Here is a 57,425-nt window from a genome sequence, read left to right as displayed (position 1 = left end):
CGACGCTTGTCTCCGCCAGGTCAACAACGCCGATCCGGTGGGAAATCGCCGTTAACGTGCCCGGCCAGCGTTCATTAAGCTCCGCGCCAACCTGTTCCATCGTACGTACGGCCATAGGCGCATACGCTTCGTATTCCAGACGGACCGTGCGCTGCCCATTGGTCCATTCTCGCGTCGTTCCCACAAACGCAATCGCGGCGCCATGTTCGGGCACAATGACTTTAGCTAGCACTTCATCCGAAGTCAGCGGCTGCTTCGTAATCACGTAACGGCCGTCCGCTGAAGAGCATTCCGATCCGTCTGCTTCATTCTGCTCCGGCTCTCCGCCCGAGACGGGAGGGAGGACCGCAAGCTCGTCCGATGCTTGAATAACGGCATCGTCGGAAGCATAAGTCTGATTGCAAGCCACAAACGAAATACGCACAAGATCTGCCTGCTCCGGAAAACGGCCGGCGAGCTCCTGCTTGAGGGCTTCTACCGTCATCGAGGGAGTGTCTGTCTCTATTTGAATGACCGGGCTGCCGAATCGGTCGGAAAGCCCGGCGAACAACTGGATTTTCCAAGTATACGCCATGTTATATAACCTCTCATCGCTAAAGGGTGAACTCCGTATTAGCATACCATAATCATGTGAAAAATGTTATTCTAGTAGAAGAGAAAAGGAGTGAGAGGCATGCCCCCATTGTTGGACCGTTTCGGGAGAGAACACGATTATTTGCGTATTTCGGTTACGGATAGATGCAATTTGCGTTGTTTATACTGCATGCCCGAGGAAGGCATGGAATTCGCTGATGCCAGTCACCTGCTCAGCTATGATCATATTGTGGAGGTCGTTCAGACGGCTGCGGAGCTTGGTATTACCAAGCTGCGAATTACTGGCGGCGAACCGCTTGTCCGCCCGGATCTGGATACTCTGATCCGCAGGCTGAAGGCGATTCCGGGCATTGAGGACATCGCCTTGACGACAAACGGCATGCTGCTCGGCAAATACGCCGAGGCTTTAAAGGCTGCGGGTTTGAACCGCGTCAATATAAGCCTGGATACGCTTGATCCCGCGAGGTTCAAGTTTATTGCCCGCCGCGGCGAGCTGAAACGGGTCATTGAGGGGATTGAGGCAGCCGGCAGGGCTGGCCTTGCTCCGATTAAGCTGAATTGCGTATTGCTCAAAGGAATTAACGAGGACGAAATCGCTTCGTTCCTGAAGCTGGCATACGAGCAGCCGATGCATGTCCGATTTATTGAATATATGCCGATTGGCCATGCGGACGATAATTGGCGCAACCATTATTTGCCGTTGTCGCATGTGCTGGATACGGCACAGCGCGAGGGCTACTCGATTGCAAGACGTACGAACGTAAAAGGAAACGGCCCGTCCGATGATTGGCAGATGGAAGGCGGCAAGGGCTCCTTTGGCCTTATTCATCCGGTCAGCGATCATTTCTGCAAGAGCTGCAACCGGCTTCGCCTGACGGCAGACGGTTCGATGAAGCCATGCCTGTATTGGGTGGATGAGCTGAATGTGAAAGCGGCGCTTGGCGATCCCGAAGCGATGCGCGACATTTTCTACAAGGCGATGGATCTGAAGCCTGAAAATCATGAAATGGCGGCTAAGCTGGCGAATGAGGCGTTGTCCCATACGCCAACCGACCGCCGAATGTCTCAAATTGGCGGGTAACGAACCGGAGGAGGCAGGCATGACATTCTCAAATCGATCAATTCTAATTCTGCATAGCAACGATATTCATAGCCGTCTCGAGAATGCAGCAAAAATAATGACTTATATAGAGGAACAGCGTGCCGCCTACGGCAGCGAACATATTCTCTGCCTGGATATCGGCGATCATATGGACCGCATCCGGCTGGAAACCGAGGGCAGCGACGGCATGGTGAATGTCGAGCTGCTGAATGCGGCCGGCTATGATGCGGTGACGCTTGGCAATAACGAAGGCTTAACGTATTCGAAGGATACTCTGGAGCGGGTATACCGCGAGGCGAAGTTTGCGATTCTTGGCGCCAATATGCGCGAGCTCGATACCGGCAAGCTGCCGGAATGGCTGCTGCCCAGCACGGTTATGGAGAAGAACGGCATCCGTATTGGTCTCATCGCCGCTACGGCCCGTTATACGGACTTCTACGAGCTGCTTGGCTGGGATCTGACTGATCCTCTTGAAGCCATTGGAGGAGAAGTGAGGAGGCTTAGAGAGCAGGTTGACGTGATAGCCGTCATGTCTCACCTCGGGATTAACGTCGATAAGCAGATGGCGGAAAAAATACCGGGCATCGATCTGATCATGGGCGGGCATACGCATCATTTGCTTGAGGAGCCGCTTGTTATCGGCGGCACCTCAATTTGCGCCGCCGGGAAATACGGCGAGCAGATCGGACGCGTCGAGCTCGAGCTTGACGAGAGCGCGAAGCGTCCCATTATCCGCGCAGCATGCGTGCCGATGGCCGCCTATGCGGAGCATCCCGCAGCCGCCGCGATAATCGGCGGCTACCGCGAGGCGGGCGAGCGGCGCCTCAGCCGGGTTATCGCCCGGCTGGATGCGCCGCTGCCCGCCCTCCCCGAGCGGGAATCGCCGCTCGGGAACCTGCTGGCCGCCGGCCTGCGCCGCCATGCCGATGCCGAGATCGGCATCGTGAACACGGGGCAGCTGCTAGGCGGCCTGCAGCAGGGCGACGTGACGGAGGGGCAGCTGCATGCCCTCTGTCCGTCGCCGATTAATCCGTGCCGCCTGCTGCTCAGCGGCGCGAATATCCGGGCAGCGCTGGAAGAAGCGCTGCTGCCTTCCTTCACGGGCATGCCGATCAAAGGCTACGGCTTCCGCGGCGAGGTGCTCGGGACGCTTGCGATTGACGGCATGGAGGTCGAATACGATCCGTCCCTACCGGAGCTGCATCGAATCGTGTCGATTCATGTTAACGGCGAGCCGCTCTCCGACGAGCGGGAATACGTGGTTGGCTGCATCGATATGTTTACGTTCCATATCGGCTATTTGTCGCTGGGACAGGCGACGGAGGTATCCTACTATCTGCCCGAATTCATCCGGGATCTTCTTGCCGAAGAACTGAAGGAAGGACATGGAATCAGCGCTTGTCACCGAGAAAGATGGAGAATATTGTCGAATTTTTAGTATAAAATGGTTGCCAAGCGTGAATTTATACCTTACATTAACAATACGGATAGTTTTGACCGAATATAAGAATGTATAAGTTTTTTCTGTTAGTATAGACACCGTTTTGTTAAGGGGAAGGATCAGGAACATGCGCTTGGTACCCATATCGCAATGCCAGCCTGGCATGAGACTTGCCAAAAAGATTTTCTCGGGCGACGGATTAGTCCTCTTGGGAGAAAACATGGAATTAACGAGTCGCCATATTTTCCGCCTGGAACAATATGGTATTCATTATGTGTTTATTAAGGATCCGAGGACGGATGATATCGTTGTTCCTGAAATTATAAGCGAAAATACGATCAGTCTCGCCTTGAAGGAGATCAAAACGAATTTCCGCGCGATGATGGAGTTGCCGAAGCAGAAAAAAGGCGCTCCATACCCGTACATCGCGCAGCCTTTCAAACAGATCATGAATATGATTATCGATGATTTATCCAATCATAAAGATGCCATGATTATGTTGATGAACATGGGGATTGTCGACGAATACCTCTATCAGCATTCGCTGAATGTCTGCGTATATACGACATTGCTTGGCTCTGCCCACGGATATGCAAGAGAGGAATTGATGAAGCTCGGAATGGGCGCATTGCTTCATGATATAGGGAAGACGCAGATTCCGATGGACGTGCTGAAAAAGCCGGGCTCTTTGACCGATCATGAATTCCAGATGATGCGCAATCATGCCAAAATCGGATTCGAGCTTCTGAAGGATGAGCCCAATATGCCGTTAATTGTCGCGCATTGTGCGTTCCAGCACCATGAACGGGTTGACGGAAGCGGTTATCCGCGCGGGATTAAAGGGGACGAAATCCATGATTTCGCCAAGTGGATCGGCCTGGTTGATTCCTATGACGCCATGACGACAAACCGCGTATACCGTGCGCCTATGCTGCCTCATCAAGCAATCGAATTGCTGTATGCCGGCACCGGCACCTTATACGAACAGCAGATGGTGCAGCTCTTCAGAGACAAGGTCGCTATTTATCCAATCGGGATAACGGTCAAGATCCATACGGGCGAGACCGGAGTTGTCGTCGATTTCAACCATTCGTATCCGCACCGGCCAATTATCCGGATGCTCTATAACGAAGCGGGGGAAGAGCTGGTCGTGCCTTACGAAATCGATTTATCGAAGCAGCTCAGCACGATGATTGTCAGCGTAAACGGCGAGCAGTCGAATGTTGGTCTAGCCTCGGGAATATAATAGGAGAAAAGGAGGCTGTCCGGCCTCTTTTTTCGTTTTTTATACCTATTTCCATTTGCTTCATTCCCCTTCGAACATTACAATGGTATAAGCTATACCCAATTTAACCATGTAAGTCAGGTGCTGATATTAATGAATACGATAGATTACGCTTTGAAAAACAATACCCTCACGCCATTATCTCCCCTTAATGATCCTTGGGACCCGATCCGATCCTTGCAGCAATATGGACGCCATACCTTGACCAGTGTCGAGATGACCGTATCCAACCTTTGTAATATGCGCTGCGAGCATTGCGCCGTAGGCGATACGCTTGTGATGTCGGAGCCGGCTAAGCTTCCTCTAGAGCTGATGATCAAACGTCTGGATGAAGTGAAGCATTTGGAGACCATAAGCATTACGGGCGGTGAGCCGTCTTTCTCGGATCGCACCGTGAAGGAGTACATGGTTCCGCTTCTTCAATATGCGAGAAGCCGCGGCATTCGTTCGCAGATTAACTCGAATGTCACGCTGCCTTATAGCCGCTATGAGCAGCTCGCTCCTTATCTGGACGTGATGCATATTTCTTTTAACTATACGAATGCGGACGACTTCCACCAGATTGGCTTCGCGAAGGCCGGCCATGCGGTATCCCGCGAAGCCGCTGCCAAGCTGTATGACCGGATGATTGATAATGCCAAGCGGTTAAGCGATGCTGGCGTTCTTGTATCCGCCGAATCGATGATTAACTACCGCACTCATCATCAAATTGAAGAAATTCACCGGTTAATTATCGAGATGGGCTGTCAGCGCCATGAGGTGCATCCGATGTATCCTAGCTCGTTCGCGAAGGATCTCCCGGTCTTATCCAAGGAAGATATGCAACGGGCGATCAGCAGACTGCTCGATACTAGGGACAAGAATGTGTGGATGCTGTTCGGGACCCTGCCGTTCTATCAGTGCAGTGACAATCCGGAGGAACGAAAGCTCTTGTCGAGACTGGCTTCGGAGCCGAATGTGACGGTGCGTAATGATCCGGACGGCCGTAACCGTCTGAACGTGAATCTTTTTACCGGTGAAGTATTTGTAACCGACTTCTCGGATGTGCCTGCGTTTGGCAACATTAATGATGAGCAGCTGGACCAATTGTTTGATCGCTGGCTTGACCATAAGCTCGCAAAAAGCGTGAACTGCCATTGTCCGGCGGCCGCTTGCTGCGGTCCAAACCTGCTGGTGAAAGACATGTATTATAAGGATGAGGATTTCCACCAGAAGAAAGCCATTCTTTAAGCTTCCGCGCGGAAAAGGGGACATGACTTTCGGAAATGGGCGTATGCTGATAGTGGACGAAGCTCATGCGAAAGTCATAGCCCCGCTTACATAACGGTTCGTAAACTTTTCCAGAGGAAAGGAGGTATCGTTAGAGTGTCGATTAAAACGTTAGTCATGGTTGCGTTTGGGCTGTTCCTGTTGTATCTGTTGTTTACGGTTGGGGCGCCGTTCCTGCTTGCGCTGGTTGTCGCTATTTTCCTCGAGCCGCTGACCCAGTTTCTGATCCGCCGGCTTAAGACCAATCGTCTCGTAGCTTCGACGATTTCAAGCAGCCTGTTTACGGTTATCCTGATCGGACTCATGGCGCTGCTGGGTGTCAAGGTGGTCGCGGAGCTTATCGCCTTCGCGCAGAAAGTACCCAACTATGTTGGGGATGCCAGTACATACGTAACCGATCTGGTCGAGAATGCAAGATCGCTTTATGCGAACTTCTCGCCGGATACCGTAGGCCAGATCGAGAATTGGCTGACCGATATGAGCAAGTCGCTCACAGGTATGGTAGGCACATTGTCGTCCTCCGTTATTTCTTTTGCTTCGGGGATTCCGAGCATGTTCATTTTCTTTATCGTCTTTCTCGTTGCGGTGTACATGTTCGGCTTCAGCCTCAATACGATGAAAGATACGTTCCTGACGCTGTTCGAGGAGAAATCAAGGCCTCAAGTCAATGAAGTACTCGAAAATTTGAAAAAGTCGATCTTTGGCTTCCTTCGGTCGCAAATTATTCTGAGTGCTCTAACCTACATCCTCTCGTTGATCGGTCTGATTATCCTGGATATCAAGTATCCGCTTGCGATTGCCCTTCTTATCGTAATCGTGGATATTATGCCAATCTTGGGTACGGGGACGGTGCTTGTCCCTTGGGGAACTTATCTGGTGATCACCGGTGACCTGTATGCCGGAATTGGACTCTACATCCTGTTCCTGTTCATGACGGTATTCCGCCGCATTGTAGAGCCGAAGATTCTGGGCGATTCGGTAGGCATCGGTTCCTTGTCCGCTTTGATCAGCTTGTACGTTGGTTTTAAGCTGGTTGGCGTAATCGGGGTTTTCCTTGGACCGCTGGTTGTCATTATCTACATGGCAATCCGCAAAGCAGGTTTATTCAAAATAAATATTAAGCTATAACGCGATCCGGCAGATACTGCCGGATTTTTTATTTTGCAATTCGATTACGTACGGAATATTTGATGTTTTTTTCGGTATTCTCCGGGGGTATACGAAGTGTGGCGCTTAAGCAGGCGCGAAAAGTAATTTATATCCTGAAAGCCGCATTGCTCCCCGACTTTAACCAGAGGAAGCTTGGTATGCGCGAGGAGTTTTTTTGCACGATCGATCTGCAAGTGATGCCTGTACTGCATGGGGCTCATGCCGGAATATTCCTTTAGACAGCGCGCCAAATAGTCGAAATGATAATTTAAATCCAGTTCAATCCGTTTGGAATCGAAAGGAAGTTCGAGCTGGTCTGCCAGGTAGGAAGCCATCATCTCGCCAATTTCGTATGTGCGGGCATTCGGGCTGTTCTCCCGTAGTCCATTCTGTAAGAGAATGAGAAGCTGACCGAAGAGGATCTCTAATTCGAAAGAGCGCGAAAGAGTCAGCTTGCTGTGCAATTTGATCATTTCTTGCAACAAGGGAACGATTGCCCGCACATTGATGGCTGCAAACTTGGGAATATCGATGATGGCGGGGGGAGGGACGATATCCTGGTCCGTTACCTGCAGCAGGGGCTGCGGGGAGATGGTCTTCTCTTTCAGTAGCAAAAGATCCGACGGGTATTGAAAATGGATCCAGTACACTTCCGTTTCCGATTCCGTGGGACGGTAGCCACCGTGTATTTTCCCGGGTTCCAGAAGAAGCATCATCCCTTGTTCAAGCATGTACGGGATATCGTTCTCTTCCATGTATAACGTACCTTTGGTGCAGATAATCAGGTCGTATACATCGAATTGGCGGCGGGCATGCACAACTCCGCTTTGCCACAGCGTATGCCCGACAGTCGTCAGCAAAGGAAATGGCGGGACGGGCAGTTCCACGACCAGCATCGTATCATCTCCTTCTAATCCATGTAGATATTGTATGATTATTAGTCGTCATTGTCTGATTAATTAAATAAATAAATGAGATACATTAGTAGATATCATACGATATCGAGTGGTTGCTCGCAATAATAAGGAGGATCAAAAAAATGATAAACCCCGAGCTGGTGCAGAGGCAGAAATGGTTTGTTAATCAACGATTCGGCATGTTTATTCACTTCAATAGCGCTACCTTTCAGTTTGCCGATACGGAAATAGAGGATTGGGAATATGCGCACGAGAATCACGACGAGCCTCGCAGATTCCCTTTTGACCCGAAGAGCTGGAATCCGTCAGAATTGGATTGCGCGCAGTGGGCTAAGGCAGCTCAATCAGCAGGTATGAAGTTTGCCGCATTAACAGCGAAGCATCACGAAGGGTTCAGCTTATGGCCGACCCGTTATACGGAGCACAGCGTGAAAAACGCAGCCATTCAGCGTGATGTCGTCAAGGAGTACCTGGATGCTTTCAGGCAGGAAGGCATTGAGGCGGGGCTTTATTTCTCTATGCTGGACTTGCACCATCAAATCGGCCGTAAGAAGTGTACGCCAGAGGATAAGCATTTTATCAAAAATCAACTGGAGGAGCTGCTGACAAGCTATGGAGAGATTCCGTTCATCATCATCGATGGGTGGAACGCGCATTGGGGCGGTCCGAATTACGAGGAGCTTCCGTTCGAAGAGATAGATGAATGGGTAAAAGGATTCCAACCGCAATGCTTGCTGATGAATATCAGCTGCGAATCGACATTGGAGCATACGGATATCGTCTTTTACGAGAATGCCGCCGGTCAGGAAATAGAAGATTCCTTCAGCGGGCCGGGTGCAAGCTGCAACATTCTGACCAAAACCTGGTTCTGGAGAAAAACCGATTCCACTATGGAATTAAAGAGTACGGATTGGGTATTGCAAAAGGTTGAGGATGCGAATCGTCACAACGTCACGTTCTTATTGAACGGGGCGCCGAACCAAAGGGGACTCCTCGACAAAAATATAGAAGAGCGCTTTGCAGAAATCGGGACGCGTTTCGTGCAGCTCAAAGAGCTTGATGACGTGCCAGCGAACTGGCTGTATCGTGCTGAGACGTCCCCTCGACACTATGGTTGAAATTAGGTGATATTGAGCTGTTTCTATTATGTAATAAGAGGAACGATAAGGATCCGGCAGCTGCTGTCGGATTTTTTTTTATTGTGATAATGGGGAAAAGCCCTGCCGGCATACAGTTATTAGGAGATGTCTAATTGTCGGGAGGGATATCCGGATGACCACCGAGAGCAATGACCGCGTGGAAAGCAACGCTAGTATGGCGGCTCAAGCTATTAACAGTGTTCCGAACGCGGCAAACGTAGCTCATGCAGAGGCAAATGCAGCTAACGCAGAAAATGTTGCGGCTGCAGCAAATAATGCCCCTATGCCCAATATGGCGCCAGTAGAGAACATGGCAATAGGCAAGGAAAATACGGGGTACAAGACCGCAAATAACACAAACCCGCTTAATCAGGTCCATGTGTATGAGCCTTTTATCGGTCCATGCGATCCATGTCCGCCGATGAAACTAAAAACTTATGTCTTACCGCCTCACCTGTTTATCCCGTATCAGCCGCAGGGGCTGCCCCAGTATCCTATCCATGAGGCATTAAGGCGGGGAACGCTCTGGCCGGCATTGTTCAGCTCCTATCAGTCCAGGTATTACTTGTAAAGTAAGAAGTAAGAATTATCACAAATGGCCAGAGGATGGCCAAATGGGTGACAATTCTTTTTAGGAGGTTGATTTTCTTGAGCATTGTTCTGGACGAACAATACTACAGCAAGCTGGAAGAGCTTCAGGCGATAAGTTTTGCCTTGGTGGAATTGACCTTATATTTGGACACCCATCCGCATGACGCACAGGCGATCCAGCAGTTTAATCAGCTTGCAATGCAGCAGCATCAATGCAGGCAGGCGTTCGAAAGCCTATACGGCCCAACGCTTCAATTCGGGAACAGCTTCTCAAATTATCCCTGGCAGTGGTCTCAAAGTCCATGGCCGTGGCAGGTGTAGCAACACGGTTTGAGCCTGTATTTCCACTTGAGAAAGGGGACGTGTCAAACGGATGTGGTTATACGAGAAGAAGTTGCAATACCCCGTCAGGGTAAGCAAATGTGATCCTAGGATGGCCAGATACTTAATTGAGCAATACGGTGGGGCGGATGGCGAATTATCCGCTGCGCTGCGATATTTGAATCAACGGTATTCGATTCCGGATAAAGTCATAGGGCTATTAACGGATATAGGCACGGAAGAATTTGCCCATTTGGAAATGATTGCTACGATGGTGTATAAATTAACAAAAGATGCAACGCCAAGACAATTGGATGAAGCGGGGTTAGGAGAGAACTTTGTCAACCATGATAATGGAATGATGTATGTGAATGCTTCGGGTGTTCCGTGGACCGCAGCTTACATCCAGGCGAAAGGAGATCCAATCGCAGATCTGTACGAGGATATTGCCGCTGAGGAGAAGGCACGCGCCACCTACCAATGGTTGATCGATATGACCGATGATGTGGATTTACAGGATGGCTTAAAGTTTCTTCGTGAACGTGAGATTGTCCATTCGTTGAGGTTTAGAGAAGCGGTTGAGATGATTAAGTCTGATTGGGGCACGAAGAAAGTTTTTAAGGTTTAATGTAACATAAAAATGCTTTTCGTAGTATACGGTCAACCAGATTATATTGGTTGGCCTATTTTTATAAGCAGCGTTAGCCGGGAGAACTTAACAAGAGTCTTACGGATCAGATCCCCTCAGGCAAGCTTACGATCCCCTATAAAGGGAGGTCGGTGGAGGAGATAATGTGCAGAAAAGGATAAATTAGGGTGAGACTACGGATACTATGCCTAATCTTGAATTAGGAGGAGTTATATGTGAACGATATTGATAACATAAAACAAAAGCAGTTAGATGCCTATCGTGTTACGGATAAAGGCGAGGCGTTAACAACGAATCAAGGTTTGAAAGTCGAGGATGACGAGCACTCCCTTAAAGTTGGTCCGCGTGGTCCGACTATAATGGAGGATTTTCATTTTCGAGAGAAAATGACTCATTTCGATCATGAGCGTATACCCGAGCGTGTTGTACATGCGAGAGGCTTCGGCGCTCATGGCGAATTTGAATTATACGAATCGCTCTCTGAATACACCAAGGCGAAGTTTTTAACCGATACGTCGATCAGGACGCCATTGTTTGTTCGATTCTCCACCGTGGCAGGATCAAGGGGCTCAAGCGATACTGTGCGAGACGTACGCGGTTTTGCAGTTAAGTTCTATACAGAGGAAGGGAACTATGATCTTGTTGGCAATAACATGCCAGTGTTCTTTATACAGGATGCGGTTAAGTTTCCCGATTTCATACATGCGGTTAAGCCTGAGCCGCCAAACGAGATTCCACAAGCTTCGTCAGCACATGATACATTTTGGGATTTCGTAAGTACGAATACTGAAACCGCTCATATGATCATGTGGGTGATGTCAGGACGAGCGCTGCCTCGCAGCTTCCGTATGATGGAAGGGTTTGGCGTTCATACGTTCCGATTCGTAAATGAGCAAGGCAAGTCACATTTTGTTAAGTTCCACTGGAAACCTAAGCTAGGCGTTCACTCGCTGGTATGGGATGAGACGCAAAAGGTAGCAGGCAAAGACCCAGACTTTAACCGTCGTGATCTGTGGAATGCAATCGAGCAGGGGAATTACCCGGAATTCGAGCTTGGAGTTCAAATCTTAAAAGAGGAAGATGAATTCAGCTTTGACTTCGATATCCTGGATGCAACAAAACTATGGCCGGAAGAGATGGTGCCGGTACGAATTGTGGGGAAGATGACTCTGAATCGGAACACGGATAATTTCTTCGCTGAGACAGAACAGGTCGCATTCCATGTCGGCCATCTTGTGCCAGGCATCGATTTCACGAATGATCCATTGCTTCAAGGAAGGCTATTCTCCTATACGGATACGCAACTGCTTCGCCTAGGAGGTCCGAATTTCCCGGAGATTCCAATTAATCGTCCGATCGCACCAGTACATAACAATCAACGGGACGGCATGCATCGGATGACAATTAATCAGGGGCAGACGAGCTATCATAAAAACAGCTTGGCAAACAATCATCCTGCGCCAGTACCGACGAGTGAAGGTGGTTACCGTCATTACGAGGAGAAGGTGGAAGGTCGGAAGATCAAGGCTAGAAGCAATAGCTTTGAAGATCATTTTAGCCAAGCTTCTATGTTCTGGCATAGCATGTCTCCGATTGAGCAAAGTCAGATCGTAGACGCATTCCGGTTCGAGCTTGGAAAAGTGATGTCCAAAGAACTTAGGCAACGTGTGGTAGATGTGTTCAGCCAGGTTGCAGAGGATCTTGCGGAGCGTATAGCCGACGGCATCGGGGCAACACCAATTAAGGGCATCGCTGCGGCGCCGACAACTATATCTCCTGCGCTCAGCATGATGACTAAGACCAAGACTGCTGTTACACGCAAGGTCGCGGTCATGCTCGGTAATGGATATCACACAACAGAGGTACAAGCACTGTTAAAAGAATTGACAGCTTCGAAAGTAACGGCGGAGATTGTGAGTAAAACGCTTGCTCCAGTAAAAGGTGTTGACGGTACGCTTATCGAGCCTCAGCAATCGCTGCTAACGGCTGCATCCGTTCTGTATGACGCCGTATATGTTTGCGGCGGAGCCCAAGGTGTGGACGAGCTGCTTAGCGACGTTTCATCAGCGGGATTTGTTCGTGAAGCATTTCAGCATTATAAGACTATTGCCGCTGTAGGTGACGGTGTTCGTCTGCTTATTTCCGCAGGCGCCGTACAGGCTGCAGGGGAAAAAGCTGCTCAATTGAATGGCGTTTTAATCGCCGAAGAACAAAGTGCAGACAAACCATTCTATAAGTCATTTATTGATGCAATTGCCGAGCATAGGCATTGGAATCGAATAATTCAGCCGTAAATAATGGAAATGATCTTATTGAGGTCGGGGTATGTGTAATTCACAGCAACTTGGTCGGTTTCTTCAAAAAATGACATTAAAAGTCGCATAAATTGCGGCTTTTTTGTTTTAAGGATTTCCATCGCGACAGTATGGAGGCGTTTTTTAAAAAAATTTTAAGCTTGCTAATATATAATGAGGCCTACATTGATCAATGTGAATTTAAGAAGTGAATTTATGAAAGCTTGTCTGATCGGAGGACTTAAAATGGCGAAAATGAAAAAAAAGTGGGTAGCGCTATGTTCGACAGCTGTTGCTGCTGTCTATGCCGCTGGATATTGGTCCACGGAGGTCGATAAACCGGAAATGCTTGTCAACGGGACATATAGCAGTCCCATCGTGTCAAGCAAAGCCTCGGTATCCGGAAACGATGAGGTACCCTCAAAGTATATCGACGGAACCTACACCGGAATGGGAAGCAATCGCCGTGGCATGATTCAGGTGACGGTCGCTATCAAGAATGACCAAATTACGGACGTCGAGATTAGCGACTTCGCCATGCACTATTCAATCGATGACGTCATCGGAATGCCAGAAGAAGTATTGCAAATTCAAAGCGCGAAGGTAGCTAATGTCTCTGGCGCCACCTATAGTACAATTGCGTTCTCGGACGCTGTGCAGGATGCATTAAATCAGGCGCTTCGAACTTGAGGCCACACTGATGAAAAAAGCCAAATTATTCATGGACACAGTTGTTCAGATTGAAGCACACTGCGGTAAAACAATGTCGGAGGAAGAGCTCGATATACGAGTTAGCAGAGCATTCGATGCCTTTCGGCAAGTCGAAAGAGCGTGCAGCCGCTTCAGTCCCGAGAGTGAATTAATGCAGGCTTGTCGCAGAATTGGAAAAGCCACAACGATCAGCCCGTATTTGTTCGAGCCGTTAAGATTTGCACTTGAGATGGCCGAATGGACAGATGGCTCATTCGATCCCTCCATCGGCCGGTTACTAGAAACAAAAGGATTCAACAGCCATTACTTGACCGGTGTAAGGACGAACAGTGATGCTGACTTATCCGCCAATTTCCGGGATGTCGAACTCAATGAAACGAATCGTACATTATGCTTGCACAAACCGCTCATTCTGGATTTAGGCGCCACCGCCAAAGGTTTTGCCATCGACTTGGCAGTAAGTGAGCTCAAAGGCTGCCCCGGATTTGTCGTGAACGCAGGAGGCGATGTATATGCGGGGGGGACAGACGAGCAAGGCGACAAATGGACAATCGGCATCCGCGAACCGAAGAGCGCAAACACCGTCCTGCAGACGCTATACATTTCCGATGCCTCAGTATGCACTTCAGGAAGCTACGAGAGACGAAGCGAAGTGGAGGAAGGTGAGCATCATATCGTTCACCCTGCAACAGGCAGATCACCTAACGAATGGATTAGCTGCAGCGTTATTGCTCCTTACGCCATGATGGCGGATGCTTTTTCAACCGCGGCGTTTGCGATGGGCGGGGATGAAGGAATAGCATTAATCGCCGAGGCTGGCCTGCAAGGTTTGATCCTGACGAGGGATTTACGTATCAAAAGGATCGGAGGAATTTAGTATGAAATGGAAACAATGGTTCAAATCGCCCAAAGCATATGTTCTTATCACGATCTCTGTCTATCTTTTCATTGCTTCTTGGGCAACACACAGTATACGCGGTATAGAAAATGGAGGAATTGCGGTTGGAACAGCAATTGTTATCGACGTTCTCTTTGCTCTAATCAAAAAGAGGAAACGAATTATGCCTGACGGAGCGGCTATTACGGGACTGATTGTCGCTTTGATTCTTAGCCTCAATACGGCTTGGCCCATTATCGCGAGTACGGCATGCCTTTCGATCATTTCTAAGCATCTACTTGTTTATAAGAAAAAACCAATATTTAATCCAGCAGCTTTCGGACTGTTCTTGTCGATACTGATCTACCACACGGAACAAAGCTGGTGGGGGGCTTTCGGGGACCTTCCCAGCTGGTATATTCCGCTGTTACTAATAGGCGGATACGCCGTAACGAATCGCGTGAATAAATATCAGCAAATATTCACTTTTTTCATGATAACTTTTGCAATGGTGCTGGCCATGGAATTGTTGCATAGTGGCGATGCTTTCGACGCACTCCGGCCGCCGTTCATTAACGCGACTTTGTTCTTCGGCTGCTTCATGCTAACAGATCCTCCGACATCACCGGCCAAGCCTACTGGACAAATCATATTTGGTATATTGGCCGCCGTTGTCGGAACGATTGTATATGGAATATATGGCGGACTGATGTATTTGTTTATCGGGCTGTTCGTCGGCAACCTTTATCATTTGCTTCAGACACGCTTCTCTTCAAAAGTAACAACGAAATCACGCAAGGAGCCTCGACAGCGTGGAATGACGGATTAAATTCATGATGGCTCGATTATGCTGCCACTACGTTTCGTAGATCTTCATCAACTTCCTAGCCGTAACGAGGCAGTCTCCTGAACGGTAGAATCAAGGGGTTCGTCGGATTCGCGCATTTGATCCAGGGAAGCTTATCTCCACGGTTGTGCCACGGCCTAGAATGGATTGGATCCTGATATTTCCTTCATGTAATTTTACGATCCATTCTGCAATTGAGAGCCCAAGACCTGTTCCACCTGTGGAACGCGTGCGGGCTTTGTCACCTCGATAGAAGCGCTCGAATACATGTGCCAGATCCTCGGGCGCAATTCCAATTCCGGTATCTGATATGCGTATAACTATGCCATGAAATGTTTGATGGGCTTCTATTACGATGGAACCCTCTGACGGCGTAAATTTATATGCGTTGTCAAGTAAAATAAGAAGCACTTGCCGAATGCGTTCTTCATCGCCCCATAAAATGATAGAGGGCTGGACTTGGGAATCGACATGGATTTGTTTTGTTTCAGCGATCAAACGGAATTGCTCCCCGACTTCATTCATTACGGTGTCTAGATATATAGGTGCCCAGTGAAGCGCTAAATCATGGGTATCGCCTTTAGTTAATGTCAGCAGATCGTCTACTAATTTCCCCATTCGTTTACTCTCTCTAAGAATGTTAGAAATATTGGAGGATTCTTCTTCGATTGTATGGTAGGGATGCCTAAGCAGCATCTCCGTTTGTGCTTGAATAATCGTGATTGGCGTTCGCAATTCATGCGATGCATCAGCGGTGAAACGCTGCTGCTTTTCCCAAGATTGACGAATAGGAACCAACGCCCGTCCGGCTAAATAGTAACCTCCCGCCATGGATAGAAGGAGTCCGATTGCAATGCCTGCAGCAAGATCTTGTTGCAAATTTTTAAGCATGCCCACGACATCTCTAAGGCTCCTTACGACGGTAATCGATTCGACTGGTATAGTTGCGTTGCATTTTATCTCCCTGCATGAGATCTGAAGTAGTCGATAGCTTTGGTGATCTATAGTAACGGTTTGAAGGAGTTTATTTGTAATGGGCTTCAACATCTGTGTTTCCTTCTGAGATAAAGCTTGTTCGGGCAATTGACCTATTAATTCACCGTCCTTGCTCCAGAACAGATAAGTCGTTCGCTCATCCTGTTGAAGTTCCCTAAAGTCCGATCTAAGCAACTCATCCAAATTCGATGTCGCACGAATTCTGCTTTCTGACTGATGCAAGATCTCATCCATATCGTTGTAGAGTCGAAAGTGAACATGCCAATAAAGAATGGCTCCTAGTGCGGTAAGTATAAGTAAGAATGCTGCGGAATGGAAGAAAGCCAGCTTAATGCGAATGTTACGAAACATCAGAGCCTCCTTTGATCATGTAACCCGTGCCTCGAACGGTTTGAATGAGATTTTCTGCACCATGAGAGGATAGTTTTTTACGCAAATGATGTACATAAACATCGACAGCCGACATCGCCGCCTCGGAATCAAATCCCCATATCCGGTCAAAAATTTGCTCACGAGTCAATATACGGTCCTGATGGCATAAAAGAAATTCCAAAAGTTCATACTCTTTAAGAGTAAGCTTAAGATTCTGATCACCGACAATAACTTCTCTTACAGAAGAGATCAATTTGACGGGACCACAGATGATCTCGCCTTCCTTGCTTATTGCTCCTTTACGTCTAAGTACAGCTCTAGCTCTTGCCAGCAGTTCGGCCAAGGCGAAAGGTTTCGGCAAATAGTCATCTGCTCCGGCATTGAGGCCATTCACACGGTCATCCAAACTGCCTCTAGCGGTTAACATGATAATAGGGATTGGGTTTGATTTCGCTCTTAATTGCCGAACAATTTCAATACCGTCCATTCCGGGAAGCATAATGTCAAGCACGATTAAATCATGGATTCCTTGCTCTGCAAGAAATAAACCTTCGTTTCCGGTCGCAGCGACATCTGTTGAATAGTTCTCACTTTCAAATAGTTCGCTAATGATACCAAGCAAAGCAGGGTCGTCCTCAATAATTAGAATGCGCATGATTTATCCCTTTCTGGTTTTTAAGAATATTTCAATAATCTCTTGCTATGATGGCTATGTTTAGAACAAAAATCAAGGGGGAATTCCATTGTTGAATGAAATTGTCGATCACTCACATCCTATTCTTGTCCATTTCCCAATCGTTTTGATCACTATCGCTGTACTACATGACCTCATCGTATCTATTCGGCGTGGGTCTCTTCCATTGAAACAAGGGCTTTGGATTTGGGTTGGCGCTGCATTATCTGCATGGCTTTCCGTGGCGACTGGTCCTGAAGAGGACGCTAGAGGCAATACTGCTTTCTTGGAAACTCACAGTACGTTAGCGGACATTACGGCGTGGGTCGTTAGCATCATGGTGGTGGTTAGACTGTTATTGCTGCTTCGCGGCAAACAATCCTTCGCTAAGCTGACGCTCGTTATTTATCTTGTAGTTGCTATTGTCTCATGCGGTTTAGTCTTGGGTACTGGCTATTATGGCGGAAAAATGGTGTATGAAGACGGTATAGGTGTAAAAGTAAATGACGTAATGGTAAACCCTCCGAAAGGAAATCATGATTAGTAACTAATAACTGCAAATGTACAAGTCCGGAAAAAACAAGCATATCGAGAAACACTGGGGCACGAAGAAAGTTTTTAAGGTATAAGTTTTGATATTAACCAAGGAAATGTTTGAAAGCAGCCGATATCGGCTGCTTTTTTATTACGCTCCAGCTAATAGCTTAACAATATTTTTCATTCGTGGGCCGCAAAAATACTAAATCTTCTTTGCAGAACAATGTTGATTCCAAGAGCTTCCGATATTTTTTGACTTCCGGGTTTATTGGAGTATTGGAATTAAAAGCTATTCCATCGTAGCATGGACCCGAAAGTTTACGATTAACTTAGGATAATATTTGTCTCTCCAGCTGTGCAGATCATCATATGGAATTCGCGTACGAAAGAGTTGGCCGAAGCCGAAAATATCCGTCTTGTTTATCTGGGTTTGTTTGAACATATCATTAAACCGCTTCTCGATTCGTTTTTCAAGCTCATCTATTACTAGGCTATTCGATACCCCTTCATCTCTTTCTAAAATGCTTATTTTTATAAATAAATCGCTAGCCACCTGGGGAATATGATTCGTTATTGAAGGTTTGTTTTTTAAGTGGCTGTTTACAACAAAGATGGTGGCAAATCCTAGGTTTTCGGTATTCCTTATGAAATGATGATGTTGAAATAAACGAACGAGCTGATTTTCACTCGGGCTGATATTTGCCGTCACTTTTCCATTTTTCAATACGGCGGAACCCTTAAACTTGAGTATGGTGTCTTCTGAGGAATGAACGACAGGAACAGCGATATCGTTCGTATAGGAAAACAAATTTTGATAAACTTCCCATATGCGGGTGTTCGAGACATCCGGAGCCCAGCCAGCCCCTTTATTAAAAAAGTCATACAGTGCCGTCCCGGATAATCCCTGTTTAGACATTTTAGAAAACATTTGCTCGATATTCTCATCTGTAATTGCAACAAGCGCAATAGAGGGAATATCTTTAGACGACATGAGATAATGAAACATTTTTCGCCACTCTAGATGGTTAGCAGCCAACGGAGCATCGATGAGAATTAATCGTATTTGCGAGTAGTCTATGGCATCTTCTACGTTCGAGCGTAATTGTCCAAGTACCTCCGAGACCGATTCGCCCTTCTCCGTTATGATTCTTGTTTTGCCTTTTACCCTTGTTACTGGCAGAGTTAGCGTCACTTGATATTTTTCATCATTTTTTTTGGAAATCCCCATCACCAAAGGAAGGCTTCGTTCATTGATCGCCTTTATATCCCAGCATCCGCAGAGTAAGATCAATGACAGCAGTGCAAAAATTAATTTAGACAGATTAAGTCTCTCCATAACTTCGCATCCTCCCGGAGAAGACGACATAAAGAAAAATGATCGATGGCAGGATAACGGTAAAAAATACGTTTGTACCTTCACTCATGAGGCTGAGCTTTTCAATCCAGGCTTTGTTTGGGACGCATAGCGCGAATAGAAATGAAATAAAAGAAAACGCAAGGATCCAATAGGATGCTTTGCTTCTCCGCCCAGGGAACAATCTCTGCATAATTTGCCCAATCATCCATAGTTTTACGGCATTTAATATCAGATTAAATCCAATAATCGATATCCCGAAGAAGAGCGTTTGCCGGTTGAACACAAACCAACTGAGATCAACTGAATCCGCTGCTTCTTTCATGGGGAAAACAAACGTGGTGACCGTTTCTTGTCCAAATATGAAAAGAGGAACATAAACAGCAGATAAATAGAAGAACAACACATATAACCATGCTGCAGTGAGTTGGCCGAACTTCAAATTCGTTTCCGACGGAACGAATCCTAAAAATAAAATAGCCGAGAAACCCATCAGATATAGAAATTTTACATTCCATAAAAAATCAAGAGATAAAGGCCAAGCCGGCAGAGCATTCTGAAGTTGGAAATTTACCGACGAGGAAGCAATCACAAATATCACAAATAAATTAATACTAAAGAAAAAAACTGCCGATGCCCGTAGAATTGTGCTCAAACCTTTTATCGCGGTATAAGTTGAGATTAAGAAGAGAAGAACCAATACCGCCCAGTAAGGTGTCCGAATCAAGAAAATCGAAATAATGTCTTCCGCATGGGCACGAATATTCATTGCAATTAACGCATTCAGATTAATCGCATAAGGGACAAGAAAAATGAAGGCTGCCCATCTTCCCATTGTTAAAAAAATATCTATCATGTCTTTTTGCGGAAAGTAGTTCAGCCCCTTTTTGTAGATGGCGATTAAAATCAATTGCAGTAGTCCGTAAGAAAGCACAATTCCCCAATGACCGCTTTTCGTAAGCGAGTAAGTGAGTTTGGGATACAACAAATAGCCGAAACTCATATGTATGATGATAAATACGAATCCAAGCTGTAATCGCTGTGTCACCTGATGTCTTCCTTTCCTTTATATCGAAATGTCATATAGGGAATACCTAATGATGTTAAACTTGCCAAATAGATGCAAATTATTGCTAACCCGGAAATTAACCCCACAATGCCGAAAACAGATGCCAAAATAAAAACAGGGTATTTTAGCGACCGAATGTATAAGGCATTTTGCACACCTACTACAACCGAACTTGCAATCAGCATTAATGTAATTACGATGACTAATAAGTTGCTGACAAGCTTCGCTTCAACCATCGCCTGGCCAAGCACGATACCGCCAACCATGGTAATAGTGGGACCAACGCTTTTAGGGAGTCTTACAATCGCTTCAGTTATTAAATCGACTAGTACTGTCATGGTGAGGGTTTCCAATACGGGCGTTAATGGAATCCCTTCTCTGCTTTCTGCGATAAATAAAGCGAGATCGATTTTCAAAACATCAGGGTTAACCGTTGTTAAGGCCACATATAATGCGGGAAGCACAAGCGTGATAAATACACCCATAACCCTAAGGGTCCGAATCATAATCGACAGCCCCAAAGGGTGGTTACGATCGTTTGCCGTACTTAACATATCCGAAATCAAATGAGGAAAAACAAGCGCAAAGGGTTGATTCTCCAACAAAAGAACGATTCTGTTCTTTTTTAACAAATGAACCGCTTGAAAGGGAACTTCCGTTACAAACAGATGACTGACGGGACTTAACTTTCGATGACCAAAATACTTATCAAGGTCGTCGATTGTTTCAATATCCCTTTCAATTTGCTTTAGTTGCCGGTCAATTTTTTCTATGAGAGCCGACTGAACTTTGCCTCGAATATATAGCATTGAAATCCTTTGCTTTACCAGTTCTCCAACTTGGTAAGAGCAATGGCATAAGAGCTCAGTACCGAGTCTTTTTCTAATCAAACCTATATTAAGATCAATATCTTCTCCAAAAGCATCCAACGGTCCCTGAATGGGGCTTTCATTTCGAGGCTCGTCTATGTTTCTTCTGAGACTTTGAGGAAATGGTTGCATAATCGCATTTCGTTCGTTCTCCGATATAACAACGAGGTTGCCGTCCAAAACAGCTTTTTTTAGTTCGCCTGCATCCACGTCAAGCTGTTCACCGAGGTTTTGTAATAGTTCTTCAATGGAAGCAGAACGTTCAGCCATTTGTCGAACATAGAAGTTTGATTTGGGAAAATCAATCAGCGTGTTAAAACCTATAAGATAAATGGCCGCACCATTAAATTGAGTGTCTAGAATAAGAAAATCATCATGATCAGCGAACGTTCTTTTCATTTCCTGCACTAAATTTGCCATTTCATTTCTGCCCCCTTAAAAATCTCACTTATTTTTGGCAGAAAAAGGAGGGGTTATGCACCTGGAATGGCCAATTTTGAAGTTATGGTTTTCTGGAGACAATGGACAGTAACCACGAACAGTTGCCGGCAAACAGCGGCAGCTGTTTTTCTTGTAGAAAGGGCAGGCAAAATTTTAATCACTATGAGAATTGCTTTGCAAAGAAAGATGAAAGGACGTGGATTCATGGAAGTAAATGTGTTAGCGCGTTTACCAAATCCAATAATCTTAAAAAAGCTAATGAAAATCCAAGCATCACTAAACATTATTCTTTGTCAAGAAAAATGGCTCCGTTACCATAGCTTTGTTCAAGATTGGGATGAGGGTGTTTGTATGGCGAAAATAGATAATGGAGCTGGCGATCATCTAATTATTTTGTTTTCCCCTGTAGGCTCCATAATAAAAGGCTTCGATCATGAATCTGAATTAAGCCCATATGCGCAAGATGAACATAAAGTATTGCAAGGGATTTATGATGAAGTGCCAAAGGAATTATTATCTTTACTTGAAGACGATGCAATTGAAAAAGACAATGTGACTTTTTGTATTTGGCGTAAAAACAGTGACACTAACTGGCACAAGGGAAACGTTGAGATTCCAAAAGGTGGAAGTGATGGTTCTGATTTTTTAGTGGGCTGTATATTCCATACTCCAGAGGATTTTATAGAATTTGCAATAGACTATTTCGAATTATCACCATCAATAGATGTTGTTGCAAAAATTTACGATGATTTCCCCATAACGGAAGAGATGATCAGTATCTTAAATCCCGACTGTGATGTAATGGGGGTTCTTCAAGAATTAGAGTTATTACGCTTAAGGAGTTAGTGTAGATAAAATGATTGAACTCCTAACGGAGAACTATAGTTCAAAACAATTAAGCTGCAGAAGATCAGAGGATCCGCTGCAGCTTTTTTCTAAGAAATGGGCAGATAGAAATTCTATACAAAGCCGTATCAGGACAAGAATTTCTATACAGCTCCGAGATCCCCGAAAATGCACGATCTATTAAGCTAACCGGTAGGACAGTTTCAATATGTGTTATACTTTTGAGGTTAAGTTATGTTTCGTCATACTTGAAAATGCTATCGTATTCAGGAGGGTATGAGGGCATTTTGAAGCTGCCGGAACTCGATCGACGTTTGAATCTAGGTTCGAAGATTAACTATTCTTAACCGCATAGTTTAGGAGATACTTTAAAAAGAGGTGTAAAGGCGTGGCAGCAGCAGATATAGTTGAGCAATTTTTCTCGCGGGTACGCTCCGGTCTTGAGCCTGATGCAGCGCATGACTATATGGCGACGCGTGTCGCGGCGCATCAGGTGACAGCGGAAAATGAGGAGACCGTCGAACGGACGCCACAAAATTATGCGGACCATGTCCGGGAGATGATGAAGGCATATGGGGCATTCCATCTGCAGGTCGAAGAGTTCCTCGCCACTGAGGATCGTGTCTATGTTAGGTGGAAGCAAACAGGGATTCATGTTGGGGAAATCGACGGATTTGCGCCAACCGGCAAGCCAGTCATCGAAATCGCAAGCGCCGTATACCGTATTGAGAATGATAAAATCGTCGAATATTGGATTCAGATCGACCGCGAAGGTATTCGCAAGCAGTCGGAACAAAATGCAGCGAGGTAGTCTGAGACTATAAAAAAGAAGGATCATTACTGTATTGGTAAACTCAAAACGAAGCAGCAGCCGGTTATACATTAGTTGAATTAAATCGTTTACCTTGTTCACTCTAATGGGAGTTAACTATAAGTAGTTGTACACACTGGAAGGATTTACAATTAACAAGAAACTGTGCTAGAATACATTTAATTCATTTTGAACGGAGGGTTGCGTGTGGCAAACTAATTTTTCGATCTATCATCGCACAAGAAGAAGGGTACTTTAGTACTTTGGGCTATTTTGTGTGCATTAGTAATCGAAGAATGGTCTGCCTACATGGCTCCTAATTTAAATGATCGTTAATATTCCTATTTGATGATCCATTTCGTCAATTTCATTTATGAGTATTTTGACGTGTATTTGGTTAGTCAAAAAGGTATTCATTTCGCGATCAAACCATTCTTTGTCGATTACTTGAACACATGTCCCCGGCATGTGTTTTTTTATTTTACACAATGAGGAGTGATACTCGTAATGAGCGAACAACTTTTTAAGGTAAACGGAATCGAACTTTGCGCTGAAAGCTTTGGTAACTCAGAACACCCAGTCATATTATTAATCATGGGTGCTCAAGCTTCCATGGTTTGGTGGGAAAAAGACTTCTGCCAGCGTTTAGCCGACAAAGGACACTTTATCATTAGATACGATAATCGTGATGTCGGTCGGTCTGCTATCTATGAACCCGGAAATCCCCAATACACCTTTGAAGATATGGCCGATGATGCAATTCATATCCTCAATCATTTTGGAGTAGAAAAAGCTCATATTGTAGGTATGTCCATGGGTGGCATGCTAACCCAGATTCTCGCGTTGCGACATCCGGAAAGAGTGCTGACCGTTTCTCTTCTCTCTACATCAAATTTCGCCCCAGACCTTCCACCGATGGAAGAGAAGGTATTGGATTACTTCTCTAATGCGGCAGCGACGGATTGGACGAATGAAGCATCAGTCATTGCTTTTACGGTTGGAAAATGGAAGGTTCTCGCAGGCTCGAAGCATCCGTTTAATGAGAAGAGAGTCTATGATCTGGCTGAAGAAGAGATCAGAAGAAGCCGTAATATGGCTAGCATGAACAATCACGGATTGGTGACGGGGGGAGAATCCTATTTGGCACGAACAGGCGATATTGATGTCCCCGCTCTGGTTATTCACGGTACAGAGGATCCCATAATACCTTATGAGCACGGAGTTGCTCTTGCTCGCACTATTCCCGGGTCCGTATTGCTAACCTTAGAGGGGACAGGACATGAACTTCCACATGAAGATTGGGATACCATCATAGACGCGATTTCTAACCATACCACTAGTCGTACCCGTTAATGAAGGAAGAAACATTACCCTACAAACATCTGCTGGTGAAAAGTAAAAAACCATTATAGATTTTTTAGTATTGCTTATTAAGTATTTCTATCGATTGAGGTATTGTGATATAACTTATGGAATGCTAGCATAAACCTAATAACATATAATTCCTATGAAAAAAGTGTGCTTTGCGAATATAAATTAATGAATAGGAGAGGTCGTCATGGCTAAATTATTGCATGTAAAGACGTCGCTTCATGAAACAGGGTCTGTAGAAATAGAGACAAGATGACACAAAATAATATCGGATACTGGGACGAAATTGGAGGGACTGACAAAGCCTAGTCTTATCCATCCCGATCAATAGCCGACTATTCAATAGAAAGCAGGTGGATCTCATGGCGCAAAAACAAGTGCTCGTTCGCGAAGCGACGGCGGAAGACCTCGACGCGGTCCGGGACGTGCTGCTGGACGCCTACGGGCAATACGCGAATACGTTATCCGAAGAACGCTGGGAGCAATATAAAGAAAACATCGTCGCCGCCGCGAGCGCCGGGGCAACAAAAAATCGGCTCGTCGCAGAATTAGACGGCCGTATCGTCGGCAGTGTGTTCCTGTTCGAATCGTCGGAGCAAGCGTACGGTTACGTCGGCATCCACACGCCGATCATCCGTCTGCTCGCCGTCTCACAGGAAGCCCGCGGCCATGGCGTCGCGACGCAGCTTATCCGCGAGAGCGCCGGGATCGCGCTCGCGTCCGGCGCCGAGCTTCTTCATTTGCACACGTCCGACATGATGGATTCTGCGGTTCGTCTATACGAGCGTCTCGGCTTCGAACGGGCGAAGGAGTTCGACGTGAATAACGGGGAGACGCTCGTCAAAAGCTATCGGCTTCGCCTACGGGAATCAGCGATATTGAACGCACGCTAAACAAGCGAGGATACGAGGAGGAGATTTCCGCGTCCCGACAAAAAACAACTCAAGTTCGTGGAGCGTGTGGGCATGCAGAAAAGCAAAAATCATTACGAGGAACATTAATTGAATTATCCAGGGAGCAGACTGCCGGCGCAGCTGCTTCCTTTTTTTATTAAGAGAAAGGGCAGATTTGCACAACAATGGATTGTATTTTTCATCCTAAGATTGCTGAAAAATTTATTTATGAAATAACCGAATAAGCGTCGAGATTTCTTCAATGGATTCTTTTCGGCCATTTTTAATCCACATCACCCAAATTTCAAAAACGCCTGCACTCATAAAGTCGATCCAGTAGTTTCGTTTCGCTCCCGTCCAGTCCGGAAAGGGAATAATCTCATCGTAAAGCTGAGCAACGTGAGATTTGAAAAGTTGATAAAACAGCCCGATATAATCGCCTTCGATCGCCATGTGAAAATCATTGGATAGGTCAAGAAAAAAGCTCGTTAGATCGGTTATTTTCTGTTCATGGTTTTTTTGATTGGCGATTTCAATACTTGTTCAAGGTTTTCATAATTTCTATAGAAGCCCATTCGACTGACGCCGGCTTTTTTGACGACTTCTGAAACGGTTAGTTTTGAAAGCCGATTGGTCTTTAAAAGCTCCAGTAACGCAAGAGCAATCCATTCTTTAGTGTCTTTTTTTATGTTTTGAGCGTGTTCCGTCGCTGCCATTACACTTCCTCCATTTTGTCACAGATGTTTGTCGTCCACTTGTTTTACACAATATTCAGCTTTAAAATAGTGTACAACTGTTACAAGTGTAACGTCAACGAGAGGAGCATTCACGATGGTGGAGAGTAACAAGCCCTTAGTTCTTGTGACCGGTGGTTCAGGATTTATCGCGGTTCATATTATGTTGAAATTACTCGAGCAAGGCTACAGGGTTCGGGCAACGCTTCGTACGATGAGTAGACAAGATGAAGTAAGAGATATGCTAAGATCAGGCGGAGTTACCAGTTTTGAAGGCCTGTCGTTTATTCAAGCGGATTTATCTCATGATCAGAATTGGGGCGATGCGGTTAAAGGAGCGGAATATGTCATTCATGTTGCTTCCCCGACGCCTAATAAAGTGTATAAAGACGAGAATGAAATGATTCAACCCGCACGCGACGGCGTTTTGCGTGTGCTAAGAGCCGCGCGTGACGCGGGAGTCAAACGAGTTGTTTTAACCTCCGCTTTCGGAGCGATCGGCGTGGGCCACAAGAATCATAAAGGACCTTTCACCGAAAAAGATTGGTCGAATACGGACGCGAATATTCATCCCTATCAAAAATCCAAAACCATTGCCGAAAAGGCGGCCTGGGAATTTATTCGCCAAGAAGGAAACGGTTTAGAACTGGCAACGGTAAATCCCGTTGGAGTGATGGGGCCGATCTTAGGCAATGATTATTCTCATTCAAACATTAGCATTCGACAGATGCTGGAAAGCAATCAAAAGTATGTCCCTAAAATTTATTCCGATTATGTAGATGTCCGTGATGTTGCCGATTTGCATCTATTGGCCATGTTGCGTCCCGAGGCAAATGGAGAGCGTTTTATCGCCTCTAGCTCAGAGACGTTGTCAATGTTGGATATTGCGAATATTTTAAGAAAACATTTGGGCGAAGATGCTAAAAACGCGCCAAAAGGTGAACTTCCAAATAGTTTGGTTCGTGCGATCGCAATCTTCAAACCACAATTAAGAATGATAGCAACGCTCCTGGGAAAAGATATGTCAACTAGCAATCAAAAGGCCAAACGTTTGCTTGGATGGACACCGCGTTCGGCGGAAGAAGCCATATCTGCAACGGGTAAGAGCATGATAAAGATCATTAAAGAGAAGAAGAAGTCGTAAAAAATATAATGAATAAAGCTTCTCTAAACTTAGGGGAAGGTGATATTGCTTCTTCCCCTAGTCTTCCTTTTCGGATGGCTTCCTCAATGGCCAGCCGTTTCGAAAGCTTATAGCTTCTGTCTAATGCCTGTAGCAGCCGCGAGTTTGATGGTCTCCAGCAGCCTATGCAAGCGGGCCGCGTCATGGAAGCTGGGCAAACGAAAAGTATCGTCAAGAATATCCGCGGCAAAACGCTCATGCGCCTTCGAAACAAGAAACTTCATTGTTTCTTCCCCGGCAGGAAGTGCCGTGAAATTCTTGTCGTCATGCGCTGCCGGGATGCCAGAAGCATACAATGTTTGATACACCTGCAGGTTGCCAAACTGTACATGGCCGACAGAATGCTGCTGCTTCAATTGAAGCATCCCTTTTTCTCCGTAAATATCCAATTGAAATCCTGGATAAGTTCCGCCCTGAATATGGACTGACGCGGAGGCACCGCTGCTTAACATTCCCTCAACCAAGATTTGGTCGGCTGCGTCTTTGGGAACCTTTTCACCTGTTTCCAACACCTCAGCCTCATTATAATTGCAGATCATGGTAGCCGACAGCTCCTTAAAGTCCCCAAGCAGGAGGCAAAGCACATCCAGCGAGTGTCCGCCGTTGATGGCTAGAAGCGTTGCGCCGTTTTCCTCCTTTAACAGATAGGCACTGTCACGGCTCGTAACACTCCCCCTGGTGGTCGATAAGCGCATATTGCAGGACAATACCCGGCCAAGCTCACCGGATTCGATCCGCTGCTTGATGTCTTGGATGACAGCGGATTGTCTGGCCTGAAGACCGACGGCATGATGAATGCCGGCTTGATCGGCAAGCACCGCCAATTCTTCGGCTTGAGCCGCAGTTACTGTCAGCGGCCATTCGCAGTAAATGTGTTTGCCTGCTCCAATAGCTGCTTTGACGGCTTCATAATGAAATGGCACCTTGATGCTGACGACAACCAGGTCCACCTCCGGGCTTTCGCATAATTCGTTTAGGTTTGTAAAAGCTTGAACCCCATCCAAAGCAGCGGCACTTTCCAGAGCACTTTCCATTTTGGATGTGGCAACCGCCGTTATGCGGTGCTTGTTGCTCATCTGAAGTGCTGGAACGTGCGTTTGGCTTGCCCAGTGATTATTAAGCGACGCTCCGATAATTCCAGTCTTAATAATGGAACCGTTCATCTTGTATGCCTCCTGTTTGGATCTACTTAAAAGCGGCAAAGCAAACCGTCCGCATATCCCTAATATAGGGTAGAAACTCCATCATGAATAATGTATATTTGAGATAGACATATCATTTTTTTTGATAGAGGGATGACTGTGGATATTGAAAATATGATGGCATTCGTTACTGTTGCCGAGCTGAAAAGTGTTTCTGCAGCAGCTTCGAACATGAATCATTTGCAGTCCAACATGACGGTAAAAATAAAAAAGATCGAAAACCATTACCGGCAGCAACTGTTTTTCCGGAGCTCACGCGGAATGGAATTGACACCTGAGGGAGAAAAGCTGTATCGGCAGTATAAAAAACTGCTGCTGCTGTGGGAAGAGACTGAGCAGGAAATGAATCGCAGGGAGTTAAAGCTGCGTTTAGGTATCATGCAATCCGTGATCAGCGAAAATATCACAAAAGCATTCTCCGATTTATACGAAAAGTACCCCAACATGTCGGTTACGCTCATAACCGGTTCCACTGAAAAGATGGAGGAAGAGTTGATCGAAGGCAATATTGATCTGGCCTACACCTTTGGCAAATCGGACTTGCAGCAGCTCCATTACTGGCCAATCGGCAGTGAAGAACTGGTTCTGGTCGGCAAAAGAGTCAAGACTGCAGCAAGTCTGGCCCAATGTTTGCAAAGCGAAACCATGCTTATCCTGTCCAAAAATTGCTTGTATGCCTCTATTCTGCAGCGCATTTATTCGGCTCACGGCAGTCATCCGGCTTCTAAAACAGAGGTCGGTGTATTGGAAACGCTGCTTCGTCTTGCAAGCCTCGGCATGGGCGTCGCTCTTGTTTCCAAGACCACTGTCAGAGAGTTTGGAGTTACCGATTTCATGGAGCTTCCGCAGGAATATCGGTACATTGATAAATTTTTAGTTACTCGAACAAATTACGAGTTGTCGCCTTTGGAACGGCAGTTTTTCAAAATTAGCCAGAGCTTATAGTTCATATCCGCAGATAGCTGAGGAATTAACGCAATAAGAAAACCGCCTTTGCAAAAAGGCGGTTTTCTTATTGTTAAAAAGGAGACATTTCTGCTTTCAATTGTTCAAACCATTCTAAGTTAACCAGGTGATGGGAACGGGAATTTTCGTTCATGCGGCGGTAGTAATCGATTGTGCCGGGAAGCTCTTGTGTGTTGGACAGGTATTCATCAAGGAGGGCGATTCGGGTTTTAGTCTGATCTATTTGCGATTGGATCAGTTCCAGTAATTTGTTTTTGTCGTATTCATCGGCAAAGAGCAGCGCCCCATAAAATTGCAGGTTCACATATTCAGATTTGGTGCCGTATTTGACCATTAATTTTTCAAATTCAACCATTCCCGATCTGGTGATTTTAAAGTTCCGAATTTCGCGCCCACTGGTTGAAGGATTCTGCTGAATCTGTTCAATCCAACCTTTCTCTTCAAGCTGCTGCAGATTGTAATAAAACGAGCCTTTCGTGAAGTTTACAATGTATTTGTAATGGCGTTTTTCCATTAAGGCCAGTAGTTCATAGCCGTGAGCGCCGGGGTTTTGGATGAGCAAGCCAAGGATGAGTAAGGGGATCAAGGCTGCATCACCTTCACCATCTGCGCCTCGAATTCCGCGTACGTCATTTTACCCAAAGCCAAATCCATGCTATGAATGTAAATCTGCTCTGTTTTCGAATAGTCGCGCTTCACTTTCAATGACTGCTCCTCTCCCGGGATGGGTTCCATGACATGACATTTTTTCGAAAAAGCCTCGAAATAGCGGTAGCCGAATTTGCGTTGCGAAACCGCGTCTAAATGAATGCCATCAGGATTTGCGGTCAAATCTGCCGCTGTTACAAAATAACAATTTTGCTGTTCGTTAGCGAAGTTTTGCAATTGTTCATTGATCTGCCGATACTCTGTTGCGTGCTGTCCAAAACCAGTCTTCCCAAGGAAATCACCAAGTCCGCCAATGATCAAAGGCACTTCATCAAGATTCAATTCATTTCTTAGGGTCTCGATGATAAGGGTTAATTTCTCGTAATAAGTTTCATGCAGCGAACGATAGCTGTCGCTCTCACCCTGGTGCCAAAGGATTCCGCAGATTTGACTGGAACGCAGGGCGAAGCGGGCTTCCGACAAAGCATGTTGGAAAAGGATGCCTTCCGGATGCCAGTCATTCAAGGAACTGCCGCCTTCCGCACAAGGAATCAAACCAATTTCTTCATCGGGATTGGCTTTTGACCAGGCATCGGCAAAAGACGCCGCCAGACTTACACCGGAAACCGGACGGTCGTAATTAATCGGCTCCGTCATGATCTGCCACTGTCCATTGCGCAGCATTTTTATCTTTTCATGATAGATAGGATCGACTTCATGTAAAAATCCACGGCCCGCCATATTAGACTGGCCCAACATTAGAAATGACTTTATCATATAATCTTTACTCCTTTGCACCACTGTTATAGTCTAATTAGACTAAAAATATTATATAGTCTGATTAGACTATGGTCAATTGGACGATGTTTGCATTGTCTAAGTATTTATTGTGGCTCAAAATCAAATAATAACGTGGTTACCTACAAAAAAAGATGTTGTTACAATTTAAATACATAAGAGGTGGCCCATGCAAAAACTACAAGACGAAAACAAGAGCCAAACAGAAGGAGATATGTCTAATAAATTAACGTCAGCTGAAATCATAAAACTATGGATAACTTATATGGGAAACAGTATGGCACGGTGCGTGCTGCGCTATTTTCTACAAAATGTGGACGATGCAAATATTCGAGATGTTCTGAATGAAGCACTTCAGTTAGCCGACCGATTCACGAGAACGGTAGATAATATTTTCACCCAAGAGGGTCATCCGGTACCGATCGGCTATACGGAAGAAGACGTAAATGTAGAAGCTCCCCGGTTGTATGCCGATGAATTTTATTTGCATTACTTAAAGTATACAAGCAAAGCGGGGATCAGTATTTACGGAATCGCTGTACCTTTAATGAGCCGGCCGGATGTCCGTGAATTTTTTACCGATTGCCTCGTATCAACAATTAAATTAATCAATGACGTAAACGATTTGCTGGATGCAAAAGGACTTTTGGTCAAACCGCCTTACATTCCCGTTCCGGACAGAATCGATTTCGTCAAAAAACAGCGGTATTTGGACGGTTTCTTTGGTGATGTGCGTCCGCTTCAATCGCTGGAAATCACTCATATTTACGATAACATTCAAAATAACGCTACAAGCTGCGCCGTATTGGTTGGCTTCTGCCAAGCGGCGGAGCGGGAGCAAATTAGGAATTACTTTAAGAGAGGGAAGGAAATCGCACTGAAGCAGTACGATATTTTGTCGAGACTGCTGCACAAAGACGATTTGCCGACTCATCCGCTCTTGAATCATCTCGTAACCGATTCAACCGTATCGCCATTTTCGGATAAAATAATGCTTACCCACAAAATGGACATGTTCGCCATGCGGGTCCGAACCTATGGCAATGCGTTGGCCTTTAGCGCAAGACATGACGTGGCGGCTACATTCGCAAGATTCATCGTCGAAGTAGGAAATTACGTTGAGGATGGAGCCAACACCATGATCGATTTGGGCTGGATGGAACAGCCCCCGCAAGCGGCGGATCGTAATGCGCTAGCAAAGGGGTAGGAAATGGCCAAAGCGTCCCGCACCGAGGCGTTATTGTGGAGTGTCGCTTTGCCAGGATTCGGTCAGCTCCTTAACGGTAAATATATAAAGGGAATCCTGTTGATCACTTTGGAATTTCTTATTAACTTGAAGTCTCATTTGAATTGGGTTATTATCACGAGCTTTCATGGGGATCTCCCGCTAATCGAGCAAACAAATATGGAATGGCTAATGTTCTACCCTTGTGTCTATATGTTCGGAATTTGGGACGCCTACAAGGATGCAGGTGAGGAGCTAAAAGTGAATGCTTCACTCCCTTTTGCTTTCGGTGCCTTCTTTGGGACGATTGGTGTTGTTTATTCAAAGGATTTTTTGGGAGCGGTCTGGCTTGGGTTATTAGGTATCGGTGCTGGTGTTATTGTCGGAATAGGCCTTCAATCTTTTTTTCGGAACCGTGTAAAAGACACATAAACGCACCGAGTAACTCAAATGGAAAACTAAAAACCTGTCGATGCAGAGGGCAAAGCTGCAGCGGATCAAAGGAACCGCTGCAGCTTTTGTTGTAATAAAGGCAGTTTGCGGCTGCAGTCGGCACATTGTGTCCAGTTACTTTTTTTGTTTCAGGGTGTTGACATTTAAAGGGAAGTGGCATATATTGTTTACATACCAACCGAATGTATGTAAGGAGAGAGCAAATGGCAAGAAATAAATATCCGGAGGAAACGACCAACCAAATCCTAACCGTGGCGCTTGATCTCTTTATTGAAAAAGGATACGAGCAAACCTCGATTCAGGATATCATCAACGGACTGGGGGGGCTGACAAAAGGGGCCATCTATCATCACTTCAAGTCGAAGGAAGAGATCATGCAGGCCGTAATCAATCATCTGTACAAAGATGTTGACGAGATGTTGTCCGGGGTCCGGGACGACAAGGAGTTAAATGGTCTGGAGAAGCTTCGCAAGATTTCCAGCGTCTCGCTCAGCAATCCCGCTCAGAGCGAAATGGCAGCTGTGGCACCAAACCTTTTGCGCAATCCGAAGCTGCTGGCAGCCCAGATCGAGCACATGATTGAAAAAGCGATACCCGTCTATATCCAGCCCATCATCGAACAAGGGGTGCGAGACGGCTCGATCCGAACCGAGTATCCGAGGGAGCTTAGCGAAGTGTTGCTTGTTCTCACCAATCTATGGCTTAACCCGTCGGTTATCCCGGCTTCCCCCGAGATGATGTTAAACAAGGTAAAGCTATTCGATGAAATCTTGAAAGGCCTGGGACTTGACCTGTTTGATGAGCAAATGCTTCAAAGATACGAGGAACTGTTCCGTATTTCAGCTAGAGAAGTCAGCACAGAGAAGTAAGAAGTAAACTGCCTAAGGGCAGCTTTATTTTTACAGTTATACATACCATCGGTTGGTATGTATAACTGACCTGAGTTCAAAACTAAAAAACTATTCTAAGGAGATGTGAATGATATGAATCAAAAATCGACAGTGAAAGAACGGAATGTAGTGACCAACTTTAACGGAAGCAACCTGGTAAAAAGCGATTTTGCGGGCGTTACGGCCCCTAAAGGACAGTTTAAAGGCAGTGCGATTTCCGGTTCCGACTTTTCTGGCGCCAATTTGACTGGCAGCACATTCAAGAGCAGCGAGATGCGCGGAAGCGATTTTGACGGCGCGGATCTGACGGATTGCAAACTTACCGCGCTTGACCTGACAAATACGAGCTTCAATAAGACGATCCTTGTACGAACTAATTTCACCAGCTCCGTGCTGGATGGAGCCAAATTCCGAGGAGTGAGAATGACGGATGTCACGTTAGCGAGAACCGATCTTAGAAAAACGATTTTTGAAGATTGCTTATTTGACGGAGTGGACTTCAAGGACGCGGATTTGAGCGGAAAATGTTTGGACGGACAGACGTTTGTTGGCGTCAAGTTCGAGAAAACCGCGTTAACCGACGTTTCGTTCAAGGGCGCTACCTTTAAAAATGTTTCTTTCCATCCGGGCTTTACTTTGACTAAAAAGTACTACCGTATGATCAAAACCATCTGCTTTGACGGTGCAACGATGGATAAATTGACCTTTGCTGCTCTCAAAGGCATGGATGCCAATTTGTCTAAGGTTACAGTCGTTTAAAGAGAAACAAAAGCGGATTCTTTGATAGAGGATAGTTTAAAACAAATAAATAAAGCGAGGGATACGAAATGGAAAAGATCACAAGTTCGTCAGAAAATAGGAAGGCAAGAACATTCACTAATGACCAGGATCGCCCGGAGCTGCAGAAGGCCATCGAGGAGATAGTCGATTTCGGTTTTCTCGGGGTACAGCTGCGCGTGCACGATGAGAAGGGTGAGTGGGTCGGCAGCGCCGGGGTTAGCAGGTTGGGCGAGACCGCGAAGCCGCCTACAAATGGACACTTCCGGATAGGCAGCAACACCAAGACCTTCACCGCGACCGTGGTGCTGCAATTGGTCGCCGAGGGCAGGATCGGGCTGGACGATCCGGTGGTAGACTATCTGCCCGAGTTCGGGCTGGACCGGCGGATCACGGTGCGGATGTTGCTGCAACACACCAGCGGGGTGTTCAACTTCACCGGCGAGTACTATGAAGACGGATCGGTCGTGCCGGGGATCCCCTGGCAGGGCCGGGAGTGGGTAGACAACCGATTCAAGACCTATCGGCCGGAGGAGCTGGTACGGTTGGCATTGTCCAGGCCGTTACGATTCGATCCGGGAACGGACTGGAGCTATTCCAACACCAACTACGTGCTGGCCAGGCTGCTAATTGAGAAGGTCACCGGCTGCTCGCTCGCCGAGGAGATGCAGCGGCTAATTTTGGGGCCGCTTGGGCTGTCGGGCACACGGGTACCAGATACTCAGCCGGAGATCCCCGAACCGCATGCCCACGCCTACTATCGATACGAGGACGCCGGCGAGCAGAAGACGGTTGACATCACCAGCCAGAACCCCTCCTGGATTTCCACCGGCGGTGACATGATCTCGACCACCCAGGATCTCCACACTTTAATCTCCGCGCTGATGGGCGGCAAGCTCCTCCCGGCCCCGCTGCTGGCCGAGATGATCAAGCCGCATCCCAAAGTCGGCTATGGCTTGGGGGTGTTCGTGCAGAACGCTGGATCGAACGGCGACGGTACCATCATCACCCACAACGGCGGCATTTCGGGCTACGCGGCACTGATGTACAGCACGCCTGACGGCAGGAAGACCTTGACCGCCTCCATTAACTATGTGGACGACGCAGCAATGTCCCTGGCAGTGGCGTTCCAGAAGGTAATGCAGAGGCTCGTCGAGGAGGTGTTCGGCGGCGGGCATGCCGAGTCGGCTGACGGAGAAATTTAGTTGAATTAACAAAGAGCAGATTGCCACGGCAGTCCGCTCTTTGTTTTTATTAAGCGATTGGGCAGGATACCATTATTCGCAAGTGCAGACAAGAGAATAGCTAAATGTATATTCCCTCTAATTGGAAGGCAATATAATCTTGTTGGTAAAGTTAGGGGGAGGACTAATTGTGGAAAATTTCAGGGATAAGTATCGCAACAGGCGGTACATTGCACACGCCAGCATATTGGGAACAACACAATTACATAAGCGTAATCCGATCAGTATAGCTTGTTGGTCAATGGCTTTTCCCGGTTTTGGACATATGCTCTTAAATAAATATTTACGCGGATATGCGCTAATTTTATGGGAGTTTTTTATTAATCAGAAAATACATTTGAATTTAGCTATCGTTCATACATTTAACGGTCAATTCCAATCAGCTAGAGAGGTATTGGAACCTAAATTTTTGTTGCTTTATATTCCTGTTTACATATTCGCGATTTATGATAGTTATCGAACGGCTGTTGATTTGAACAAAGTCTATCTTCTGGCGAAGAGAGAAAAGGGCCGCTTTAATGAGTTTAGCATCGGAGCACTGGAGATTAATTATCTCGATAAACGCAAACCATGGGTAGCTCTTGTTTGGTCCATGGGAATCCCCAGCCTTGGTCAACTGTACTTACATCGCATTGTTTTAGCCACATTTATTTTGGTCAGTACGATTTTTATCGCATGGTATTCCAACATAATGCTAGCCATTCACGATCTAATTTTAGGTGATGTGAGAGGCTCCTCGTCGGTTCTCGATAAACAATGGTTATTGTATTTCCCTTCTTTTTATTTCTTTACCCTATATGATGCCTATACGAACACCGTAGAAAATAATAAACTGTTTGATGATGCTCAAAAACAATTTCTTTTGGAAAATTACCAGCCAGCAGGGCATCTCATCACAATTGGAGAGAAGTAACGATGCAGGTCTTGGCCACATTCGAGCATTCAACCTTTGTTGAAATAGCCATTTCTGAACTTGAGGAAAAGGGGATAACAGCTATTTACGCTGTACCGCTTGATTTGCGTAAAAAAGAACCGAGGCTTCTGGACAGCATTCACCGGGCAGATGGGATTTCCTTTATCGATAAAGGTATGATATTTGCCTTTATGTTTGGAACCATTGGTACAAGTAAAGGGTTCGTATGGCAAGGGGGACCAATTATTTGGGGAATTGCTGGTTCAGTTATAGGCTTTCTTATAGGAGTTGCCCTGAATTGGTTTCTTTACCTTTCGAAGCGGAACAAAAATCAGCTTCAAATTAGAAAAGGGAAAAAAGGCGATATCATACTCATTGTGACGTGTGAGGCGAATCAGGTATCCGTTGTGGAGGATATACTATGGGATCATAGAGCTCTAGGCTTGGCTATAACGTAACTATTGGCTAATTAGACTAATGCACAGTCCGATTATTTTTTTAGTCATAAAGTGTAATATTATTTTTCGGGAGGCTTTATGATGAAAAGGAAATTAAAGAAAATAAAATATTTCGGCGAAAGAATAGATAGTTCTTATAATGAGCTGGAATATTTTGATGTTCAAGTTAATAAAAAAGCCGGCTTCTTACCGCCGAAATTAAAAAAGAAAAAGGTTTGATATACGAACTTCAGAAACCAGAAGAATATAAAATTTCAATAACAAGCCGGCAGAAGATCAGAGATCCCCTGCCGGAACGATAGTTCAACAGCATGGCAGCAGCCGGGCGTATACGCTCGGCTGCGTTTTTTGTTAAGCGCTTGGCCAGGATAGTTTATACAATAAGCCTATTTTTTACTGAAATAAAATCGCCTCATTGACATACCCTAGGGGGGTATTGTATAGTTCAGATGAAAGTCATCCCCCTAGTTACCCGCCTCATTAAGGTTTTTCAAGAACGGGGTAAAAAGAAAGAAAAGTTTTCAAAATTCGTCGAAAGGGTATCAAAAGGGGAACTATACAAATTAACTTGGCATGACTAGGAGCAAATAAGATTGAAAACCATTTTGGTAGTGGATGATGAAAGCAAAATTCGGGACGTTGTTGTATCTTATCTGAAAAAGGAGGGTTTTCTGACCGTAGAAGCTGCCTCTGGGAATGAAGCTTTGCAGGTATTGCAACGCTCATCTGTCCATCTGGTTATACTGGATCTCATGCTTCCGGATATGGATGGGGAACAGGTCTGCCTGAAAATCAGAAAAATGAACTCCTTGCCTATTCTTATGCTTACCGCAAAGGTATCTGAAAACAACCGGATCAGGGGGTTGTCCGTTGGCGCTGATGATTATTTGACCAAACCGTTTGATCCGCGCGAGGTTGTAGCTAGGGTCAGGGCAATCTTGCGGCGGACGGATGATAGTCAGCTGCTTGCCGACCGCTTATCCTTTAACAATGGCCATTTAGAAATCGATTCCCTGCAACAAACGGTCTCCTGCCATGGGGAACCCGTTAATCTAACGCCTAATGAATATAAGCTGCTGCTTGCTTTGGCCAAATATCCCCAGCGGCATTTTACTCGTGATGAATTAATTGATAAAGTACTAGGTTATACCTTCGAAGGCGATATCCGCACTATTGACCAGCATGTCAAGAATATCCGTCACAAGATTGAGCCGGATCCTAGAAATCCCCGGTATATCGTTACGGTTTACGGGTCTGGCTATCGTTTTGCAGGTGCGCAACATGAATAAACGGCTGCATAACCGACTAGCATTCATTATTATTGGTACCGCTGCGTGCATTTTACTGATCTCGACGTTAAGCGTTTTACTGGCTACCCACTACCATATTTCGATGTACCATGACCAAGCAGAGAGCATGAACCATGATGTGTCCGGATTGGATTACCACTTGGAGCAAGCTCTTATCCAATCGATCATATGGACATTTGCCGGTTCAATCGTTCTTGCAGCCTTAATCGGGTTTTATTTCGCAAAACGAATATCGAAGCCGCTTGTAAATATGAAAAAGATAGCGGAAAGCATGGCTAATGGGCAGCTTGATAAGCGGATAACTGTCAACGGGGAGGATGAACTCGCTGAACTTGCGTTGTCGCTTAACGAACTAGCCGCGCAGCTTCATAAACAAGAGCAGCTCCGGGTTATTATGACTGAAGATATAGCTCATGAACTAAGAACTCCGCTAGCCACGCTAAAAAGTCATATGAGAGCTTTTGAAGACGGGATATGGGAGCCGACACCCGAGCGTATCCATGCTTGCTATGAAGAGATCGAGCGGCTTACAAAAATGGTGGCCGAACTGGAGGACTTGACACATATGGACTCACCGGTGTTTCAATTGGTGCGAAAACAAGAATTACTGTCTGCCTTAATCCAACAGGTAGTAGCTATTGTTTCCGCTGCTTATCTTGAAAAAGAGGTGAAGCTTACGTTTCGCTGCAGCCCGCATATCCGAATATTTGCCGATCACAGCCGAGTAACTCAAATATTGGTCAATCTGCTTAGCAATGCGCTAAAATTTACTCCACCTAACGGACAAGTGCATGTGGAAGCCGTTGAAGAAGGGCATGATGTGTTAATCCGCGTACACGACACAGGCAGCGGTATTGAAAAAGAGGATATTCCTTATCTATTTGAACGATTTTATCGTTCTGATAAATCGCGAAACCGAAGAACGGGTGGCAGCGGTTTGGGATTATCGATCGTTAAGAAATTAGTCACTGCTCACGGGGGACAAGTATGGGCGGAGAATCAGGATGGAGCCGTCATTACGATCCGGTTTCCACAGAAATCCGACTTTCATTAGTCTCATTTTGTACTCTACATAAGATCTTCACAAGTATTGTTTATACTTGTGATAGGACAACGAAGATTGGATTAAAAAATCACTTGGAGGTTAGGTCAATGAAAAAATCATGGATTTTGATCATTGCTGCTATTGTAATGATTGCAGGATTAAGCGCCTGTGGCAACAACGCGGAGAATTCCAATATGGAACATTCCGCCATGAGCCATTCCGGTTCGGGTGAAATACCCGCAGGCTTAAAAGAGGAGCCAAACCCTACCTATAAGCCTGGAAGTCAAGCTGTTATACAAGAGGGGCATATGCCTGGGATGAAAGGTGCGGTTGCAACGATTGTTGGAGCTTATAAGACAACAGCTTATGTAGTGGATTACACACCTACAAACGGCGGGCAAAAAGTAAGCGGCCATAAATGGGTCATTCAACAAGAAATGAAAGACGCCGGGGAAAAAGAACTGCAACCGGGCGCTCAAGTCGTACTGAATGCTGATCATATGCCTGGCATGATGGGGGCAACAGCTGAGATTGTGTCTGCTGAGCAAACGACTGTATACATGGTTGATTACACCCCAACAAATGGCGGAGCACCGGTGAAAAATCATATGTGGGTAACCGAAAGCGAGTTGTCGCCTGCAGAATCAAAGTCAACTAGCGGTAATAGCGAGAATAATACGGATGGCAAGCAGGGTATGAACCACTAATTATACGCTAAGTTAATTGCAGCAGAATTAACCAAAGAATCGTTTGAAGCAGCCGATATAGGCTGCTTTTTTGTTACGCTATTCCAGGATAGTTCCAATGACTAATGTTAGACAATGCAACCCCAGTATTGTATAAATATACTATGTAGTGAATTTATATGCGATTGGGTGATTGAATGAACCTACTAGACATTAATGGATTGTCGTACGGTGACATCTTTAACATCTTCCGCTTAACAGATGAACTAAAAACGGGCATGCATAAAAATTTTTTGATAGGAAAAACATTTATCTTATTCTTCCCTGAATCAAGCCTAAGGACAAGAATCTCTTTTGAGAGAGGAATAAAAGATCTGGGAGGAGAATGCATAATATTCCCGCCAGAGGCCTTGGACAAAAAGGAGCAATTAAAAGATGTGATTAAATACATCGAAAATTGGGCTCACGGGGTGATTGTAAGGCATGCTGATTTTTTGAAAATAACTGAATTAGCTCGCCACTCCAATATCCCTGTAATTAATGCAATGACGGCTGTTAATCATCCATGTGAGATCTTATCTGACTTATACGCTATACATAAAAGAAGGGAACAATTTCAGAATCTCACATACACTTTTGTCGGACCTGGTGGAAATATTTGCAGGTCATGGTTAACCGCAGCAGAAGTGATGGATTTAAAATTTAATCACGTTTTTTTGAAGGGCCACGAAATGAGATGCGATTCAAAAAATTATAAGTTTTATACTGACCTCAACGAAGTCATTAGGTTTAGCGATGTTGTTTTAACGGATTCATTACCTGATGAACTTCGAAATGAACAGTACATAGCAAAGTACCAGATCACTCTCGAGAGAATGAAACTGGCTCCAAATGGAGCGATGTTGAATCCGTGTCCGCCTTTTTTTCGGGAGGAGGAAGTAAGCGAGGAAGCCATATCCTCAGAATACTTCGTTGGTCATACATTCAAAAAGGATTTACTTTTCGTACAACAAGCGGTTATTATGCAATGCTTATTAACCTAACAGAGAACGATAGCTCAAGACAACACGACGGCAGCTGACATAATGGTCAGCTGCCGTTTTCATTAAAGTAACGGGCAGGATAACGCAACAATCCAAGCATAAATACAGTCTAATTATTAGTTAGCGATGATGGGAGGATGAGGTTTGAATCAGTTCTTAAAAGTAATTCTCGCATGTTGTTTAATAATCGTTTTGACTTCGTGTAAGGAATCATCGACTAATAAACAACCCGGCAAACTTGATCAGCCTGACAATCTTAGTGTGGAACGTTTAGACCCATTGCATCAATCTGATGTACATTTATCTAAGAACATAGATGACAAAAAAGTAGTTAAGAAGTTGTACGAAAAGATATTAAGCCTACCTTCTTTTCCGCAAGGGACAATCAGTTGCCCTGCTGACAATGGAGTTCAATATGAACTAACGTTTACACTTGAATCTAAGCTAGTCTCTAAAGCGGTAGTAAGTGCAACTGGGTGTCAGGGAGTGACTATGAACGAAAAAATATATTGGGCTATGGAGCCGAAAGGAAAGGGTTTTAGAGCTTTATTTGAGCAGGACATCGGACTTAGCGATGAAGCAATGATGAGTTTAAAGTAGGTTTTGCAGCTCAAAATATCTAGCATGATAGTTTAATTCACTTCACGAATACCTAAATAAGGAAAGTTCATAAATTTCCTCAATAGAGGGTGCATCGCACATGCCGTTTCTATTGGAAGCTTAAAGACTCTATATTTAAAGTATAACGACTGGATTGTGGATTACTGGAGAGAGTACATCGACGGTATATTCAAGAATAAATGATTCTTCATCTAATACCACTTATCCATTGAGACTAACGCATGTTAGTCCAACGGCATCTCGAGTGAGAGTGTCAAGCAAAAGCTGCAGAGATCGGAAGATCCACTGCAGCTTTTGTTGACGTAATGGACAGGGTAGTTCCAATATGTGGTAGTAAAGAGGTGAGGTTCGTTTTGTAAAGAAAATACTTGGTGTTATCCTGACTTCCTATTTCACTTTCGTCAGAGGCTCTAAATGTAACCGCACTTTTACATTAATCTTCATAGTAGACCAATGCCGATCCCATGTATCTCTCGTTATTGGTCTGGAGAACGGTTTAGCAGTCAACGCCCCGATTTGAAGGGGGTCAATCTGTAATTTTTGCATTTGGGATAGCAAGCTAATAACATTCTCCTCCAAGTACCGTTCGATTTTTTGTGAGAGCGCGGCAAATTGGTAGTTATCCTCTATTCTTGCGAGCGAATCCAATTCATTAATTCTTCCCTTCACGTCGATTTCGATGGACAGGGATGATAAATCCGGGGTTAGTTTCTTACGGGTATGCGCGCGAATATGCCCTAATGTAACCGAGAGCTCAGGAAGAACTAAATATCGTACGAATCTGTCTCTATACAACAATTGGTTGATTTGATCGTCCTTTCCACGTATCTCCGCAACCATAGTGTCCTGGTCGAAAAATGCTGTGCCTTCATACAGAAACTGGTCGCCTGCCGCGCGAAATACTGGTAGCTGTGGATCGGAAACCTGAGAGTACAACATTTTCATAAACTGGTGCAAATTGACGACAGTAATTTCGCCTTGTTTTTTCTTCTCGTAATGTTTGAACATACGATAGATGTAATAATCGATATTGTCTGTTTCATCCAAGTGTTTGGCGAGAAATTCATTAAAATCGCCTTTCGTGACGACTAAATACAACCGTTGCGAAATGTTCGGATCGGTCAGAACCGTATTGATAAGACGGGTTAGTCCCCGTTTCGCATAAGCTTCGTCCACCAACAGCAAGCGGATTTGGCCGGCTTTCAGTTCGTTATGATAGTTCAAATTAAACCCTTTGTTGCCTTCGTTTATAAGAGACACCTTAAGGTTAAGCACTCGTTTTTTCTCCTTGATAAGAGGAGGGACGAGCGTGCTAATTGTTATCTTTCCGTCTTCTGCTTCCTGCACAGACCAGAAAATAATCGGCGTGATTTCTTCAATCATATTGTTTTCCGGTAAGAGGACGCATCCGGACTCGAGTATTAACAAACAAGACGATAGCAGCACAAGCGTTGCTTGTATAAAGCGTTTCATGACGTTGTCCTGGCTTTCCGCTTGATCGCGATCCAGATGAGGAGAGGTGATAATAAATAAGTGGTGGATCCTGACCACATCTGCAGGTCAAGCCAAAAGGCCTGTTCGATTCCAGGCTCCCAAAACCATTTACTGATCAGCAGAGTGCAGGCCATCGCCATAAAGCAGCTGACGACCAGCCCAACACGACTAGTGCCTGTCTTCGTCTTGCCTAACAAGCTGGAAGCGCCGTATACCATCAGCACGAACAAGGCGAGCGAGTAAAGGATGCTGAACATATATGCTGAGATCAGGATAATATCCACCCTTTCTAATAAAGGTGATTGCAGGTAACGTCCCATCTCCAAGTTCGGGTATTTGATGGTTGGCAAGTATTTGGAACCGTAGAAGAGCAAGGCCGCAATGGAAATAAAGAGATACTCGACGACCGAGATGGTATTAGCAATCGTCAAATATTTCAGCATTTTCTGTTGCGGATTCAGCCAGTATGAAATAGCAATTAAAAATTCCGGTCCAGAAAACGACGAAAAAACGAGCAGTAGGGATTTCCATGCAAACGGCTCTGGGCCAATGGGAATGAGAGGGTATAGATCGTGAATCGAATTTGATTGCACCAAAAAAAACGGAATATACATAAAAAAGATCCCAATCGTTACAATGAACACGACCGTTACGAACCGTATCATGTTTTCCATTCCAAACAGCGCCAAATAGCAGCATAAGATAAAAGGAAACACAATGTGCCATTCTCGGTCCATAGTGGGAAAAACAAATTGCTGCATGATAGCGGCATAACTGATTGAAATGAAAGAGATCTTGAACAGAAGGAACGGCAAGCCTGTCAAAGCTAATATTTTAATTCCTGTTTTTCCAAATAATTCTTCAAAACCCTTGTACCCTTGGGTAGAGTAGGGAGTTGCGAACCACTTGGACAGCATATATAGGCAAAATTGGGAGGCTATGCCCATTGCTACAATCGCCAATAACATATAAGGTTGCACGATGGCTGAGGGCATGATAATCATGTAATAAAGCATTTGAATCCTATTGGTGAGGAAGAGCGCGTAAAAACCGCTTTCTTGCTGTGAGGTTTTCGAAACAGCGATATAGCTTTCATAGGTTCATTTTCTCCTTCGGCTAATACGATACTTAATCAAAGGACGCAATGCTTCGGGACGAATGCGCATAGCGTGTAACGGCCCTCGGACGAAGAGATCTACCCAATCTCTCCAATAAAACGGAGATACCGGCGCCAGGTAGGGCTGTTTCAAGGAAGTGAGCCCGTTCAAATGGGCAATCATGCCGACAAGTCCAAGCAAGATACCGGGAACGCCCAGATAGGACGAGAGAATCAAGAACATGAATTGAAGCAGTAAGCTGGATTTGGTAACCAGATAGTTCGGAACGAGAAAATTGGAAATCGCCGAAATGCCTGCCAATACGATTAGCACTTTACTTGCGAATCCCGCTTCTACCGCAGCTTGTCCAATTACGATTCCTCCAATTACCCCCAAGTTTTGGCTCGTTTTGGTCGGCATTCTTAGGCTGGCTTCCTTCATAATTTCTAGCGTAATAAGAATAAAAAACGCTTCCCAGAAGGGGGATAGTGGCAGTTTGCTACGAGACTCGATGAATACATATAAAATTTGCAGGGGTAGCATTTGATAATGATGAGTCGTTAATGCCACGTAAAGCGGAATTAGAGTAATGGAAAGAAGGAAACTGAGATAGCGTAACGGCCTCAAAAAGCTAGCTACCAACCAGCGGTTTATATAATCCTCCGGCGACTGAAACAAGTGAAACAGCGTAATCGGAGCGATTAAGGCAAAAGGAGTGTTATTGACTAAAATGACCAATTTTCCGATACCTAGTGCATATGCGCAGGAATCCGGCCGATCGGTCTGAAGATATTGAGGAAAGATGCTATGATAATGATCTTCCATAAACGCTGCAATATGTGAAGAGTCTAAAAAGATATCGAAGTCGATGCTGGAAAGCTTTTTTTTCGCGATCGTAACAAATTCTGGATTGATAAGCCCGTCGATGTACATAAGGACTACGGTTGTTTGGGTTAAGGAGCCGACGGAGAATCTCTCTGTTTTGAGCGCTGTTAAAGGAAGCCTTCTTCTAATCAGCAAAATGTTTTGCTCCAGCTGCTCGCTGAAACTGTCTTTTGGGCCGAACATTATTGTTTCTGTCTCGGATGTTTCGATGGACCGGGTGAGCGAGTTGGGAAGCATAATAGCATGCCATCGCGCGCTGGATGAGTCGTGAACCAGAACTGAACCCATCATGAGATACTGGAGGGCTTGCTCCAAATTGGATAAGCGATTCATTTTGACTGTGGTCAGGCTTTTTTCCACCGAACTTTGGAATGATCGAACGACAGGCTCAAGAATCGATTCGTTAAGACGCTCCTGATCGATTAAGGTTTCAAGATAAATAAATGTCAAACGAAGTCCGTTTGTAGTCTCTCGATCAATTATCTCCGCGTCCTCCATTAGGGCGAGGCGCTGCTTTAAAGCTTCTAAAGAGATTGCCGTCATTGTATCGTTCACCTCCTGAATCAGCCCGCGCTGAGATTACCTTTATTATGCTTTTCTGGAACGAGTTTTAAACAAACGATTGAGGTATTACTGTACGCTTCGCCATCCCGCATTCGGGTGTTCGGGGGGCTTTCCAATTTGAAGGAAATATCGATGTAAATTAGTAGATTCTAATCCGTCTTAGTTTATTCTAATTGGCATAACGCGCCCGAATTGTCTACCATAGGTACATAACCTTTTTTTCTGCTCCTCTAAGACTGCCGGGTAACCGCTCTAGAGGAGCTTTTAACGTTTCCGACGACTAAGTATCAAAGTTAGATGGTAAAGATGAGTTCCACACAGTCGGGCTTGGTAGACATAGATCTATTGATGATTGGATAACAAAACAAGTTCACTTGTAGAGATCCCTTATTCAGAATGAGATGAAAAGGACATATGTCGGCTTATATCAGTTATTTGTTACAATACATTCATAAGGTGGGATACAGTCCTCGGCGAGCCAAGCTAGCCTTGAATTCCACCAAGGTGTCAAGATTTTTCACGTAATAGGAGGAAGATGCGCAGATGAGCCATCCTTACCGACCCTTGCATGCCCCGCAATTGCAGCCGCAGCTGCATTTCCACTCCCACAACTTCCGGGGTTTGCGCCGAGCCGTCATCTGGCATCGCATGTAGCTGCCTATTGGACGGTGAATTTCCTGCCAGTACCGGGAAATCCGGGGCATCGAGTCATCCCCGATGGCTGTGTCGATATTATAGTGGACCTGTTCGCTTCATCAAGCAGGCAGGCCGCTTATGTCGTGGGGCTAACGACGCAGGTCGAAGTTTTGCAATTTGCAAAAGCACGCTCGGTATGGGGAATCCGGCTCTATTCGGAGTCGGCTCGCACGATTCTGAAGTCTCCCATATCGACATTAACGGCAAATCGTGTGTTTTTGGAGGATCTCTGGGGACAAGAGGCTCTCGATTGGGTCGAAAAGCTGCTGATTGCCCAATCGGTTCAAGAAAGGATCGAGATCGTCGAGCAGCAATTCGGCCAAATATTGGCTACGAACGAGGCGCCTGCTCCCACTTTGGTCTACCAGAGCATGCAGTATATATACGAGGTCAAAGGTAATCTTTCCGTAACGGATTTGGCGGATAAAGTGAACTTCAGCGAGAGGCATCTGCGAAGGGCTTTTGAACTCGAGCTTGGCCTCAGCCCGAAGGAGATGCTTGGCATCGTCCGCTTTCAAAGCGTGCTTGAGGAATTGTACAGCGGAGACTATTTCAGCTTAACGGATTTGGCGCTTCAACACGGATACTACGATCAGTCGCACTTTGCTGGCGTTTTTAAGCGATATTACGGACTTCCACTCAAACGGCTGACCAAGCAGGAGTGAGGAAGTCCGTTTTTTACTATTTTGCAATGAGGGACAATTACTATAATGGGAGTGAAATTAAGCAAGGCGAGGGGAGCTGCAAAGCATGACGGTAAAGTTGAAACGAGTCGCGATTTATGTAGAAGAGATGAAGAGGGCGTTGGATTTTTATCGCGTACTGGGGCTGGCTATTCCGGACGGCGCAGACGAAGCGCATCACGTAGACGTGGAGCAAGAAGGAATTGTGTTTGCATTCGATATGGTGGAATCGGTAAAGAATGTTTTTGAAGGCTGGGAAGATCCTGTCGGCTACCGGACCGAGCTCGCCTTTCAGTTCTCCAGCAACGAAGCGCTGGATGACGTGTACCGTCAATTGACGACGCTTGGGTATGACGGCTTCCTCGAGCCGCGAGATACACCGTGGGGAGAGCGATATGCGCTTATTAAGGACCCCGATAACAATTTAATCAGTCTCGTCGCTTAGCGATGAGAAGATATGCTTGTTTCTTACTGAGGAATAAAAAACGGTACACATTAGTTTAAAACAAAAAAACCGGCAGCAGAGCAACGATGTGCTGCCGGTTTTTGAAAAAGGAGGGGAAAAGAATGTAAATTAATTCTTGATCGTTCAGTCCGGAAATGTTATTATAAACTCATCAAGCGGAGGGAAGCTCAAACGTTAAAGAAGCAGACTTTCACGCGATGCAGATAGAGGGCTTTTTTTTACAACATTTTAGACTGAATGGTCAAGAAAAAGAAAACGGAGGGATTAATCATGTTAAATCAACAAACCATCGAAATGAAAGAATCGCAAGAAACTATTCGCGAGCGAGCGCAAGAAACGTTCCGCAATCATCTGAAGCACTTGTCCGGCGGCAATATTGAGGCTTGGGTCGACTTGTGGCAGGAGGACGGTGTATTGGAATTCCCGTACGGACCAGCAGGATTCCCGGACAGAAAGCAAGGCAAGGCTGAGCTCTTTGAATATATGCAGAACTTTCCGAAGCACTTTGAGGTCGAATTCACCGATCTCGTCTTTCATCCGGCACAGGATCCGGAGCTGACGATTGCCGAATTCAAGTCTGCAGGCAAGCATCGGGAGACGGGTAACCCGTATAATCAAACGTATATCAGTGTCGTTCGAACCAAAGACGGCCTTATCGAAAGTTACCGCGATTTCTGGAATCCTTTGGTGGCAATTGAGTCCGTTGGCAGCGAAAGCGACGCCGTACGGTTTTCCGGATAATGCGTATGCCGTAATCTTGACTGAACGATCCATTAAAGGTAGTATAGGGACGAGATAAGGGGGTATCCCATATGGCAAGAAACAAAGAGTTCGATATGAACGTGGTTTTGCGAAAGGCAATGGAAGTGTTTGGACATTACGGGTACGAAGGAACGTCACTTCCGATATTGCTCCAAGAGCTGGGCATTGCGCGACAGAGCTTATATGATACGTACGGTACGAAGAAGGATCTCTTCATTAAGGCCGTAAAGCACTATGTAAACGAAAAATCATCCGCCGTTGTCGTTTATTTGGAGAAGTCGGAATCCGTGAAGGAAGCGATCAATGCCATCTTCCGCGAGATCGTCTTCGTCCTTCAAGATGAGGACCGGCGTAATGAATGTTTCATTCTAAACAGCGCTATTGATCAGGTTCCTCACGAACCGGAAATTGCCGCCTTGTTCGAAGAAGATCGGATAAAACTTGAGCGTGCCTTCCATGACGCCTTGGTTCGGGGAAAACGGCAGCAGGAGCTGAGCACCGAACAGGACCTGCAAGCATTGGCCAGATATCTATACCATGCACGATATGCACTGACCCAAGTGGCTAAACTAACAAGCAATCCAGAAGTGCTCGAAGACTTTGCAAAAGTGTCCTTATCGACACTTGAGGCTTGACGGGAAGGTTTTGCTTTCCTCTGCCTTTATTAGACCGTTCAGTCAATAATGCATTTTTTAGACCAATCAGTCCGAAATAGGAGGATGAAAAAGATGAATAGCAGCCCTTTTAAGGGATTGGCCGCGCTTTTGGTGCTTGCCGTCTCCCAATTAATTATGGCACTTGATTATACGATTATTTTTGTGGCGATGCCCTCGCTAGGAATGGAACTGGGCTTCTCTGCAAACCATTTGCAATGGGTCGTTAGCGCGTATTCGCTAGCGTTCGGAGGATTCCTGCTCATCGGGGGAAGACTCTCGGACATGATGGGCAGAAGAAGAATGTTCATAATAGCTATGTCCTTGTTCGGGTTAGGTTCGCTGCTTGGCGGACTGGCCGAATCCCAATTGATGCTGATTATAGCCAGAGGCTTGCAAGGCCTGGGTGGAGCCCTCCTATCGCCGGCAACGCTATCGCTCATCATGTCTAACTTCGAAGAAGGCGCCGAACGGAATCGGGCAATGGGTATCTGGGCTGCAATGGGCGGTGTCGGTATGTCGCTTGGCTTGCTGCTTGGCGGCGTGCTCACCAGCTTTATCGGCTGGGAAGCGACGTTTTTCGTTAACGTTCCAATCGCTTTGCTCACCGTTTTGCTAGCTCCGGTTGTTCTCAAAGAGAGCAAAGCATCGAGCGGCAGCAAGCATTTCGATATTGCTGGGACCGTTTCGGTTACGGCCGGCATGCTTCTCATCGTGTATTATCTGATTCAATCTCCCGTCTCGGGTTGGCTTAGCGCAAGCACATTGCCATTCCTGCTAGTCGGTGCCGCGCTTCTCGCATCCTTTGTCGTGATCGAAAAACGTTCGAAAGGTCCGCTGCTTAACTTCCGCATGTTTCGTAACCGCAATTTGACTGGCGCGGCTCTTATTGCCTTTTTGTTCTCTGCTTCGTTCGGAACGCTTTATTACTTCCTGATGCTGTATACCCAGAATGTCCTGCATTATTCGGCCATCCAGTCCGGCTTTACTTTCCTTCCGCTGACGCTGAGCGCGTTTCTTGGAGCAAGGCTTATAACCCCCATGATAACCAAAGTCGGGATTGCCGGCACGATTGCATCGGGGATGGCGCTTGGAGGCATCGGCTTCCTGCTGCTGACCCAATTATCGGTTTCAGGCAATGCCTGGGGGGTTATTCCCGGAACAATCATCATTGGGCTTGGGCAAGCGCTTGTTTTCACGACGATGTTTATCGCCGGAAGCACCGGAGTCGATTCAAGTGAACAAGGAGTATCTTCCGCTGTCATCAATACGGGTCAGCAAATCGGCGGAGCGATTGGGCTTGCGGTAATCATGGCCATAATCTCGGCTGCCCTCGGCTCCGATACTGCAATGGAATCGATGAGTCCAGCTGCTCTTAATTCGTCCATTCATACAGCGTTTATGGTTGCAGCAGTGGTTACGCTGGTCGGTATACTCGTGGCGTTCGTCGCTTTAAAAAGAGCAAACAAAACTTCAACCGAGGATAGGAAAGTAGTCGCAGGCCATTAATAACGGAGGAAAACGGAACTGAAATAAAGAAAGATTTGTACATTGAATTTAGGTAATGGAAGACTATCAATATATGGTACTATATAGAAAAAGTCGAAATAGATGTGTGCTGGATTACCAATCCGATTCATTCAGGGAGGGTTAAACATGCTATACGAGTTGCGAATCTATACGATTTACGAAGGTCGAATGGATGCCATTCAAGACAGATTTAAGGAGCATACGTTTAGAATTTTTACAAGACTGGGAATGAAGGTCGTGAATTTCTGGATAGATGCAACAGGCCAAAATAAACTATATTATGTGATGGAATTTAAGGATATGGCGCAGCGTCAAAGGCTATGGGAGCAGTTTAAGAAAGACATTGAATGGATTCAAGTAAAACGCAACTCGGAAGAAAACGGAGGGCTCATAGTCGAAAAAATTGATGAATATTTTATGAATCAAGCTGAATTTTTCGGATTGGGAAATTGAACTAGAGGGAAAACGTTAGTCAAGAACAATAAATGGCAACTGATCCGGATCAGTTGCCATTTATGCTGAAGTAAAGGGCAGGATAACGCAATGACACAGTAGCTGGCTGTGAGATTACCATTTCACTTGCAGTTATGTTAGACTGATATTTCAAACTAGAAGTTCTCTTTCATTCTCAGAAAAGGAATACCGAGAATAATGTATTTTGAAATGCTGAAGGGAGAAGTAATTATGGGAAGAAAACCATCATATACGGAGTCAGAACTACTGGACATAACAAAAAAGTTAGTGCTGGAGCATGGATATGACGGGTTTCACCTCAAGTTGCTTTCGCAGCATTTACCCGGTGCCAGGAGTACGATTTATCAGTATTATGCCAATAAAGAAGAAATTGTGGCTGCCTGCATGAAGCGTGTGATCTCGAGCGTCATCGAGAAGGCTTCGGCAATCGATGAGACCGATACGATGCAAGCCCTTCAGGAACTGCTTGGCATTTATGTTGACGAATCCAAGCTTCATCAACTTTTAGGCGATGCTCATAAAATTAATACAACAAATTCGGCTGCGGCTAGTCGGGATCTAGATGTTGTTGAGCAAGGCCATACTACGCTAAAAATTCAACTTACGCGTCTCTTTCAAAGAGCGCAACAAGAGAAAAATCTCAGAGAAGACATTCCGCTCCCGGTACTGATCGGTGGTTTTTTCAACCTCATTAACACTCCTAATATGATAAACCTCCCTAATCCTGAGTGGAGCAAGCTTTTGTTTCAAATGTGGATAGGAGGAGCACAAAGGTAGGTGGCTCTTTTTTTAATTTGACACAAGTGTCGGATATGTTGTTTAATAGGGGGGACGGAATCTGTGAAAGTGCTTCATCTATAACAAAAATGACACATGTGTCATAAATGAAGAGCGAGGAGTGAGAGAGCATGTTTTTAGCTTTAAAGGAACTCATGCACAGCAAGATGAAATTTTTGATGATTGTCATTATTTTTGTTTTAGTTGCTTGGTTAGTATTCATCCTATCGGGACTTGGAAATGGATTATCGACGCTTGCGGCGTCCACTTTCCAAAACATGAAGGCCGATTATGTCGTCTTTGAACAAGGAGCGCAGTCGACCATGGGCAAGTCCTTGATATCCGATGAATTGGTGGCGCAAGCGGAGAAATTGTCTAATGTAACAGCCGCATCCCCAATGGGAAGTACGATGGCCACCGCTTTGAAAGGAAATAGCACAAAGAACGAGGATAAAGTCGATATCGCAATGTTAGGGATACTTCCCGGCAGCTTCCTGGAGCCGACAGTAATTGAGGGTGAAGGATTATCTATAGCCAATCCAACAGGCGTCATTGTGAACAAGACGATGAAGGATGAAGGCTTTAAGCTTGGGGATACTTTTCAACTTGACGGCTCGACACAAGCTTTGACAATTATCGGATTCGTTGATAATCAGACGTACAACCACCTCTCAGCCGTATTTGTTCCGATGTCCGAATGGCGGAAGATTGCGTTCGCCGCGCCGGGCTCGGATAAGGGAATTGCTGGCCCGATTAATGCAATCATGTTGCAGGGCAAGCATATCGATCCTACTTATATTAGCAGCAAGCTCTCCAATACCGATGCCGTCACGCGCGGAGCGGCTATTCACGGCATGCCGGGGTATAAGGAGGAAAACGGCTCGATTATGATGATGCTGGGCTTTTTGCTTGCGATATCGGCATTCGTGCTCGGAGTATTCTTCTATGTCATTACGATGCAGAAGACCAATCAATTCGGCGTAATGAAAGCCATCGGCGCAAGAAACGGTTTTCTAAGCACTGCCATTGTCTCACAGGTCGTTGTACTATCATTGACGAGTATCGTTATTGGCGTTCTGCTTACTTACGGGACTGCGGCAATCATGCCGAAGGGAATGCCGTTCAAGTTGGAGACGAACCTCGTTATCGAGTACTCTGTCATTCTTCTTGTCATAGCCGTTCTTAGTTCACTGGTCTCGGTTCGTAAAATAACGATGATTGATCCACTGAAGGCGCTTGGGAGGGCAGAATAATGACAACAGGACTCCATATCAGCAATGTTACGAAGTATTATGCCGAGGGAAGGAATCGGATATCCGCGCTTGAAAAGGTCTCTATTTCGGTGGAGCCTGGGGAGCTTGTTGCTGTCGTCGGGCCTTCCGGGTCAGGCAAGAGTACGTTTCTTTCCATTGCGGGTGCATTGCTTAAAGCTTCAGAAGGAGAAGTCAACTTGAATGGGCATCTTCTCTCTAAGCTTTCCGAGAAAGAACTTTCGAATGTACGATTGAAAGAAATCGGCTTTATTATGCAATCATCCAATCTGGTCCCCTATTTGAACGTCCTTGACCAGTTGCTTTTAGTGAAGAAAATGTCGGGAAAGGTGAGATCCAAGGATCGGATGTTTGCCGTTAAGCTGCTCGAGGAGATAGGGCTCGGATCCAAATTGAAGAGCTACCCAGAGGAACTTTCAGGCGGTGAAAAGCAGCGTACGGCCATCGCGCGTGCTTTAATAAACAATCCCAACGTTATTTTGGCGGATGAGCCTACGGCCAGTCTGGACACCAAGCGTGCCCATGAGGTGGTCAGTCTGATTGCAAATGAGGTAAAGTCGCGTCGTAAAGCAGCAATTATGGTCACGCATGATGAACGCATGCTTGAATATTGCGATAAAGTGTATCGGATGGAAGATGGCAGATTGTCGCTAGCGGGAACCAATGTTTCCGGTTGTGTCGATTGCTGATGTATTAGGAAGATAAAGCCGCGAAAATTCGCGGCTTTTTATTGTTGGAGAAGCAACTCATGCTTCAACGGGAATCGCAGAGCGAAATGGAAAGTTATAATTTAGCGTGTTTAGGGGATTATATCCATGTCGTTCCCAATTCACGGTATGACCGGATGCTAGCAAGGAGGATTGACCAATACAGTTATGAAGATAAACACTTTAAACCGTGTGTTGTCTGTTATATGTTTGGCAGTGCTACTCTTGCTGACCGGCTGCTGGGATCGCCGCGAGATAAACGATGTTGCGTTTGTCTTAGCAGGTGGGGCTGATAAAGAAGGAGATCTTATTCGTATCAGCGTCCTTATTCCGCTTACGGGGAATATGGGTAACACGGGCGGCGGGGGTGGATCCGGTGGACAGAAACCTTTCACCATTAAGACAGAGACAGGCAAGACCGTTAGCGATGCCGTTTCAAAGCTTCAATATCGTCTCCCGCGGCATCTGTTCTTCGGTCATCGACGTGTAATCATTATTGGAGAAGAACTGGCAAGAACGGAAGGAATCGAAACCGTTATCGATGCTATAACTCGTACCCCAGAAAAGAGATTGTCCACTTTTATAGCCGTTTCTGAAGGGAAAGCGATTGATTTGCTTAACGCGAATACCCGTATTGAGCGTTTCTCTGCAGAATCGATCAGAGAGCAATTACAATCAGAAACGACTGCTCGCATCAATTTAAAGGAAGCGGTCTGTAAATTAATTACCGTAGGCGAAGATGTCTTTCTCCCGTATGTACAGAAGGTAAAAACAAACATAAAGGGCCAGGGATCTGAAGATATTCGAAGCGAAGGTTTTGTCCTTTTCCATGATGGGAAAATGACTGGGAAATTAGAAGGGGCATCGGCTATAGGTTTCCGGCTTCTAAATCAGTCGGTTCGTGATTATGATGAGACCCTTCATTTAGACGGGAATTATTTAACAGTAACGATTAATCATGCGATTATAAGCATTAAGCCCATTGTGAAGAATGGCGAATTGTCCTATCGCATTCACTCCAAGGTGAAGGCGAGTATTAGCGAAGATAAAAATCAGGAAAGAAATTATGATTATTCGGAGCAACGAAAACGAATAGAGCAAAGCATCGCACAAAATATTGTCCATAATATTAATCTTGCTCTAAAAGAGATGCAGCAAAATAATAGTGATGCCATCGGCTTTGGATTAAAAGCGTATCTTGCTTACCCGCAAATATGGACCAAAACATATCGAAAAGATTGGGACGAAATATTTCCAAAAATAAAATTTGAAGTAGCGGCGGAAGCGAACTTATTCCGACTAGGCATGAGCAGCGAGAACCTAGGGAGAAAAGATCATTAGAATACGTATGGCATTAGAGGTATCACTGCGAGCAGCAGCCACAAATGTGGCTGCTTTTTTTTGTGGACCAAAAAATCTTCAGGATTTCTTCAGAAAGAACCTACGCAGGAACTAAGTTTTTTTCTCTAAACTGATTTCGGCATCTAAATATTCCAATGAGGTGATTACATGTTAAGGAATAATTCACTACTTTTTTTCAAAAAATTCATTCATAATCCTAAATATGTGGGGAGTATTACTCCAAGCTCGCGTTATTTGGCGAATCGTATGGTTGCAGCAGCCAAATGGGAGGAAGCAGAGAATATTGTGGAAGTTGGGTCTGGCACTGGTGCAATAACACAAGCGATTGCAAAACGCGTCATGCCTAAAAGCAAGGTGATTTTATTTGAAAAAGATGAAGAAATGGCCCAAAAGCTTCAACAGGATTTTCCGCAGTTTACGAGGGAAGGTAACGCTTTAAGATTAGTTGACCAGCTCAAAAAGCATAATATCCATGAAGTGGATTACATTTTTAGCGGATTGCCATTTTATAATTTTTCCCCCGCCATGCGTCTCCAATTGATTTTGCAATGCAAAGAAGCGTTAAAACCGGGTGGTAAACTAATTGCTTTTCAGTATTCCTTGCAAATGAAAAACCTGCTTTCGGAGCATTTTGAGATTGAAACCATTTCTTTGGTTCCTTTTAATATTCCGCCAGCTTTTGTTTATGTTTGTAGGAAACCAGTGAAGTTCGAAGGGGAGAAGTCATATGGGCGTCATATTAGTCGTAGATGATGATACCGAAATCAGAGACGTTATTCACGTTTACTTGCGAAATGAAGGACACTCGGTTCTCGAAGCCGGCGACGGATTAGAAGCAATCGAAAGGCTTTCTCGGCAGAAGGTGGATCTTGTTATTTTGGATGTCATGATGCCAAGAATGGACGGTATAAAAGCATGCATGCATATTCGGGAACAATATTCCGTCCCCATCATCATGCTCTCCGCGAAGGAAGGAGATATGGATAAGATCATGGGACTATCGACAGGCGCCGACGATTACGTAACCAAACCGTTTAATCCGATGGAGCTGATTGCCCGCGTGAAAGCACAGTTAAGGCGACAGAACATGCTTGCATCGAAAGAAGCCGCGCAGGACCAGATAACCATTGATGAACTTGTGATCGACATTGCCAAGCACTTTGTATCGATTCGGGGGCAAGTAGTCATGCTGACACCGCTTGAATTCGCGATTGTAAGCCTGCTCGCGTCTAACCCGGGACAAGTCTTTAGTGCGGATACCATCTATGAATCGGTGTGGAAAGAGCGGATCGGATTCTCGGATAATACGGTTATGGTACACATTCGAAATCTGCGGGAGAAGCTCGAAATTAATCCAAGAAAGCCAGAGTATATCAAAACGGTATGGGGTGTTGGCTATAAAATGGATAAATAAGCGATTCAAAATAAAACGCAGCGTAAGATATTCTTTTCTGGGGGCCACGGTTTTTACCCTTCTATTGTCCTACCTTCTTAGTCTGTATATTATTGGCCTTATCGGACAACTGCTCGATTCGATTACGTCCAAAGGAAAGCTTGAGTATATTCCGATATTAATCTTCGCATCGCTGGCTGTTTTCATCGTCATTTTTCTTTTAACTTTTTATCTGTTAACGAAGCGTATGATTAATTATTTCTCCGTGCTTTCGGAGGGACTCGGATTTATTTCTCGAGGTAATTTTGAATATAGGGTTCCTGTTCGACGGGAAGACGAGTTAGGCATGCTGGCCAGAAATATGAACAAGATGGCGGAACAACTTTCCTCGCAAAAAAGGAAGGAAAAAGAGGCCGAGGAATCTAAAATGAATCTTATCACGGGTGTGTCTCATGATCTTCGCACTCCGCTTACGAGTATGATTGGCTATTTAGATCTGCTTCGCAAAAGATCCTATATAGACGAGAATGAATACAACCGTTTTATAAACAATGCTTTTAGCAAAGCCCAACAACTAAAAAAGCTGATTGACGATTTATTTATCTATACCCGTCTAACTTCTGGAGACATGATTTTGACCAAGCAACAAGCAGATATGCGGGAGCTAGTGGAGCAGGTGTTGTTTGAGTTTATCCCCATTGCCGAAGAAAATCATGTGGTCGTAAGGCAACATATAAGTATACAGGAGGCAGCCGTCCATATTGACCCCGAACAGGTCGCAAGAATCTTGGATAATTTGCTGATGAATGCTCTGAAATATTCAAAGCCACCCAAAGTTATTGATGTACGGCTAACGTCTAACGAAGCATTCGTATATTTAACAGTAGCGAACGAGGGAGAACCAATCACGAAAGAGCAAGAAATTAAACTCTTTGATCGTTTTTATAAGCCGGAGAATATGGACCCCAATACTCATATCCAAGTAGGTGCTGGTCTA

The 57,425-nt window shown here is 45.4% G+C and carries 60 protein-coding genes and 1 pseudogene (2 of these 61 running past the window's edge); 46 read left to right on the top strand and 15 right to left on the bottom strand.

Going from position 1 to position 57,425, the window contains the following annotated elements:
• Positions 1–574: the 5' portion of a molybdenum cofactor biosynthesis protein gene (locus PGL01S_RS15655; RefSeq protein WP_116394328.1), read on the bottom strand. It extends 176 nt beyond the left edge of the window; the window shows 574 of its 750 coding nt (coding positions 1–574); the start codon lies at positions 572–574; its stop codon lies off the left edge, out of view.
• Positions 575–673: 99 nt separating this feature from the next.
• Between PGL01S_RS15655 and moaA the strand changes: the two genes are divergently transcribed.
• The 5 genes from moaA (at position 674) to ytvI (ending at position 6,819) form a co-directional block, all read left to right on the top strand.
• The gene (gene moaA / locus PGL01S_RS15650; RefSeq protein ID WP_127495540.1) at positions 674–1,675 is read left to right on the top strand and encodes a GTP 3',8-cyclase MoaA; all 1,002 of its coding nucleotides are present in this window, start codon (positions 674–676) and stop codon (positions 1,673–1,675) included.
• A 19-nt stretch (positions 1,676–1,694) separates the two neighbouring features.
• The gene (locus tag PGL01S_RS15645; RefSeq protein WP_127495539.1) at positions 1,695–3,134 is read left to right on the top strand and encodes a bifunctional metallophosphatase/5'-nucleotidase; all 1,440 of its coding nucleotides are present in this window, start codon (positions 1,695–1,697) and stop codon (positions 3,132–3,134) included.
• Positions 3,135–3,264: 130 nt separating this feature from the next.
• Positions 3,265–4,383: an HD-GYP domain-containing protein gene (locus PGL01S_RS15640; protein WP_127495538.1), complete on the top strand. Its 1,119-nt coding sequence runs from the start codon at positions 3,265–3,267 to the stop codon at positions 4,381–4,383.
• Positions 4,384–4,515: 132 nt separating this feature from the next.
• A complete protein-coding gene (gene yfkAB / locus PGL01S_RS15635) occupies positions 4,516–5,652 on the top strand; it encodes a radical SAM/CxCxxxxC motif protein YfkAB (protein ID WP_127495537.1) in 1,137 nt (378 codons plus the stop codon).
• 135 nt (positions 5,653–5,787) lie between these two features.
• Positions 5,788–6,819: a sporulation integral membrane protein YtvI gene (gene ytvI / locus PGL01S_RS15630; protein WP_127495536.1), complete on the top strand. Its 1,032-nt coding sequence runs from the start codon at positions 5,788–5,790 to the stop codon at positions 6,817–6,819.
• Between the two features lie 44 nt (positions 6,820–6,863).
• Here the strand turns inward: ytvI and PGL01S_RS15625 are convergent, their stop codons facing one another.
• Positions 6,864–7,736: a helix-turn-helix domain-containing protein gene (locus PGL01S_RS15625; protein WP_127495535.1), complete on the bottom strand. Its 873-nt coding sequence runs from the start codon at positions 7,734–7,736 to the stop codon at positions 6,864–6,866.
• A 143-nt stretch (positions 7,737–7,879) separates the two neighbouring features.
• Between PGL01S_RS15625 and PGL01S_RS15620 the strand changes: the two genes are divergently transcribed.
• The 8 genes from PGL01S_RS15620 (at position 7,880) to PGL01S_RS15585 (ending at position 15,168) form a co-directional block, all read left to right on the top strand.
• The gene (locus tag PGL01S_RS15620) at positions 7,880–8,875 is read left to right on the top strand and encodes an alpha-L-fucosidase (RefSeq protein ID WP_127495534.1); all 996 of its coding nucleotides are present in this window, start codon (positions 7,880–7,882) and stop codon (positions 8,873–8,875) included.
• A gap of 442 nt (positions 8,876–9,317) precedes the next feature.
• Complete coding sequence (locus PGL01S_RS31260; protein WP_236013581.1) at positions 9,318–9,467, top strand: spore coat associated protein CotJA; 150 nt, start codon at positions 9,318–9,320, stop codon at positions 9,465–9,467.
• A 77-nt stretch (positions 9,468–9,544) separates the two neighbouring features.
• Positions 9,545–9,808 (top strand): spore coat protein CotJB, encoded by a 264-nt coding sequence (locus PGL01S_RS15610; RefSeq protein WP_244935612.1) that lies wholly within the window; start codon positions 9,545–9,547, stop codon positions 9,806–9,808.
• Positions 9,809–9,860: 52 nt separating this feature from the next.
• Positions 9,861–10,436: a manganese catalase family protein gene (locus tag PGL01S_RS15605; RefSeq protein ID WP_116394337.1), complete on the top strand. Its 576-nt coding sequence runs from the start codon at positions 9,861–9,863 to the stop codon at positions 10,434–10,436.
• A gap of 236 nt (positions 10,437–10,672) precedes the next feature.
• On the top strand, positions 10,673–12,751 hold the full coding sequence (locus PGL01S_RS15600; RefSeq protein ID WP_127495532.1) for a catalase: 2,079 nt from the start codon (positions 10,673–10,675) through the stop codon (positions 12,749–12,751).
• Positions 12,752–12,967: 216 nt separating this feature from the next.
• A complete protein-coding gene (locus PGL01S_RS15595) occupies positions 12,968–13,441 on the top strand; it encodes an FMN-binding protein (RefSeq protein WP_244935611.1) in 474 nt (157 codons plus the stop codon).
• Between the two features lie 10 nt (positions 13,442–13,451).
• On the top strand, positions 13,452–14,339 hold the full coding sequence (locus PGL01S_RS15590; protein ID WP_127495531.1) for an FAD:protein FMN transferase: 888 nt from the start codon (positions 13,452–13,454) through the stop codon (positions 14,337–14,339).
• Between the two features lies 1 nt (position 14,340).
• Positions 14,341–15,168 (top strand): RnfABCDGE type electron transport complex subunit D, encoded by an 828-nt coding sequence (locus tag PGL01S_RS15585; protein ID WP_127495530.1) that lies wholly within the window; start codon positions 14,341–14,343, stop codon positions 15,166–15,168.
• A gap of 90 nt (positions 15,169–15,258) precedes the next feature.
• Here PGL01S_RS15585 and PGL01S_RS15580 read toward each other — a convergent pair whose 3' ends face one another.
• Positions 15,259–16,533, bottom strand: a complete 1,275-nt coding sequence (locus tag PGL01S_RS15580; protein ID WP_127495529.1) for a sensor histidine kinase — start codon at positions 16,531–16,533, stop codon at positions 15,259–15,261.
• Positions 16,523–17,209, bottom strand: a complete 687-nt coding sequence (locus PGL01S_RS15575) for a response regulator transcription factor (RefSeq protein ID WP_127495528.1) — start codon at positions 17,207–17,209, stop codon at positions 16,523–16,525. The genes PGL01S_RS15580 and PGL01S_RS15575 overlap by 11 nt, the downstream gene beginning before the upstream one ends.
• Before the next feature lie 88 nt (positions 17,210–17,297).
• Between PGL01S_RS15575 and PGL01S_RS15570 the strand changes: the two genes are divergently transcribed.
• On the top strand, positions 17,298–17,771 hold the full coding sequence (locus PGL01S_RS15570; RefSeq protein WP_127495527.1) for a DUF2231 domain-containing protein: 474 nt from the start codon (positions 17,298–17,300) through the stop codon (positions 17,769–17,771).
• A 282-nt stretch (positions 17,772–18,053) separates the two neighbouring features.
• On the opposite strand, the gene PGL01S_RS15565 is transcribed toward PGL01S_RS15570, so the two are convergent.
• The 3 genes from PGL01S_RS15565 to PGL01S_RS15555 are packed head-to-tail and all read right to left on the bottom strand — an operon-like array spanning position 18,054 to position 21,476.
• Entirely contained in the window at positions 18,054–19,100 is a 1,047-nt protein-coding gene (locus PGL01S_RS15565; RefSeq protein WP_164775489.1) for a Ger(x)C family spore germination protein, read from the bottom strand.
• Positions 19,087–20,166: a GerAB/ArcD/ProY family transporter gene (locus tag PGL01S_RS15560; RefSeq protein WP_127495525.1), complete on the bottom strand. Its 1,080-nt coding sequence runs from the start codon at positions 20,164–20,166 to the stop codon at positions 19,087–19,089. The genes PGL01S_RS15565 and PGL01S_RS15560 overlap by 14 nt, the downstream gene beginning before the upstream one ends.
• A complete protein-coding gene (locus PGL01S_RS15555) occupies positions 20,163–21,476 on the bottom strand; it encodes a spore germination protein (RefSeq protein WP_127495524.1) in 1,314 nt (437 codons plus the stop codon). The genes PGL01S_RS15560 and PGL01S_RS15555 overlap by 4 nt, the downstream gene beginning before the upstream one ends.
• Before the next feature lie 66 nt (positions 21,477–21,542).
• Here PGL01S_RS15555 and PGL01S_RS15550 point away from each other — a divergent pair, with 66 nt between their 5' ends.
• The 4 genes from PGL01S_RS15550 (at position 21,543) to PGL01S_RS15535 (ending at position 25,418) form a co-directional block, all read left to right on the top strand.
• Complete coding sequence (locus tag PGL01S_RS15550) at positions 21,543–22,343, top strand: dimerization/docking domain-containing protein (RefSeq protein ID WP_244935603.1); 801 nt, start codon at positions 21,543–21,545, stop codon at positions 22,341–22,343.
• Between the two features lie 388 nt (positions 22,344–22,731).
• Positions 22,732–23,154 carry an ester cyclase gene (locus PGL01S_RS15545; protein WP_127495523.1) on the top strand — a complete coding sequence of 141 codons (423 nt, stop codon included), beginning with the start codon at positions 22,732–22,734 and terminating at the stop codon, positions 23,152–23,154.
• 507 nt (positions 23,155–23,661) lie between these two features.
• Entirely contained in the window at positions 23,662–24,507 is an 846-nt protein-coding gene (gene mle, locus PGL01S_RS15540; protein ID WP_127495522.1) for an alpha/beta fold macrolide esterase, read from the top strand.
• A gap of 380 nt (positions 24,508–24,887) precedes the next feature.
• Positions 24,888–25,418 (top strand): GNAT family N-acetyltransferase, encoded by a 531-nt coding sequence (locus PGL01S_RS15535; RefSeq protein WP_127495521.1) that lies wholly within the window; start codon positions 24,888–24,890, stop codon positions 25,416–25,418.
• 222 nt (positions 25,419–25,640) lie between these two features.
• On the opposite strand, the gene PGL01S_RS31125 is transcribed toward PGL01S_RS15535, so the two are convergent.
• Both PGL01S_RS31125 and PGL01S_RS31120 read right to left on the bottom strand, forming a co-directional pair.
• The gene (locus PGL01S_RS31125; RefSeq protein WP_218032369.1) at positions 25,641–25,871 is read right to left on the bottom strand and encodes a TetR-like C-terminal domain-containing protein; all 231 of its coding nucleotides are present in this window, start codon (positions 25,869–25,871) and stop codon (positions 25,641–25,643) included.
• Between the two features lie 44 nt (positions 25,872–25,915).
• Positions 25,916–26,134 (bottom strand): TetR/AcrR family transcriptional regulator, encoded by a 219-nt coding sequence (locus PGL01S_RS31120; RefSeq protein ID WP_218032368.1) that lies wholly within the window; start codon positions 26,132–26,134, stop codon positions 25,916–25,918.
• A gap of 115 nt (positions 26,135–26,249) precedes the next feature.
• Here PGL01S_RS31120 and PGL01S_RS15525 point away from each other — a divergent pair, with 115 nt between their 5' ends.
• The gene (locus PGL01S_RS15525; protein WP_127495520.1) at positions 26,250–27,296 is read left to right on the top strand and encodes an SDR family oxidoreductase; all 1,047 of its coding nucleotides are present in this window, start codon (positions 26,250–26,252) and stop codon (positions 27,294–27,296) included.
• A 107-nt stretch (positions 27,297–27,403) separates the two neighbouring features.
• Here the strand turns inward: PGL01S_RS15525 and PGL01S_RS15520 are convergent, their stop codons facing one another.
• Positions 27,404–28,498 (bottom strand): Gfo/Idh/MocA family protein, encoded by a 1,095-nt coding sequence (locus tag PGL01S_RS15520; RefSeq protein ID WP_127495519.1) that lies wholly within the window; start codon positions 28,496–28,498, stop codon positions 27,404–27,406.
• Positions 28,499–28,636: 138 nt separating this feature from the next.
• Between PGL01S_RS15520 and PGL01S_RS15515 the strand changes: the two genes are divergently transcribed.
• Positions 28,637–29,482 (top strand): LysR family transcriptional regulator, encoded by an 846-nt coding sequence (locus tag PGL01S_RS15515; RefSeq protein ID WP_127495518.1) that lies wholly within the window; start codon positions 28,637–28,639, stop codon positions 29,480–29,482.
• 73 nt (positions 29,483–29,555) lie between these two features.
• On the opposite strand, the gene PGL01S_RS15510 is transcribed toward PGL01S_RS15515, so the two are convergent.
• On the bottom strand, positions 29,556–30,089 hold the full coding sequence (locus PGL01S_RS15510) for a PadR family transcriptional regulator (protein WP_116394354.1): 534 nt from the start codon (positions 30,087–30,089) through the stop codon (positions 29,556–29,558).
• The gene (locus PGL01S_RS15505; RefSeq protein WP_127495517.1) at positions 30,086–30,928 is read right to left on the bottom strand and encodes a sialate O-acetylesterase; all 843 of its coding nucleotides are present in this window, start codon (positions 30,926–30,928) and stop codon (positions 30,086–30,088) included. The genes PGL01S_RS15510 and PGL01S_RS15505 overlap by 4 nt, the downstream gene beginning before the upstream one ends.
• A gap of 190 nt (positions 30,929–31,118) precedes the next feature.
• On the opposite strand from PGL01S_RS15505, the gene PGL01S_RS15500 reads away from it, so the two are divergent.
• The 13 genes and pseudogenes from PGL01S_RS15500 to PGL01S_RS15445 all read left to right on the top strand — a co-directional run bounded on the left by PGL01S_RS15500 (position 31,119) and on the right by PGL01S_RS15445 (position 41,593).
• Positions 31,119–32,156 carry a DUF3231 family protein gene (locus PGL01S_RS15500; protein WP_127495516.1) on the top strand — a complete coding sequence of 346 codons (1,038 nt, stop codon included), beginning with the start codon at positions 31,119–31,121 and terminating at the stop codon, positions 32,154–32,156.
• A gap of 3 nt (positions 32,157–32,159) precedes the next feature.
• Positions 32,160–32,606, top strand: a complete 447-nt coding sequence (locus PGL01S_RS15495) for a hypothetical protein (protein ID WP_116394357.1) — start codon at positions 32,160–32,162, stop codon at positions 32,604–32,606.
• A gap of 224 nt (positions 32,607–32,830) precedes the next feature.
• A complete protein-coding gene (locus PGL01S_RS15490; RefSeq protein ID WP_127495515.1) occupies positions 32,831–33,496 on the top strand; it encodes a TetR/AcrR family transcriptional regulator in 666 nt (221 codons plus the stop codon).
• Between the two features lie 138 nt (positions 33,497–33,634).
• Positions 33,635–34,276: pseudogene (locus PGL01S_RS15485) on the top strand (pentapeptide repeat-containing protein); the annotation flags it as partial.
• 68 nt (positions 34,277–34,344) lie between these two features.
• The gene (locus PGL01S_RS15480; protein WP_127495513.1) at positions 34,345–35,499 is read left to right on the top strand and encodes a serine hydrolase domain-containing protein; all 1,155 of its coding nucleotides are present in this window, start codon (positions 34,345–34,347) and stop codon (positions 35,497–35,499) included.
• Between the two features lie 169 nt (positions 35,500–35,668).
• Positions 35,669–36,451, top strand: a complete 783-nt coding sequence (locus tag PGL01S_RS15475) for a hypothetical protein (RefSeq protein ID WP_127495512.1) — start codon at positions 35,669–35,671, stop codon at positions 36,449–36,451.
• A 2-nt stretch (positions 36,452–36,453) separates the two neighbouring features.
• Positions 36,454–36,909, top strand: a complete 456-nt coding sequence (locus PGL01S_RS15470) for a hypothetical protein (protein WP_127495511.1) — start codon at positions 36,454–36,456, stop codon at positions 36,907–36,909.
• A gap of 78 nt (positions 36,910–36,987) precedes the next feature.
• Entirely contained in the window at positions 36,988–37,128 is a 141-nt protein-coding gene (locus tag PGL01S_RS30850) for a hypothetical protein (protein WP_164775488.1), read from the top strand.
• 374 nt (positions 37,129–37,502) lie between these two features.
• Positions 37,503–38,198 (top strand): response regulator transcription factor, encoded by a 696-nt coding sequence (locus tag PGL01S_RS15465; RefSeq protein WP_127495510.1) that lies wholly within the window; start codon positions 37,503–37,505, stop codon positions 38,196–38,198.
• Entirely contained in the window at positions 38,191–39,273 is a 1,083-nt protein-coding gene (locus PGL01S_RS15460) for a sensor histidine kinase (protein ID WP_127495509.1), read from the top strand. The genes PGL01S_RS15465 and PGL01S_RS15460 overlap by 8 nt, the downstream gene beginning before the upstream one ends.
• A gap of 98 nt (positions 39,274–39,371) precedes the next feature.
• A complete protein-coding gene (locus PGL01S_RS15455) occupies positions 39,372–39,971 on the top strand; it encodes a YdhK family protein (RefSeq protein ID WP_127495508.1) in 600 nt (199 codons plus the stop codon).
• 176 nt (positions 39,972–40,147) lie between these two features.
• Entirely contained in the window at positions 40,148–40,993 is an 846-nt protein-coding gene (locus tag PGL01S_RS15450) for an ornithine carbamoyltransferase (RefSeq protein ID WP_127495507.1), read from the top strand.
• Between the two features lie 144 nt (positions 40,994–41,137).
• A complete protein-coding gene (locus tag PGL01S_RS15445; protein ID WP_127495506.1) occupies positions 41,138–41,593 on the top strand; it encodes a hypothetical protein in 456 nt (151 codons plus the stop codon).
• Positions 41,594–42,001: 408 nt separating this feature from the next.
• On the opposite strand, the gene PGL01S_RS15435 is transcribed toward PGL01S_RS15445, so the two are convergent.
• From PGL01S_RS15435 to PGL01S_RS15425, 3 genes are all read right to left on the bottom strand, one after another.
• Positions 42,002–42,997, bottom strand: coding sequence for a Ger(x)C family spore germination protein (locus tag PGL01S_RS15435; protein WP_244935601.1), 996 nt, complete (start codon positions 42,995–42,997; stop codon positions 42,002–42,004).
• Positions 42,998–43,083: 86 nt separating this feature from the next.
• Positions 43,084–44,112, bottom strand: a complete 1,029-nt coding sequence (locus PGL01S_RS15430; protein ID WP_164775487.1) for a GerAB/ArcD/ProY family transporter — start codon at positions 44,110–44,112, stop codon at positions 43,084–43,086.
• 96 nt (positions 44,113–44,208) lie between these two features.
• Positions 44,209–45,633, bottom strand: a complete 1,425-nt coding sequence (locus PGL01S_RS15425; RefSeq protein WP_127495503.1) for a spore germination protein — start codon at positions 45,631–45,633, stop codon at positions 44,209–44,211.
• 482 nt (positions 45,634–46,115) lie between these two features.
• Between PGL01S_RS15425 and PGL01S_RS31545 the strand changes: the two genes are divergently transcribed.
• The 13 genes from PGL01S_RS31545 to PGL01S_RS15360 form a co-directional block, all read left to right on the top strand.
• Positions 46,116–47,015: a helix-turn-helix domain-containing protein gene (locus PGL01S_RS31545; protein WP_307719637.1), complete on the top strand. Its 900-nt coding sequence runs from the start codon at positions 46,116–46,118 to the stop codon at positions 47,013–47,015.
• Positions 47,016–47,100: 85 nt separating this feature from the next.
• Entirely contained in the window at positions 47,101–47,478 is a 378-nt protein-coding gene (locus tag PGL01S_RS15415) for a VOC family protein (protein ID WP_127495501.1), read from the top strand.
• Between the two features lie 291 nt (positions 47,479–47,769).
• The gene (locus PGL01S_RS15410; protein WP_244935600.1) at positions 47,770–48,240 is read left to right on the top strand and encodes a nuclear transport factor 2 family protein; all 471 of its coding nucleotides are present in this window, start codon (positions 47,770–47,772) and stop codon (positions 48,238–48,240) included.
• A gap of 71 nt (positions 48,241–48,311) precedes the next feature.
• Positions 48,312–48,896, top strand: coding sequence for a TetR/AcrR family transcriptional regulator (locus tag PGL01S_RS15405; protein WP_127495500.1), 585 nt, complete (start codon positions 48,312–48,314; stop codon positions 48,894–48,896).
• A gap of 93 nt (positions 48,897–48,989) precedes the next feature.
• Entirely contained in the window at positions 48,990–50,423 is a 1,434-nt protein-coding gene (locus PGL01S_RS15400; RefSeq protein ID WP_127495499.1) for an MFS transporter, read from the top strand.
• A 147-nt stretch (positions 50,424–50,570) separates the two neighbouring features.
• The gene (locus PGL01S_RS15395; RefSeq protein WP_127495498.1) at positions 50,571–50,897 is read left to right on the top strand and encodes an NIPSNAP family protein; all 327 of its coding nucleotides are present in this window, start codon (positions 50,571–50,573) and stop codon (positions 50,895–50,897) included.
• 231 nt (positions 50,898–51,128) lie between these two features.
• Entirely contained in the window at positions 51,129–51,695 is a 567-nt protein-coding gene (locus tag PGL01S_RS15390; protein WP_127495497.1) for a TetR/AcrR family transcriptional regulator, read from the top strand.
• 131 nt (positions 51,696–51,826) lie between these two features.
• Positions 51,827–52,948: an ABC transporter permease gene (locus PGL01S_RS15385; RefSeq protein WP_127495496.1), complete on the top strand. Its 1,122-nt coding sequence runs from the start codon at positions 51,827–51,829 to the stop codon at positions 52,946–52,948.
• The gene (locus tag PGL01S_RS15380; protein ID WP_127495495.1) at positions 52,948–53,655 is read left to right on the top strand and encodes an ABC transporter ATP-binding protein; all 708 of its coding nucleotides are present in this window, start codon (positions 52,948–52,950) and stop codon (positions 53,653–53,655) included. Before PGL01S_RS15385 ends, PGL01S_RS15380 begins: the two co-directional genes overlap by 1 nt.
• 171 nt (positions 53,656–53,826) lie before the next feature.
• Complete coding sequence (locus PGL01S_RS15375) at positions 53,827–55,014, top strand: Ger(x)C family spore germination protein (protein WP_244935599.1); 1,188 nt, start codon at positions 53,827–53,829, stop codon at positions 55,012–55,014.
• 168 nt (positions 55,015–55,182) lie between these two features.
• The gene (locus tag PGL01S_RS15370) at positions 55,183–55,788 is read left to right on the top strand and encodes a class I SAM-dependent methyltransferase (protein WP_127495494.1); all 606 of its coding nucleotides are present in this window, start codon (positions 55,183–55,185) and stop codon (positions 55,786–55,788) included.
• Entirely contained in the window at positions 55,763–56,449 is a 687-nt protein-coding gene (locus tag PGL01S_RS15365; protein WP_127495493.1) for a response regulator transcription factor, read from the top strand. Before PGL01S_RS15370 ends, PGL01S_RS15365 begins: the two co-directional genes overlap by 26 nt.
• A protein-coding gene (locus PGL01S_RS15360; RefSeq protein WP_244935598.1) for a HAMP domain-containing sensor histidine kinase crosses the window boundary here: on the top strand, positions 56,427–57,425 show its 5' portion. 105 nt of this gene lie beyond the right edge of the window; only the first 999 of its 1,104 coding nucleotides appear in the window; it begins with the start codon at positions 56,427–56,429; its stop codon lies off the right edge, out of view. Before PGL01S_RS15365 ends, PGL01S_RS15360 begins: the two co-directional genes overlap by 23 nt.

The organism is Paenibacillus glycanilyticus NBRC 16618, from assembly GCF_004000805.1.
Taxonomy (GTDB): domain Bacteria; phylum Bacillota; class Bacilli; order Paenibacillales; family Paenibacillaceae; genus Pristimantibacillus; species Pristimantibacillus glycanilyticus.
The sequence above is the reverse complement of the archived record's forward strand: the minus strand, read 5'-3'. Positions and strand labels throughout refer to the sequence as shown.

Excerpts from the sequence above, each read along its gene's own strand:
- moaA (WP_127495540.1), top strand. The coding sequence starts at position 674 with ATGCCCCCATTGTTGGACCGTTTCGGGAGAGAACACGATTATTTGCGT.
- PGL01S_RS15645 (WP_127495539.1), top strand. The coding sequence starts at position 1,695 with ATGACATTCTCAAATCGATCAATTCTAATTCTGCATAGCAACGATATT.
- PGL01S_RS15640 (WP_127495538.1), top strand. The coding sequence starts at position 3,265 with ATGCGCTTGGTACCCATATCGCAATGCCAGCCTGGCATGAGACTTGCC.
- yfkAB (WP_127495537.1), top strand. The coding sequence starts at position 4,516 with ATGAATACGATAGATTACGCTTTGAAAAACAATACCCTCACGCCATTA.
- PGL01S_RS15625 (WP_127495535.1), bottom strand. The coding sequence starts at position 7,736 with ATGCTGGTCGTGGAACTGCCCGTCCCGCCATTTCCTTTGCTGACGACT.
- PGL01S_RS15620 (WP_127495534.1), top strand. The coding sequence starts at position 7,880 with ATGATAAACCCCGAGCTGGTGCAGAGGCAGAAATGGTTTGTTAATCAA.
- PGL01S_RS31260 (WP_236013581.1), top strand. The coding sequence starts at position 9,318 with ATGAAACTAAAAACTTATGTCTTACCGCCTCACCTGTTTATCCCGTAT.
- PGL01S_RS15605 (WP_116394337.1), top strand. The coding sequence starts at position 9,861 with ATGTGGTTATACGAGAAGAAGTTGCAATACCCCGTCAGGGTAAGCAAA.
- PGL01S_RS15595 (WP_244935611.1), top strand. The coding sequence starts at position 12,968 with ATGAAAGCTTGTCTGATCGGAGGACTTAAAATGGCGAAAATGAAAAAA.
- PGL01S_RS15590 (WP_127495531.1), top strand. The coding sequence starts at position 13,452 with ATGAAAAAAGCCAAATTATTCATGGACACAGTTGTTCAGATTGAAGCA.
- PGL01S_RS15585 (WP_127495530.1), top strand. The coding sequence starts at position 14,341 with ATGAAATGGAAACAATGGTTCAAATCGCCCAAAGCATATGTTCTTATC.
- PGL01S_RS15580 (WP_127495529.1), bottom strand. The coding sequence starts at position 16,533 with ATGTTTCGTAACATTCGCATTAAGCTGGCTTTCTTCCATTCCGCAGCA.
- PGL01S_RS15575 (WP_127495528.1), bottom strand. The coding sequence starts at position 17,209 with ATGCGCATTCTAATTATTGAGGACGACCCTGCTTTGCTTGGTATCATT.
- PGL01S_RS15565 (WP_164775489.1), bottom strand. The coding sequence starts at position 19,100 with ATGGAGAGACTTAATCTGTCTAAATTAATTTTTGCACTGCTGTCATTG.
- PGL01S_RS15555 (WP_127495524.1), bottom strand. The coding sequence starts at position 21,476 with ATGGCAAATTTAGTGCAGGAAATGAAAAGAACGTTCGCTGATCATGAT.
- PGL01S_RS15550 (WP_244935603.1), top strand. The coding sequence starts at position 21,543 with ATGGCCAATTTTGAAGTTATGGTTTTCTGGAGACAATGGACAGTAACC.
- mle (WP_127495522.1), top strand. The coding sequence starts at position 23,662 with ATGAGCGAACAACTTTTTAAGGTAAACGGAATCGAACTTTGCGCTGAA.
- PGL01S_RS15535 (WP_127495521.1), top strand. The coding sequence starts at position 24,888 with ATGGCGCAAAAACAAGTGCTCGTTCGCGAAGCGACGGCGGAAGACCTC.
- PGL01S_RS31125 (WP_218032369.1), bottom strand. The coding sequence starts at position 25,871 with ATGGCGATCGAAGGCGATTATATCGGGCTGTTTTATCAACTTTTCAAA.
- PGL01S_RS31120 (WP_218032368.1), bottom strand. The coding sequence starts at position 26,134 with ATGGCAGCGACGGAACACGCTCAAAACATAAAAAAAGACACTAAAGAA.
- PGL01S_RS15525 (WP_127495520.1), top strand. The coding sequence starts at position 26,250 with ATGGTGGAGAGTAACAAGCCCTTAGTTCTTGTGACCGGTGGTTCAGGA.
- PGL01S_RS15520 (WP_127495519.1), bottom strand. The coding sequence starts at position 28,498 with ATGAACGGTTCCATTATTAAGACTGGAATTATCGGAGCGTCGCTTAAT.
- PGL01S_RS15505 (WP_127495517.1), bottom strand. The coding sequence starts at position 30,928 with ATGATAAAGTCATTTCTAATGTTGGGCCAGTCTAATATGGCGGGCCGT.
- PGL01S_RS15500 (WP_127495516.1), top strand. The coding sequence starts at position 31,119 with ATGCAAAAACTACAAGACGAAAACAAGAGCCAAACAGAAGGAGATATG.
- PGL01S_RS15495 (WP_116394357.1), top strand. The coding sequence starts at position 32,160 with ATGGCCAAAGCGTCCCGCACCGAGGCGTTATTGTGGAGTGTCGCTTTG.
- PGL01S_RS15490 (WP_127495515.1), top strand. The coding sequence starts at position 32,831 with ATGGCAAGAAATAAATATCCGGAGGAAACGACCAACCAAATCCTAACC.
- PGL01S_RS15480 (WP_127495513.1), top strand. The coding sequence starts at position 34,345 with ATGGAAAAGATCACAAGTTCGTCAGAAAATAGGAAGGCAAGAACATTC.
- PGL01S_RS15470 (WP_127495511.1), top strand. The coding sequence starts at position 36,454 with ATGCAGGTCTTGGCCACATTCGAGCATTCAACCTTTGTTGAAATAGCC.
- PGL01S_RS30850 (WP_164775488.1), top strand. The coding sequence starts at position 36,988 with ATGATGAAAAGGAAATTAAAGAAAATAAAATATTTCGGCGAAAGAATA.
- PGL01S_RS15460 (WP_127495509.1), top strand. The coding sequence starts at position 38,191 with ATGAATAAACGGCTGCATAACCGACTAGCATTCATTATTATTGGTACC.
- PGL01S_RS15455 (WP_127495508.1), top strand. The coding sequence starts at position 39,372 with ATGAAAAAATCATGGATTTTGATCATTGCTGCTATTGTAATGATTGCA.
- PGL01S_RS15450 (WP_127495507.1), top strand. The coding sequence starts at position 40,148 with ATGAACCTACTAGACATTAATGGATTGTCGTACGGTGACATCTTTAAC.
- PGL01S_RS15435 (WP_244935601.1), bottom strand. The coding sequence starts at position 42,997 with ATGATTGAAGAAATCACGCCGATTATTTTCTGGTCTGTGCAGGAAGCA.
- PGL01S_RS15430 (WP_164775487.1), bottom strand. The coding sequence starts at position 44,112 with ATGATTATCATGCCCTCAGCCATCGTGCAACCTTATATGTTATTGGCG.
- PGL01S_RS15425 (WP_127495503.1), bottom strand. The coding sequence starts at position 45,633 with ATGACGGCAATCTCTTTAGAAGCTTTAAAGCAGCGCCTCGCCCTAATG.
- PGL01S_RS15415 (WP_127495501.1), top strand. The coding sequence starts at position 47,101 with ATGACGGTAAAGTTGAAACGAGTCGCGATTTATGTAGAAGAGATGAAG.
- PGL01S_RS15410 (WP_244935600.1), top strand. The coding sequence starts at position 47,770 with ATGTTAAATCAACAAACCATCGAAATGAAAGAATCGCAAGAAACTATT.
- PGL01S_RS15405 (WP_127495500.1), top strand. The coding sequence starts at position 48,312 with ATGGCAAGAAACAAAGAGTTCGATATGAACGTGGTTTTGCGAAAGGCA.
- PGL01S_RS15400 (WP_127495499.1), top strand. The coding sequence starts at position 48,990 with ATGAATAGCAGCCCTTTTAAGGGATTGGCCGCGCTTTTGGTGCTTGCC.
- PGL01S_RS15395 (WP_127495498.1), top strand. The coding sequence starts at position 50,571 with ATGCTATACGAGTTGCGAATCTATACGATTTACGAAGGTCGAATGGAT.
- PGL01S_RS15390 (WP_127495497.1), top strand. The coding sequence starts at position 51,129 with ATGGGAAGAAAACCATCATATACGGAGTCAGAACTACTGGACATAACA.
- PGL01S_RS15385 (WP_127495496.1), top strand. The coding sequence starts at position 51,827 with ATGTTTTTAGCTTTAAAGGAACTCATGCACAGCAAGATGAAATTTTTG.
- PGL01S_RS15380 (WP_127495495.1), top strand. The coding sequence starts at position 52,948 with ATGACAACAGGACTCCATATCAGCAATGTTACGAAGTATTATGCCGAG.
- PGL01S_RS15370 (WP_127495494.1), top strand. The coding sequence starts at position 55,183 with ATGTTAAGGAATAATTCACTACTTTTTTTCAAAAAATTCATTCATAAT.
- PGL01S_RS15365 (WP_127495493.1), top strand. The coding sequence starts at position 55,763 with ATGGGCGTCATATTAGTCGTAGATGATGATACCGAAATCAGAGACGTT.